Annotated in this window: 60 protein-coding genes (2 of these 60 only partly in view); 24 read left to right on the plus strand and 36 right to left on the minus strand. The window is 54.1% G+C overall.

Going from position 1 to position 56,266, the window contains the following annotated elements; all coding sequences use genetic code 11:
* The 5 genes in view from GEOB_RS04400 to GEOB_RS20645 are tightly spaced (at most 39 nt apart) and all read left to right on the plus strand, a layout consistent with a single transcriptional unit that may run on beyond the window.
* Positions 1–903, plus strand: partial view of a CHASE2 domain-containing protein gene (locus GEOB_RS04400; RefSeq protein WP_012645973.1) — the 3' end only. Its footprint begins 1,203 nt before the window's first position; 903 of the gene's 2,106 nt are visible here — the last part of the coding sequence; its start codon lies beyond the left edge, outside the window; its stop codon occupies positions 901–903.
* The gene (locus tag GEOB_RS04405) at positions 900–1,370 is read left to right on the plus strand and encodes a hypothetical protein (protein ID WP_012645974.1); all 471 of its coding nucleotides are present in this window, start codon (positions 900–902) and stop codon (positions 1,368–1,370) included. The genes GEOB_RS04400 and GEOB_RS04405 overlap by 4 nt, the downstream gene beginning before the upstream one ends.
* The gene (locus tag GEOB_RS04410; RefSeq protein ID WP_012645975.1) at positions 1,367–2,230 is read left to right on the plus strand and encodes a M48 family metalloprotease; all 864 of its coding nucleotides are present in this window, start codon (positions 1,367–1,369) and stop codon (positions 2,228–2,230) included. The genes GEOB_RS04405 and GEOB_RS04410 overlap by 4 nt, the downstream gene beginning before the upstream one ends.
* A gap of 39 nt (positions 2,231–2,269) precedes the next feature.
* A complete protein-coding gene (locus tag GEOB_RS04415; RefSeq protein ID WP_012645976.1) occupies positions 2,270–3,502 on the plus strand; it encodes a M48 family metallopeptidase in 1,233 nt (410 codons plus the stop codon).
* Positions 3,438–3,749, plus strand: a complete 312-nt coding sequence (locus GEOB_RS20645) for a hypothetical protein (protein WP_083767192.1) — start codon at positions 3,438–3,440, stop codon at positions 3,747–3,749. Before GEOB_RS04415 ends, GEOB_RS20645 begins: the two co-directional genes overlap by 65 nt.
* Before the next feature lie 75 nt (positions 3,750–3,824).
* On the opposite strand, the gene gspN is transcribed toward GEOB_RS20645, so the two are convergent.
* The 12 genes from gspN to gspC all read right to left on the minus strand — a co-directional run bounded on the left by gspN (position 3,825) and on the right by gspC (position 15,186).
* Positions 3,825–4,664: a type II secretion system protein GspN gene (gene gspN / locus GEOB_RS04420; RefSeq protein WP_012645977.1), complete on the minus strand. Its 840-nt coding sequence runs from the start codon at positions 4,662–4,664 to the stop codon at positions 3,825–3,827.
* Positions 4,661–5,209 (minus strand): hypothetical protein, encoded by a 549-nt coding sequence (locus GEOB_RS04425; RefSeq protein WP_012645978.1) that lies wholly within the window; start codon positions 5,207–5,209, stop codon positions 4,661–4,663. Before GEOB_RS04425 ends, gspN begins: the two co-directional genes overlap by 4 nt.
* Positions 5,206–6,528, minus strand: coding sequence for a type II secretion system protein GspL (gspL, locus tag GEOB_RS04430; RefSeq protein WP_012645979.1), 1,323 nt, complete (start codon positions 6,526–6,528; stop codon positions 5,206–5,208). The genes GEOB_RS04425 and gspL overlap by 4 nt, the downstream gene beginning before the upstream one ends.
* The gene (gene gspK, locus GEOB_RS04435; protein WP_012645980.1) at positions 6,528–7,451 is read right to left on the minus strand and encodes a type II secretion system minor pseudopilin GspK; all 924 of its coding nucleotides are present in this window, start codon (positions 7,449–7,451) and stop codon (positions 6,528–6,530) included. The genes gspL and gspK overlap by 1 nt, the downstream gene beginning before the upstream one ends.
* Entirely contained in the window at positions 7,448–8,068 is a 621-nt protein-coding gene (locus tag GEOB_RS04440) for a GspJ family type II secretion system protein (RefSeq protein WP_012645981.1), read from the minus strand. Before GEOB_RS04440 ends, gspK begins: the two co-directional genes overlap by 4 nt.
* Positions 8,055–8,390, minus strand: coding sequence for a prepilin-type N-terminal cleavage/methylation domain-containing protein (locus tag GEOB_RS04445; RefSeq protein WP_012645982.1), 336 nt, complete (start codon positions 8,388–8,390; stop codon positions 8,055–8,057). Before GEOB_RS04445 ends, GEOB_RS04440 begins: the two co-directional genes overlap by 14 nt.
* A complete protein-coding gene (locus tag GEOB_RS04450) occupies positions 8,387–8,926 on the minus strand; it encodes a pilus assembly FimT family protein (RefSeq protein ID WP_154650453.1) in 540 nt (179 codons plus the stop codon). Before GEOB_RS04450 ends, GEOB_RS04445 begins: the two co-directional genes overlap by 4 nt.
* 107 nt (positions 8,927–9,033) lie before the next feature.
* Positions 9,034–9,474: a type II secretion system major pseudopilin GspG gene (gspG, locus tag GEOB_RS04455; protein WP_012645984.1), complete on the minus strand. Its 441-nt coding sequence runs from the start codon at positions 9,472–9,474 to the stop codon at positions 9,034–9,036.
* 97 nt (positions 9,475–9,571) lie between these two features.
* Entirely contained in the window at positions 9,572–10,783 is a 1,212-nt protein-coding gene (gene gspF / locus GEOB_RS04460) for a type II secretion system inner membrane protein GspF (RefSeq protein ID WP_012645985.1), read from the minus strand.
* Positions 10,764–12,326, minus strand: a complete 1,563-nt coding sequence (gene gspE, locus GEOB_RS04465) for a type II secretion system ATPase GspE (RefSeq protein WP_012645986.1) — start codon at positions 12,324–12,326, stop codon at positions 10,764–10,766. The genes gspF and gspE overlap by 20 nt, the downstream gene beginning before the upstream one ends.
* Positions 12,323–14,284, minus strand: a complete 1,962-nt coding sequence (gene gspD, locus GEOB_RS04470) for a type II secretion system secretin GspD (RefSeq protein WP_083767116.1) — start codon at positions 14,282–14,284, stop codon at positions 12,323–12,325. The genes gspE and gspD overlap by 4 nt, the downstream gene beginning before the upstream one ends.
* A 23-nt stretch (positions 14,285–14,307) precedes the next feature.
* A complete protein-coding gene (gene gspC / locus GEOB_RS04475; protein WP_012645988.1) occupies positions 14,308–15,186 on the minus strand; it encodes a type II secretion system protein GspC in 879 nt (292 codons plus the stop codon).
* A gap of 227 nt (positions 15,187–15,413) precedes the next feature.
* Here gspC and mqnB point away from each other — a divergent pair, with 227 nt between their 5' ends.
* The 4 genes from mqnB to GEOB_RS04495 all read left to right on the plus strand — a co-directional run bounded on the left by mqnB (position 15,414) and on the right by GEOB_RS04495 (position 20,604).
* Positions 15,414–16,133 carry a futalosine hydrolase gene (gene mqnB / locus GEOB_RS04480; protein WP_012645989.1) on the plus strand — a complete coding sequence of 240 codons (720 nt, stop codon included), beginning with the start codon at positions 15,414–15,416 and terminating at the stop codon, positions 16,131–16,133.
* A gap of 33 nt (positions 16,134–16,166) precedes the next feature.
* Positions 16,167–17,000, plus strand: coding sequence for a 1,4-dihydroxy-6-naphthoate synthase (locus tag GEOB_RS04485; RefSeq protein ID WP_012645990.1), 834 nt, complete (start codon positions 16,167–16,169; stop codon positions 16,998–17,000).
* Positions 17,001–17,134: 134 nt separating this feature from the next.
* Positions 17,135–19,855 carry a PAS domain S-box protein gene (locus tag GEOB_RS04490; protein WP_012645991.1) on the plus strand — a complete coding sequence of 907 codons (2,721 nt, stop codon included), beginning with the start codon at positions 17,135–17,137 and terminating at the stop codon, positions 19,853–19,855.
* 275 nt (positions 19,856–20,130) lie between these two features.
* Positions 20,131–20,604: a septal ring lytic transglycosylase RlpA family protein gene (locus GEOB_RS04495; RefSeq protein ID WP_012645992.1), complete on the plus strand. Its 474-nt coding sequence runs from the start codon at positions 20,131–20,133 to the stop codon at positions 20,602–20,604.
* Between the two features lie 68 nt (positions 20,605–20,672).
* On the opposite strand, the gene GEOB_RS04500 is transcribed toward GEOB_RS04495, so the two are convergent.
* Positions 20,673–22,556, minus strand: a complete 1,884-nt coding sequence (locus GEOB_RS04500; RefSeq protein WP_012645993.1) for a tetratricopeptide repeat protein — start codon at positions 22,554–22,556, stop codon at positions 20,673–20,675.
* Positions 22,557–22,841: 285 nt separating this feature from the next.
* Between GEOB_RS04500 and GEOB_RS04505 the strand changes: the two genes are divergently transcribed.
* The 3 genes from GEOB_RS04505 to thiL are packed head-to-tail and all read left to right on the plus strand — an operon-like array spanning position 22,842 to position 26,786.
* Positions 22,842–23,363: an Hsp20/alpha crystallin family protein gene (locus tag GEOB_RS04505; RefSeq protein ID WP_012645994.1), complete on the plus strand. Its 522-nt coding sequence runs from the start codon at positions 22,842–22,844 to the stop codon at positions 23,361–23,363.
* Complete coding sequence (gene lon, locus GEOB_RS04510) at positions 23,353–25,806, plus strand: endopeptidase La (RefSeq protein ID WP_012645995.1); 2,454 nt, start codon at positions 23,353–23,355, stop codon at positions 25,804–25,806. Before GEOB_RS04505 ends, lon begins: the two co-directional genes overlap by 11 nt.
* Positions 25,803–26,786, plus strand: coding sequence for a thiamine-phosphate kinase (thiL, locus tag GEOB_RS04515; RefSeq protein WP_012645996.1), 984 nt, complete (start codon positions 25,803–25,805; stop codon positions 26,784–26,786). Before lon ends, thiL begins: the two co-directional genes overlap by 4 nt.
* Before the next feature lie 9 nt (positions 26,787–26,795).
* Here thiL and GEOB_RS04520 read toward each other — a convergent pair whose 3' ends face one another.
* The 3 genes from GEOB_RS04520 to GEOB_RS04530 are packed head-to-tail and all read right to left on the minus strand — an operon-like array spanning position 26,796 to position 28,133.
* Positions 26,796–27,197: a secondary thiamine-phosphate synthase enzyme YjbQ gene (locus GEOB_RS04520; RefSeq protein ID WP_012645997.1), complete on the minus strand. Its 402-nt coding sequence runs from the start codon at positions 27,195–27,197 to the stop codon at positions 26,796–26,798.
* 31 nt (positions 27,198–27,228) lie between these two features.
* Positions 27,229–27,621, minus strand: a complete 393-nt coding sequence (locus GEOB_RS04525; RefSeq protein WP_012645998.1) for a hypothetical protein — start codon at positions 27,619–27,621, stop codon at positions 27,229–27,231.
* A gap of 35 nt (positions 27,622–27,656) precedes the next feature.
* Entirely contained in the window at positions 27,657–28,133 is a 477-nt protein-coding gene (locus tag GEOB_RS04530; protein ID WP_012645999.1) for a tetratricopeptide repeat protein, read from the minus strand.
* A gap of 177 nt (positions 28,134–28,310) precedes the next feature.
* On the opposite strand from GEOB_RS04530, the gene folK reads away from it, so the two are divergent.
* Genes folK through fsa form a run of 3 tightly spaced genes read left to right on the plus strand, consistent with a single transcriptional unit; the run spans position 28,311 to position 29,757 of the window.
* Entirely contained in the window at positions 28,311–28,835 is a 525-nt protein-coding gene (gene folK / locus GEOB_RS04535; RefSeq protein ID WP_012646000.1) for a 2-amino-4-hydroxy-6-hydroxymethyldihydropteridine diphosphokinase, read from the plus strand.
* Between the two features lie 11 nt (positions 28,836–28,846).
* The gene (locus tag GEOB_RS04540; protein WP_012646001.1) at positions 28,847–29,116 is read left to right on the plus strand and encodes a YHS domain-containing protein; all 270 of its coding nucleotides are present in this window, start codon (positions 28,847–28,849) and stop codon (positions 29,114–29,116) included.
* Complete coding sequence (fsa, locus tag GEOB_RS04545; RefSeq protein WP_012646002.1) at positions 29,113–29,757, plus strand: fructose-6-phosphate aldolase; 645 nt, start codon at positions 29,113–29,115, stop codon at positions 29,755–29,757. Before GEOB_RS04540 ends, fsa begins: the two co-directional genes overlap by 4 nt.
* Positions 29,758–29,832: 75 nt before the next feature.
* Here the strand turns inward: fsa and GEOB_RS04550 are convergent, their stop codons facing one another.
* Complete coding sequence (locus tag GEOB_RS04550) at positions 29,833–30,444, minus strand: DedA family protein (RefSeq protein WP_012646003.1); 612 nt, start codon at positions 30,442–30,444, stop codon at positions 29,833–29,835.
* 79 nt (positions 30,445–30,523) lie between these two features.
* On the opposite strand from GEOB_RS04550, the gene GEOB_RS04555 reads away from it, so the two are divergent.
* From GEOB_RS04555 to GEOB_RS04575, 5 genes are all read left to right on the plus strand, one after another.
* Positions 30,524–32,347 (plus strand): bifunctional homocysteine S-methyltransferase/methylenetetrahydrofolate reductase, encoded by a 1,824-nt coding sequence (locus GEOB_RS04555; RefSeq protein ID WP_012646004.1) that lies wholly within the window; start codon positions 30,524–30,526, stop codon positions 32,345–32,347.
* A 2-nt stretch (positions 32,348–32,349) separates the two neighbouring features.
* On the plus strand, positions 32,350–32,760 hold the full coding sequence (locus tag GEOB_RS04560) for a hypothetical protein (RefSeq protein ID WP_012646005.1): 411 nt from the start codon (positions 32,350–32,352) through the stop codon (positions 32,758–32,760).
* 27 nt (positions 32,761–32,787) lie between these two features.
* Positions 32,788–33,459 carry a nitrite/sulfite reductase domain-containing protein gene (locus GEOB_RS04565; protein ID WP_012646006.1) on the plus strand — a complete coding sequence of 224 codons (672 nt, stop codon included), beginning with the start codon at positions 32,788–32,790 and terminating at the stop codon, positions 33,457–33,459.
* 75 nt (positions 33,460–33,534) lie between these two features.
* The gene (gene ttcA, locus GEOB_RS04570; RefSeq protein WP_012646007.1) at positions 33,535–34,293 is read left to right on the plus strand and encodes a tRNA 2-thiocytidine(32) synthetase TtcA; all 759 of its coding nucleotides are present in this window, start codon (positions 33,535–33,537) and stop codon (positions 34,291–34,293) included.
* A gap of 238 nt (positions 34,294–34,531) precedes the next feature.
* Complete coding sequence (locus GEOB_RS04575) at positions 34,532–35,509, plus strand: 4Fe-4S binding protein (RefSeq protein WP_012646009.1); 978 nt, start codon at positions 34,532–34,534, stop codon at positions 35,507–35,509.
* 283 nt (positions 35,510–35,792) lie between these two features.
* On the opposite strand, the gene GEOB_RS04580 is transcribed toward GEOB_RS04575, so the two are convergent.
* The 19 genes from GEOB_RS04580 to GEOB_RS04670 all read right to left on the minus strand — a co-directional run bounded on the left by GEOB_RS04580 (position 35,793) and on the right by GEOB_RS04670 (position 52,347).
* Positions 35,793–36,212, minus strand: coding sequence for a TraR/DksA family transcriptional regulator (locus GEOB_RS04580; protein ID WP_012646010.1), 420 nt, complete (start codon positions 36,210–36,212; stop codon positions 35,793–35,795).
* Between the two features lie 101 nt (positions 36,213–36,313).
* Entirely contained in the window at positions 36,314–37,669 is a 1,356-nt protein-coding gene (rimO, locus tag GEOB_RS04585; protein WP_012646011.1) for a 30S ribosomal protein S12 methylthiotransferase RimO, read from the minus strand.
* Between the two features lie 98 nt (positions 37,670–37,767).
* Positions 37,768–38,253: a YajQ family cyclic di-GMP-binding protein gene (locus GEOB_RS04590; protein WP_012646012.1), complete on the minus strand. Its 486-nt coding sequence runs from the start codon at positions 38,251–38,253 to the stop codon at positions 37,768–37,770.
* Positions 38,254–38,278: 25 nt separating this feature from the next.
* Positions 38,279–39,007, minus strand: coding sequence for a LolA family protein (locus tag GEOB_RS04595; protein WP_012646013.1), 729 nt, complete (start codon positions 39,005–39,007; stop codon positions 38,279–38,281).
* 102 nt (positions 39,008–39,109) lie between these two features.
* Positions 39,110–39,898 carry a LolA family protein gene (locus tag GEOB_RS04600; RefSeq protein WP_012646014.1) on the minus strand — a complete coding sequence of 263 codons (789 nt, stop codon included), beginning with the start codon at positions 39,896–39,898 and terminating at the stop codon, positions 39,110–39,112.
* A 141-nt stretch (positions 39,899–40,039) separates the two neighbouring features.
* The gene (locus GEOB_RS04605) at positions 40,040–41,641 is read right to left on the minus strand and encodes a chemotaxis protein CheA (RefSeq protein ID WP_012646015.1); all 1,602 of its coding nucleotides are present in this window, start codon (positions 41,639–41,641) and stop codon (positions 40,040–40,042) included.
* A 40-nt stretch (positions 41,642–41,681) separates the two neighbouring features.
* Positions 41,682–42,113 (minus strand): chemotaxis protein CheW, encoded by a 432-nt coding sequence (locus GEOB_RS04610; protein ID WP_012646016.1) that lies wholly within the window; start codon positions 42,111–42,113, stop codon positions 41,682–41,684.
* Positions 42,110–43,390, minus strand: coding sequence for a methyl-accepting chemotaxis protein (locus GEOB_RS04615; RefSeq protein WP_012646017.1), 1,281 nt, complete (start codon positions 43,388–43,390; stop codon positions 42,110–42,112). The genes GEOB_RS04610 and GEOB_RS04615 overlap by 4 nt, the downstream gene beginning before the upstream one ends.
* A gap of 44 nt (positions 43,391–43,434) precedes the next feature.
* Complete coding sequence (locus tag GEOB_RS04620; protein WP_012646018.1) at positions 43,435–44,340, minus strand: CheR family methyltransferase; 906 nt, start codon at positions 44,338–44,340, stop codon at positions 43,435–43,437.
* A complete protein-coding gene (locus GEOB_RS04625; protein WP_012646019.1) occupies positions 44,337–44,675 on the minus strand; it encodes a PilZ domain-containing protein in 339 nt (112 codons plus the stop codon). The genes GEOB_RS04620 and GEOB_RS04625 overlap by 4 nt, the downstream gene beginning before the upstream one ends.
* Positions 44,676–44,925: 250 nt before the next feature.
* Complete coding sequence (locus GEOB_RS04630) at positions 44,926–45,648, minus strand: BON domain-containing protein (RefSeq protein ID WP_012646020.1); 723 nt, start codon at positions 45,646–45,648, stop codon at positions 44,926–44,928.
* A gap of 175 nt (positions 45,649–45,823) precedes the next feature.
* On the minus strand, positions 45,824–46,261 hold the full coding sequence (locus GEOB_RS04635; RefSeq protein ID WP_012646021.1) for a GSU0071 family protein: 438 nt from the start codon (positions 46,259–46,261) through the stop codon (positions 45,824–45,826).
* 315 nt (positions 46,262–46,576) lie between these two features.
* Complete coding sequence (locus GEOB_RS04640) at positions 46,577–47,881, minus strand: pyridoxal phosphate-dependent aminotransferase (protein WP_012646022.1); 1,305 nt, start codon at positions 47,879–47,881, stop codon at positions 46,577–46,579.
* A 234-nt stretch (positions 47,882–48,115) separates the two neighbouring features.
* Entirely contained in the window at positions 48,116–48,736 is a 621-nt protein-coding gene (locus GEOB_RS04645) for an SH3 domain-containing protein (protein ID WP_012646023.1), read from the minus strand.
* Positions 48,737–48,738: 2 nt separating this feature from the next.
* A complete protein-coding gene (locus GEOB_RS04650; protein WP_012646024.1) occupies positions 48,739–49,206 on the minus strand; it encodes a WbuC family cupin fold metalloprotein in 468 nt (155 codons plus the stop codon).
* Between the two features lie 4 nt (positions 49,207–49,210).
* Complete coding sequence (locus GEOB_RS04655) at positions 49,211–49,564, minus strand: VOC family protein (protein WP_012646025.1); 354 nt, start codon at positions 49,562–49,564, stop codon at positions 49,211–49,213.
* 143 nt (positions 49,565–49,707) lie between these two features.
* Complete coding sequence (locus GEOB_RS04660) at positions 49,708–50,664, minus strand: D-2-hydroxyacid dehydrogenase (protein WP_012646027.1); 957 nt, start codon at positions 50,662–50,664, stop codon at positions 49,708–49,710.
* A 94-nt stretch (positions 50,665–50,758) separates the two neighbouring features.
* Positions 50,759–51,418: a cysteine hydrolase family protein gene (locus tag GEOB_RS04665; protein ID WP_012646028.1), complete on the minus strand. Its 660-nt coding sequence runs from the start codon at positions 51,416–51,418 to the stop codon at positions 50,759–50,761.
* Positions 51,419–51,429: 11 nt separating this feature from the next.
* Entirely contained in the window at positions 51,430–52,347 is a 918-nt protein-coding gene (locus tag GEOB_RS04670; RefSeq protein WP_012646029.1) for a prolyl oligopeptidase family serine peptidase, read from the minus strand.
* A gap of 280 nt (positions 52,348–52,627) precedes the next feature.
* Here GEOB_RS04670 and GEOB_RS04675 point away from each other — a divergent pair, with 280 nt between their 5' ends.
* From GEOB_RS04675 to GEOB_RS04690, 4 genes are all read left to right on the plus strand, one after another.
* Positions 52,628–54,292, plus strand: coding sequence for a thiolase family protein (locus tag GEOB_RS04675; protein ID WP_012646030.1), 1,665 nt, complete (start codon positions 52,628–52,630; stop codon positions 54,290–54,292).
* Positions 54,279–54,587, plus strand: a complete 309-nt coding sequence (locus tag GEOB_RS04680; RefSeq protein ID WP_012646031.1) for a transcriptional regulator — start codon at positions 54,279–54,281, stop codon at positions 54,585–54,587. Before GEOB_RS04675 ends, GEOB_RS04680 begins: the two co-directional genes overlap by 14 nt.
* A gap of 64 nt (positions 54,588–54,651) precedes the next feature.
* Positions 54,652–55,899: a GGDEF domain-containing protein gene (locus GEOB_RS04685; protein ID WP_230199014.1), complete on the plus strand. Its 1,248-nt coding sequence runs from the start codon at positions 54,652–54,654 to the stop codon at positions 55,897–55,899.
* Positions 55,900–56,086: 187 nt separating this feature from the next.
* Positions 56,087–56,266, plus strand: the 5' portion of a protein-coding gene (locus GEOB_RS04690; protein ID WP_012646033.1) for a PQQ-dependent sugar dehydrogenase. It continues 990 nt past the right edge of the window; the window shows 180 of its 1,170 coding nt (coding positions 1–180); its start codon is at positions 56,087–56,089; its stop codon lies off the right edge, out of view.

Consider the following 56,266-nt stretch of genomic DNA (forward strand, 5'->3'; position numbering starts at 1 on the left):
TATGCCACGGAAGGGAAAGAACGGCGCTTTGTCCGCCGTGCTTTTGCCCAGTATATGGATGAAACGCTGGTCGATTACCTGCTGCAGAATCCCGACCTGATCAAGCCGGGGGGCCAGCGGCGGCGGGTCTCGGTTTTTTTTGCCGATATCGCCGGCTTCACCACCATAGCCGAGAGATTGCCGGCAGAGGCCACAGCGAAGATACTCCACACTGCTCTCAACACCTTCAGTGAGGTCATCATCCGCAACCATGGCGTCATCGACAAATATATCGGCGACTGCATAATGGCCTTCTGGGGGGCACCCATCGCTAGTGAAGATGACGAGCTCAATGCTTGTCGGGCCGCAGTGGAGTGTCAGGAGGCCCTGGTGGAGATCAATCGTGGGCTGATAGCAGATGGATTGACGGAAATAGCCATCCGCATCGGCATAAATTCCGGGGATGCCATCGTCGGCAATCTGGGAAGCGACAGGCTCTTCGATTTCACCGCCATCGGCGACACGGTCAACCTTGCTTCCCGTCTGGAATCGGCCAACAAGTATTTCAAGACCAGGATCATGGTCAGCGAGGATACTTTCAGCCGCACGGGAGATGCCTTTATTTCAAGGGAACTGGGCCTGATCGAGGTAAAAGGCAAGTCTCAGCCGATCAGGATCTATGAGCTGCTGGTGGCGGTGGACCGCTCGGAACTGGAGGTCAAGGCTTTTGCAGAAGCCTATGGGGTGGCGTACCGGACGTTCACCGGCGGCAACTGGCAGGAGTCTGCCGATCTTTTTGCTTCCTTTCTCGAATCCTATCCCGATGACGGGCCTGCCGCCTATTATTTGAAATGGTGCGGCGATCTGCAGGCAAATCCACCATTGACTAATGACTGGAATGTGATAAAAATGACCGAGAAATGAGAACTATCAAAATCATCATAATGGGAATTATCTTCCTGCAGCTTGGCGGCATCTCCCTGGCTGCCGATTCGGCGCGGGTCATTGTCAAGGAAAACGCCATCCGGGAGCAGTGCCGCTTCTTTTCACCGGTGAAGGCCAAGATCCGGCTCAATGATCTTTTGACCATCACCGGCAAAAGCGGTGACTGGTACAAGGCCAGCTTCAAAGGGATCAACGGGTGCGTTCACAAAAGCGCCATCGAGCAGAAGTCTTTCAAGTTGGGAAGCCTTGCCGGCTCCAAGGGAAGGACTGCATCCAAAGACGAGGTCTCACTTGCCGGGAAGGGTTTCAATCCCCAGGTGGAGGCATCCTATAAGGGAAGTCATCCCGAAGCGGATTTTCGCGCCGTCGACACCATCGAGGGGTTCAAGGTGAGCAGCGAGAGTCTGGGCGAGTTCCTGAAAAACGGGGGATTGAACGAGCAATGACCAGGAAACTGCTTTATATGGCCCTGGCCGGCTCGCTGCTCCTGACCGGCTGCCGGCTTGAAAATCTTTCGGCAGAACAGATCAACCTTATCACCAGCTCTGTTTCCTCTACGTTCAAGGCTGCCCGGCCTATCAGCGAGGAAGAAGAATATTACGTGGGGCGTGCCGTGGCCGCCAAAATTCTCACCTCGTACCGGCTGGTCAATAACAGGAACCTGACCGACTATGTGAATCTGGTCGGTCAGGCAGTGGCCATTCACTCGGAGAAGCCATTCACCTTCGGCGGCTACCATTTTGCCGTTCTGGACAGCAGCGAAATGAATGCCTTCGCCTGCCCTGGGGGCATTATCTTCATCACCCGCGGCATGGTGGCTGCTGTTAAGAATGAGGATGAACTGGCGGCAGTGCTGGCCCATGAGGTCGGCCACATCAATCACCGTGACGGCATTGGCGCCATATCCCAGTCCCGCTGGACCGAGGCGCTGACCACCATCGGCAGCGAGGCGGCAAAGACTTACGGTTCCAAGGATGTGGCAAAGCTGGTGGGGTTATTTGAAGGTTCCATCGATGACGTTTTCAAGACCCTGGTCGTCAATGGTTACGGCCGCAGCCAGGAATATGCCGCCGATCAGGCATCGCTCAATTACCTTACCGCCACCGGCTACGATCCCCATGCCCTGAAGGCTTTTCTGGACAGGCTTGTCTCCCGGAGCAAGGGCTCGGAGGGGGGCATCATGAAAACCCACCCTGCAACCAGGGACCGGGTAGACAATGTTGCCGCCAACATGCCGCAACAGCAGGCCGACACCGCCCACTTCAAGGAGCGGAGCCGCCGGTTTGCCTCGATGATGGGTAAATAAGCACTTTCTGCACACATCTCCTGCCGACGATGGACTTTCATGACCCTCACCGCTCTTATCTGTTACTTGCTCGTTGCCGCTGCCGGCTACTTTCTTCGGTTTCTCAATCTGCAGCACCTGAAGAAACATGGCTCGGAAATCCCCCCCGGCTTTGAAGAGGCCATTGACGCCGGCACCCTGGCAAAAACCTCCGCATATACAGTGGAGCAGAGCAGGCTCGGTCTGGTCGAATCCATTTTCGACAATATTCTGTTGCTCCTTTTTCTCTTCGGCGGCCTGATTACCGTCTACGACCGATTCATTGCCTCCATCAGCAGTTCTTTCATCTGGAACGGGGTGCTCTTTTTTCTTATTCTCACCCTCATCCAAACGTTGCTCGATCTTCCCTTCAGCCTTTACGGCACTTTTCGCCTGGAAAAGCGCTTCGGCTTCAATACCACTACCCCTCAGGTGTGGGTTTCCGACCTGTTCAAATCCACGGCCCTATCGGCGGTGATTCTCGTCATGCTGACCTCCGGCGCCCTTGCTTTGGTGCAATGGAGCCCGCAACTGTGGTGGCTGTGGGTATGGGCTTTTTTTGCCGCCGTCTCCATCTTTTTCATGTATGTCTCCCCGTATATCATCGAGCCCCTCTTCCACAAGTTCGAACCGGTCAAGGATGCGGAGCTGGAAGGAGAGATTCGCGATCTTATGGAAAAGGCCGGACTCCACGTGAGCCGGGTCATGCAGATGGATGCCTCCCGGCGCAGCCGCCATTCCAATGCCTATTTTACCGGCATTGGCCGGGTCAAGCGGATCGTTCTCTACGATACTCTCCTGGAGCAGATGGACAGGCACGAGATCCTGGCCATCCTGGCCCACGAGGTTGGACACTGGAAGAAAGGGCATGTGTGGAAGCGCCTGGTGACCACAGAAATCTCCGCCCTGGCAGCACTTTACCTTTCGTACCTGCTTCTTGAATGGGGAGGGCTGCCGTCGGTGCTCGGTCTGACACAGCTTTCCTTTGCCGGGCAACTGGTGGTTCTCGGCTTCATCAGTTCCGTCATCATGTTTCCCTTCACCGCCGTCTCAAGCTGGTTCTCGCGTCGCCATGAGTGGGAGGCCGATCAATTTTCCAGGGAGCTGACCGGGAATCCTGCTGCTTTGGCAACGGCCCTTGTAAAACTGAACAGGGAAAACCTGGGCAATCTCCACCCCCATCCGGTTTATGCCAAATTCTACTATTCCCACCCGCCGGTTGTTGAAAGGGTTGCGCGGTTGCGGCAGCCATAGGTTTGGCAGTGGTACGATCAAATCGCCTGTCTACGCAATTTCCGGCGATGCGGCCGCTGCTGCGGTAAAAGGCGGGGTAGAAGCTGGGCAGCAGTACAGCGGCGAATGGGAAGCTGTTCAAGAAATGACTCTCACTGACTTAAACCATCAGGTCGCTCCCAAGTCGGAATCTTTGCAGTGCGATGCCTGCCACAGCGAGAACACAATTCGACTTCAAGGTCTGGAGATTAGGAGCCGGAGAAAATAACGGTATGGTTGCAATTGCAAAAGGCCCGGCGGGATTTCCTGCTGGGCCTTCTTGCTTTGTAGGCGAATTGGCTCTTTACATGATCGAGGGCTTGCCGAGGGTTCCACGCACCGGCAGCTGGTAATGTCCGGGTGAGGTCTGGTATTTGAGTAGCAGCAGGAAGACGAACTTCTGCTTTTCCAGGAACTCCGGCCTGGGCATCAGTTCCAGGGTCAGATTCAGTGGAGACGCGCTCAGGGGGGTGAGCAGGGGCAGGTCCCCCTTGAGACGTGTGTAAAGTCCTTCGCCATCAAAGGTCAGGCTTTCAAGATTTGCCCTGCCGCCGCTGATCTTCAGCATTCCTTGCACGGTTTTATAGGCGGCATCGGGAAGAGGCATAGGGCCGATTTTTACCCCTTGCAGCTGAGCATCCTTTACTGCAAGTTGCAGTTCCCCCGATGCCGCAGCCTGTTTTCCCTTGATCGTTCCTTTTCCCCTCAGTTCTCCCTTGGCCTGGGCGCCGGTTACCGTCTGGAAAAAGGGAATGTCTTCCAGTCGCACGCCGGCCATTTCGAATTTCAGACTTCCTTTTTTCAGGGGACTGAACTCGCCGTCAATGATCCCTTTGCCGATGCTGCCATGGTAGCCGAAGACGATTTTGCCGAGAAAGAGCGGCAGGACCCGCAGTTTGACTGAAGCCTTGTCCAGCCTGATCACTGCCCCCTTCTCCGTACCGATCTCCACGCCGCTGCTCCGTATGCCCAAGGGAAAGGCCAGGCCGAAGCTCCTGCTCTGGAGGGTATAGCCTTCCCTGGCCAGTGCCCGGGCAAAAACCTCCTGCAGTTCTCTCCCGGGAACGAACAGGATGGTGAGGGCGATGAAACAGATTATGGCAGCCGGGATGCCTGCACCGAACAGGATAAGAGGGCGTTTCATCGGGTTCCTTGCTGTGAAGCCTTGATCAGCGCGACGGTCAGGGTAAGGTCAAGCCTGGACGGGTCGTCGAAGCGGGTTTTTAGCAGGGCTTTCTTCACCACCACCGGTTTCGCCCCTTTTTCCAGTTTGTAGATGAGATTTACCGCATCATTGGCAGAGAGTCCCTCCATCTTGACCTCCGCCGCGTCTTCCACAAAACCTGGCCGGTCTTCGCCCTTGACCGGTTTGATCTGGGTGTTTTTGCCCTTGATGCCGATTTCTTCGACGATCTTTGCCGGCGAATCGTCGGGACGGGTGGCGGCGAGGCGGTTGGAAAGCTTCTGGGCGCCGATATTCGCTTCCATGAAGCGTGCCTTCAGGGTGAGCATCTCCGTTATATCCGCTTCCCGTGCGGCTCTTTTTTTCTCCAGGCGGGTAATCCTGCCATTGATCGTCGACAGGATCACGGCCAGGATGAGGATTGCGGCCAGTACCATTCCCCAGCGCAGGCGGGTTTTTTCATCCATGCTTTGCACGGTTTCCATGAGGAGGTGCAGGTATTTCATATGGTTCCCTCCTTGAACGTGCCACGGAGTACGAAGGTGACGCTGCCATCCGGTTTCGATTTGGTTTCGCTAACCTCGGCACCGGACAACAGCGATGCCGATTTGGCTTTAAAATCATTTACCGCCTGGAATGATTTTGCATCACCCTTCAGCCGCACCTGGTTTCCATCAATCTCCGCTTCGAAGACGCCGAAAATGTCGTCCCCCTTTGTTTCCGCCAGGGTTTTCAGGACAATGAGGGTATTGCTGGAGGCCTTGCCGCTGTTCAGCCGCTTGATCTCCGAGCGGAGTTCGGCAACCTCATCGACAGCCTTTTTGCGGGTGGGAAAAACGTCCCGGTATATCTTGTTGATAGAGCTGTTCAGTGAATCCAGGTCCTTTTTTACCAGATACCAGCGCAGACCGGCTTCGGCAAAGAGCAGTGCAACTACGCAGCTTGCAAGGATCATTGACAGGCGCAGCTTTTTCCGCGTTTTTGCCGTCCCGGCCGTATAGGCAAGGTCGCCGCTACGCAGGTTTATGGCATCTCCGGCAATGACAGCCCGGGCCACAGCGTATGCGCCGGCAAGATCCCTGGCTGCGTCGGCATCTCCGGCAAAGGTTTCGGCAAATTCTCCGTCGATGGCCAGGGGGGAAATGGGTGAAGCCGCCGGGGAAGTGCCCGGTGCATCCTGCCTCGAATGCCCGCCATGGGCAAAAGCTCGCTCAACGGCAGTCCCTTTGGCGATTTCCACAGCAGCCATGGTCCTTGCCGTTTCACTTTCGCCCCCTGCCAATACCCGGAAAAAGATCGGCTTTTTATCCTGGTAGACAACCAACGACTCGCCGTCGGTAAGGGCGACCGTGCCGGTGCCGGCTTCTGCCGGGATAAGGCTCTGCCAGTTGAAAAGTGAAGCGGTAACTATTTCCGGCTCCAGCCCCTTTTCGGCCAGAAGGGCAATTGTCTCCTGCAGCCAGTGGTGTTTGGCCCAGACCGCCAGGACCTTTCCCTCGGTCAGGGGCAGTGCATCGAACACCAGTTGGTCCGTATCCACAGCGGTCTCGCCCTTCAGCTCCAGCGGCAGCAGTTCTCTCACCTTGCGCCGGTCGGCAATGGGCAGCTCCATTTCCCGCATGAACAGGTGATTTGATGGAATAGCCAGGATCACCCTTCGTTCCTCGGCCTTTTTCGCGGCAAATTCCTGCAAAAGTACCGGCAGCGAGTCTTCCTGGCTTAAGGGATGCCGTGCAGCTTCAATAAAACTAAGCTCTCCCCGCTTGCTGCGGAAAGTGGCAAAGACCAGCTCATTTCTCTTCAGTTGGATGATGAGCAGATTCATCAGTATTCTCTCCAGTATAAAACAGTGGGTGTCATGCCGGATGGGCGAACCACCGCTTCCACCAGCCGGCTGGTCTCTTTGACGAAGGCCTCGGACTGGATACGATAAACGGCTCCCTTGGCGGTGATAAGCAGCATCAGCTCTTGGGCAATGGTTTCAAAACCTGCAACTTGTGCCAGCTCGGAGGCATTTTTAAAAGGGGTTGTCTTGCGCCGGTCGAGAATCCGAGTCGCCAAGTCGTCGGTTATGTTGTCCGATAGTGCAGTCAGAACCTCTTTGGGGGCGGTATTAATATTGATCATAGCCGCCACTGATGCAGGGTCAGCATAAACCGTAACAAACGGTCTCAGTTTGGCAACAATACTGCTGTCGAATCCCTTGATCAGTCTCAGTTCTTCCGTGGTGTCCAGATTGCCGTTTTTTGCCGGGTAGGGAGGCTTCAGCCTGTTGTAGTAGGCTGATTCAGCCCCTGCCGGACGTGGCTCTTCATTCACATCCAGCCAGTCCACAAGGGCGTCGAGCAGATCCTGGGAAAGGCCCAATTTCTTGAAGAGGCGCGCCGCCATGTCATACTGGCGCTGGTCAACTGTTCCGTTATTCCCAACAAGGTAGTTAAGATTCAGCTTGCCGCTTTCCTCGGCGATGGAGATCACCAGTTTTCCCTGCTCTTCTTCAAAAATCAGGGGCTGAGCCCATGGATCAAGGAGAGAGGAGTAGGCCTGCAACGACTGTGTGTACTGGAGCAGCCTGTTCCCGCCTTCCACCCCCGACGCAGCCAGAATGCTCGCCTGCTGGGCCGCAACATAGTTATGGCTGACCGAGGTGTCCACATAGACTTCATCGACGAACTGGACTGACAATGCCACCAGCAGTGCGGTAATGAGCAACGTTATGACGAGGGCAAAGCCGCGCTGGTTTTTCACGGGCCGGCAATCCTGGGGGTGGCGACGGCGGTATATTCCACCGGTTTGTTCCCTTCCTTGATCCGCAGGGTGATCCTCACCGATCTGGGCAGGACATTGTTCAAGGTCGTATCCCAGCTTCTTACCCATTTGCCGCCGTCGAAACATTCCACGAGAAAGCCTTCCAGCTCCTCCATCTGCGGATAAGGATCCGGCTTGAAATCAAAATGAAAATCCTTCGCCCGGCGGACAAGGGAAATCCGGTTGTCCTTTTCAACGGGTTCGTAGGCAATTTCCATCAGGTCGGAAACGGGCGCCGTACCGAAATTCGGCGCGGCGATGGAAGTGAATCTGATGGTTGAAGCCGGTTTACCGAAGAAATCACGGTCCTCAACAACGAACCTGAACTTGTTTTCCACATTGGGCTGACTTGGCTTTCGGAAATAGGTCGAGCTGATTTCCCGGCGCAGCATGTCCAGGGTGGTGCGGATTTCCCTTCTCGTTTCCATGCCCGATACCGCAGCCTCGCGGCCATTCATCAGCGAGAAGTAGGTGCCGTACAGGGCTCCACAGATGATTACCAGGAGCGCCATGGCGACTAACAATTCCAGCAGGGTGAAGCCCTTACTTCTTTGCATAATATTGCACCAGGGAGAGGGACTGTTTTTCACCCCAGCTTACGGTCAGGATCAGTTTCTGCAATAGCGGGATTTCCGTCGGCATCATTTCCGCCTGCCATGCTATTTCGGGATGGTCGGGGCTGAAAGTCCCCTTTTTTTCCTGAAGGTCCATGAATCCGGGTTCTTCCAGCTTTGCCCGCGCCAGGAGCATGGCAGCCGTCTCTTCTTTATCCCTGCCGACCACAGACAGGTGGTAGTTGAAGGAAGTGATGACGGTGAGGATCACTCCTGCCATGATGGCCAAGGCAATCATGATTTCCAGCAAGGTAAAACCCTTCACCGTGCTGCCTCCTGGTATCCTTTTTCCACCTTGACCTTGCCGCTGCTCGGGTAGGCTGTCACGGTAAAATGCCCATTCTTGCCGTCCTTCAGATGGATGATCATGAAATCCTGCAGACCGCCAGGGCCGAAACCGATGATAACCTCCCCTTCGCTGATCTTTCCCGACTGGGGAATGGTAACATCCTCGATGATGATTCCTTCGGCTATGGGCCTCCGGCTGAGAAAAGGATCGTCTGCAGCTGTTTCTTCCCCTGATGGAGACAACTGTCTTACCCGGGTGGTACTGTCGGTGATATTCAGGTGCAGGCGGTAACCGGTTTTTGTCGTCGCAGCCCGATCGCCGATGAATCTTATGGCCGAGGCTAGTGAGCGGGCAGAGTCTCTAAGTTTAGCCGATTCGGTGGATGGCAGTCTGGGCAGCACTATCCCCGCGATCAGGGAGAGAATGGCGATGACCACCATCAGTTCCATCAGGGTGAAACCGCCCTGAAAACCAGTTCGAGGTTCGAGGTTCGAGGTTCGAGGTTCAACCAAGGTTCGAGGTTCGATGTTCGAAGTTCTATGTTGAAAAACTCTAGAGATTTCCATGTTTGCTTGTTGCTTACAACGTCGAACGCCGAACACCGAACTTCGAACGATTTTCACCTTATATCCCAGCTGTTGATGTCGGCACTTTTGCCTTCGCCGCCCCGTGCGCCGTCGGCACCAAGGGATGAGAGATCATAATCGCTGTGCTCGCCCGGTGACAGATAGACATAATCATTTTCCCACGGGTCCTTCGGTAGATTCTTGCTATCCAGATAACCTTCCGCCTTGTAATTTTTCGGAATCTGGCCGGTGACCGGCTTGGTGATCAGCGCTGCCAGACCCTGTTCGGTGGAGGGATAGACGCCGTTGTCCAACTTGTAGAGCTTGAGGGCGCTTTCAATGTTCCTGATCTGCACCTTGGCATCGGCGATCTTGGCGTCATCGGAACGCCCCATGATTTTGGGGGCGACCAGTGCAGCAAGCGCTGCCAGGATCATGACCACCACCATGATTTCGATCAAGGTAAAGCCGCGATTGTTTCGAATACCATTCATGTATGACTCCTTTTCATTCTTTAATTTCTCTTGGAACGCTCAAAAGAGGCCAGGTGCAAGGCGCCCGAACGCAGCAGATGGGTGCTTGCAGCGTCCATCATTTGATCAGCTGGTTGAGCTGGAATATGGGCAACAGCACTGCCAGCACCACCGTGCCGACGCAAAGCCCCATGCCCAGTATCAGCAGTGGCTCCAGCAGGGCCATGGACCGGGTGATGGAGGCCTCGAATTCCTTTTCGAAGGCGTTACCGGCCTTGATCAGCATCGCTTCCAGTTCTCCCCCTTTTTCGCCGACGGCAATCATGTGTACCATGAGCGGCGGAAAGAGTGGGCTTTTCCGTAGCGCCACCGACAGGCTTCCCCCCTGGATCAGTTCCTCGCTTGCTTCGGCAAGGAAGAGGCGGTATTCGCGGTTGACGATGGCCTCGCCGGTGATTTCGATGGCTTTGATCACCGGGACGCCGCTGGCCAGCAGAAGGCCTAGCACCTTGGCGAAGCGGGAAAGGATCAGCCGCTGCCAGAGGGGGCCGGCCAGGGGAAGCTTGAGCATCAGCCGGTCTCTTTTCCGCCGGAACGCCTCGTTGCCTTTGGCCCGTTTCAGTATGAACGCGGCGGCAACGGCGATGATGATCAGCAACCACCATCCCTGGCGCAACAGACTGCTTACCTTGATGAGGATGACGGTTATCAGGGGGAGAGCGGCCTTGCTCTGCTCGAAAACGGTGACGATCTTCGGCACGACAAAGGCGAGGAGGAAGAGCATGACACCGGTGCCGACCACAACCATGAGGATCGGGTAAGCCAGCGAGGTGACTATTTTGCTGCGTACGGCATTCTGGTCTTCCAGAAACTCGGCCAATCTCTCCAGCACCACTTCAAGGGCGCCGCTGGCTTCCCCGGCTGAAACCATGCCGATATAGCTGTCGCTGAATATCTGCGGTTCGGCGGCGAGGGCTTTGGCCAGGCTGGTCCCCTCCGCAAGGCGGTCGCGCACCCGGCCAAGCATTGTGCGCAGTTCCCCGGGCCGCTCCTGGTCGTGAAGTGTTGCGATGGCTTCATAGACCGGTACCGATGAACCGAGCAGGGTTGCCAGTCGCCGCGTCATCAGCGACAGTTCGGGCAATCCCACTTTTTTCCTGAAGGACATGGGTCCGCGTCCGCCGACCACCTCATCTGCCGGGGCTATCTGTCTGGCATAGAGGCCGTCTTTCTTCAGACGCTGCCTGACCTCGTTGACGTTAGCCGCTTCGATGGTGCCGGCGACTTCGTTGCCACCGGCCTTGAAGGCACTATAGCGGAAGGTCGGCATAATCCTCCTGGGTTACCCGCAGTACCTCTTCGATGGTGGTGATCCCCGCAGCAGCCTTGGCCAGACCGTCTTCCCGCAGGGTCTTCATACCCCTGGAGATGGCATATTCCTTGATGGCGCCGGCCGGGGCCTGCTTGATGATCATGGAGCAGAGCTCCGAATCGATAGGCAGGAATTCATAGATGCCGATCCGCCCCATGGAGCCCAGGTTGAAGCACTTTTCGCAGCCCCGGCCCCGATAGAGGATGGGGGGCAGGGTGATGCCTGCATATTCGCGTTCCGGCTCGTATTCTTCGCGGCAGTGGGGGCAAATGACCCGCACCAGCCGCTGGGCCATGACCGCCGACAGGGATGAGGCAACCATGAACGGCTCGATGCCCATATCGATGAGCCGGGTGACAGCGGTGGCGGCATCGTTGGTGTGGAGGGTGGAGAGTACCAGGTGGCCGGTGAGGCTGGCCTGCATGGCTATTTCCGCCGTTTCCACGTCGCGGATCTCGCCGACCATGATGATATCCGGGTCCTGACGCAGTATGGAGCGCAGCCCATGGGCAAAGGTGAGGTCGATTTTGGGATTTACCTGAATCTGTCCCACCCCTTTCAGCTGATATTCCACCGGATCTTCGATGGTAATGATATTCTTTTCGGGGGAGTTGACCCGGTTAAGTGCAGCATAGAGGGTGGTTGTCTTGCCGCTGCCGGTAGGTCCCGTTACCAGGATGATGCCGTTGCTTCTGGAGAGGAGCCGCTCCATGGTTTTGACATTATTTTCCGAGAGACCGATGTTTGTCAGGGAGATGACCCCCCGCTGTTTGTCCAACAACCGCAGCACGATCCGCTCGCCGAAGAAGGTGGGGATGATGGAGACGCGGATATCCACGTCTCGCCCGGCAACGATGACCCGGAGTCGGCCGTCCTGGGGTAGCCTCTTTTCAGCAATATTGAGGCCGGACATGATCTTGACCCGGGAAATGAGAGCTTCCTGGACCACCTTGGGGGGCTCCAGCATCTTATAGAGGATGCCGTCGATCCTGAAGCGCACCTCCAGTTCCCGCTCGAAGGGCTCGATATGGATGTCGCTGGCCCGCTCCTTAACCGCCTGAAAAAGAATCGAGTTGAGGAGGCGGATCACCGGCGCCTCGTCGGTGAGATCCAGCAGGTCCTTCGGTTCGTTGAATTCGGTGGCTATGGCGGAAAGCTCCACCCCTTCCAGTTCTTCCACCACTTCCTGGGCAGAACCGGACATCCTGCCGTAGAGGCGGTTGATGGCGTCCATGACCGTCTGGGGCGGCACGGCAACAGCCTGCACCGGCATGGAGAAAACCCCCTGCAGCTCGTCCAGGGCCAAAAGGTTTGCCGGGTTCCCCGCAGCGGAGATAAGCGTGCCATCTTCCTCTCGCAGGGGCAGGAGCAGGTTACTGCGGGCGAAAGCCAAGGGCAGACGCATGAGCAGAGAAGTTTCAACGGTGCTGTCGTCGATTTCCGCCTGGAAGGATAGCCCCAGCCTTCTGGCAATATCTTCGGTCTCGCTGGCCGGGGTCATTGGTTTGCCTTCACCTTCAGTTCATTGTCGAAATCGATGGGCTTGTCCGATTTCAATTGCTCGCTGAAACGGTTTTTCTGCATTTCCGACACTTTTCCCATATCCACCGAGTCCTTGATGATGTAAGGGGTGAGGATGATCATCAGATTGGTTTTGGTCCGCTTCATGCTCTTGGTTTTGAACAGGTATCCCAGGAGAGGGATATCCCCCAGAAAGGGAATCTTGTTGATGGTTTCCTGGTCCTGGTCCTGGATCAGCCCGCCGATAACGACCGTGTCCGTATCCTTGACCACCACCGAGGTCTTGGCGGAACGCTTGGTGGTGGTGATGTCGACTGCCGCCCCTTTGTTCAATGCATCTTTAACGGCCGATATTTCCTGATAGATGTCAAGCTTGACGTACTCTCCCTCGCTGACCATCGGCTTGATTTTCAGTGTTATACCGGTGTCTTTACGTTCGATTCCTTGCTGGGCAAGACCAGTTGATGAAAGATTGGATTGGGTAAGAAATGGAACATTTTCACCAACAAATATCTCTGCTTCCTTGTTGTCAGAGGTCATGATGTTCGGTGTTGAAAGGACATTCAATGCGCCGTTTGACTGGAGTGCCTTGAGGATGGCGGGGAAAGTGGCTGCACCGGCCAGATTGAGTGAAGAAGTTCCTATCCCGGCTTCGCCTAGAGATTTAATAATAGGTGCCAGTGCGCCGAATGTGCCGAAGGGATCATATATGCCGGCAGTTGCTACAGTGCCGTTGGATGCTCCGCCGATTACTCCCCACTGCACCCCAAGTTCTCTTGCCCGGTCTATGGAGACTTCGGCGATCATCGCCTGGACGAAGACCTGGCGGTTGCGCCGGTCAAGCTTCTGGATCACCTGGAGCAGGTTCTGGTAATCGGTGGGGGAGGCCATGATCACCAGGGAGTTGGTGGCCTTGTCGGGGGTGATGGAGATTTTCCCCCCCTCGAACAGGGACTGCTGCGGTGCAGCTGCAGCTCCAGGTTGCCCCGCTGCCGGTGTTGCAGCATTGGAACCTTTGACGACGCCGTCCAGGACCTTGGCAACCTCTGTGGCATCGGCATTCTCCAAATAGTAGACATTGACCTTGCTGCTGGTGGTGGGTGGCACCACGTCCAGCTGGGCGATCAGTTTCTTGATGTCTTCCTTGTCCTTAGCGTTGCCGAAAAGGATGAGGGCGTTGAGTCGGGTATCGGGAAGGATCAGGCCGGTGGCTGTTGCCGTTGCCGGCTGCCCGGCAGGGCGCGCGCCTTTATCCTTGCCACCGAGCCATTCTTTGATGACTGAGCTGATGCTTTCAGCCGATGCATTCTTCAGGAAGACCAGTTCCGCTCCTTCTCTCTTCTGGTCAGTATCCACCAACTGCAGGATGTTGAGGATTTTTTGTACATTGAGGGATGAGTCCACCAGGAGCAGCATATTGCCTGGGCCGAAGGCGGAGATGTAGCCGTCCTTGGAGATCATCGGCTGGAGAAAGGTCATCGCCTCCTGGCTGGAGATGTGCTCCAGGTTGATGATGCGTGCCACGTAGGCTTCGTTGACCGGGCCACGATCCTTGTCGCTGAGAATCTTCATTCCCGATTGCTTGGCTGCGCCGGTGGGAACGATTTTCAGCACCTTCCCTGCCGGGACAACGGTAAAGCCTTTCAGTTCCAGCACTGAGGTGAAGACGTTGAACGCCTCTTCCGTGGAGAGCTTGGCCGGGGAAAAGACAGAGATTTTCCCTTTCACCCGGTCGTCCATGACGAAGTTCTTGCCGGTCAGGTCGCTGATGAACTTGACCATGGTGGAGATATCCACGTCGCTGAAATTGAGGACTACCCCCTTGGCCAGCGCCGGAAGCGGCAGTGCCAGCAGGGAGAGCAGTGAAAGGATGGTTATGATTTTACGCAATGGGCGCCTCCGGAGACATGTTGCAGGGAACGGTGTTTGGGCAATCATGGGAAAGCAGTACTGTTCGCTGCCTATCTAATGTCATAGTTGAATGTGGTCGGCTGGCCGTCCCTTACCAGGTCCAGTTTTATGCGGCTCTGTCCTTTGAGTGAAGCAAAGGACTGTATGGCCTTTTCCGGCGAGTCGATGGGGAAATCGTTGATGGCGCGCAGGATGTCGCCATTTTTGATGCCGATGGTACCGAAAATGCCCTGGGGCTTCACTTCCGAGGCCCTGAATCCTTCGACTTTTCCGTCTTTGATGCTGGGCAGGAGGCGGGCATCGGTCATGGCCTGGCCGATATTATCCAGGGATGCATTCAGTGCCCGCTGGTCAACGACATAATTTCCGGCTCCAACCTGAGCGGCGAGCCCAGTATTTCCCGCAGGGGCAGTGGACTGGGGTTGTTTGGCTGCCGATTCTGTGCCGGCTGCAGTGGGCGAAAATATCTTTAACCGTTTGCCATTGACGAGAATTTCAGCCGACTCTTTGCCCACCGAAACCAGCGGCCCCGTCTCGAAGACCGTATCCCCAAGACGGAAAACACGCTCTTCCTTGCCTGCTTTCTGCACAAGAGCAAAGGTTTCACGATAGGAACCGACCGCAGTTCCAAGCAGGATGAGATCTCCCAGCGAGGGTGCAGGGGCCGCCCCTGTGGCGGTGGCCTGTTGTACGACAGGGGACAGCTTTCCCTGTGCAGCCTTGCCGAATAATCCCTTTTCCAGGATGGGAGCGAAAGACATCAGGTCTTCTGCCACCATGGTGGATGGGACGGACGCAGCGCTTTTCGGGGTTGCTTTGGGATAAAGTCTGGTAAGTCTGAAGGAAATCACGTCAGAGGCTATCAGCGCCAGTGACGCTATGATCAAAAAGGTGAGAAAAAAATTAAGTGGGGCTATCCATTTCAGCATGTCAGGCCTTTTTACGCATCGATAAAACCAGTTGAATATAGTAAAACTGGTTGCCTTATGCAAGGGGAAAAGAGGGGGCCAGGCAGAGCGAAACAGGGCTGCTCAGCCACCAGCGGGTTTCTTAAATTTGAAATTTCTATAATTGTTGAACTGGCCTTTGTGGCTGTGGTAATATCTGCCCTGCTGGCCGGCTTTTCCCATGCAGCGATAATAAGTACGGAGGGACCATGAAGTCGATTTTTGTGACAGCTTCGGTCATGCAGGAACTTTCCCTGCTGATCCGTTCCATTGGCGCTGTCCAAGCCGAGCCAGACATTTTTCCGGATATCTACCGGGGGCGCATTGGCGATAAGGACATAACCCTGGCTGTTACCGGCATCGGTAAGATAAATGCGGCCTCTGCCACCACTGTTCTGCTGCAGGGGAGAACTCCGGACCTGCTTGTCAATACCGGTTGCGCTGGTGCCTATCAGGGGAGCGGACTGACCGTGGGCGGGCTGGCTGTCGCCACTTCCGAGATCCTTGCCGATGATGGGGTTCTGACACCCGAGGGCTGGCAGCCCCTTGATCTGATCGGGATTCCGCTGGTGAAGAGAAGCGGCAAGGCTTATTTCAACGAGTTTCCCCTGTCCATGCAGGCAGCCGGCAAGGCGGCAAGCCTGGCTGCTGCATTGGGCCTTTCCACAATTCGAGGCAAATTCCTCACCGTTTCCACATGCAGCGGGACTTCTGCACGTGGCGATGAACTTTTTTCCCGCTTTGGCGGCATATGTGAGAATATGGAAGGCGCTGCAGTTGCCCAGGTGGCACTTCGCTACGGTGTTGACTGCCTTGAAATCCGGGGGGTCAGCAACATGGTTGAGAACCGGGATATGTCTTCCTGGAATATTCCCGGAGCAGTTGAGTCTGTGCAGCGTTTTCTCCTGAAATACATAGAAGAATTTTAATACAAGCTTAATGTCTTTACCATGAGGTTTCAGATGCAATCTCTTTCCCTCGGTTATTCCCCCTGCCCCAATGACACTTTCATTTTTCATGCCCTTGTCCACGGCCTGGTATCGAAGCCGGGGCTCATCTTCAATGAGCGGCTGGAGGATGTGGAGACCCTGAATCGCCTGGTCCTGGAAAAAACTTTGGACGTAAGCAAGATATCCTATCATCTTCTTGGATATGTCCGGGAGGATTACTGCCTGCTCTCGGCCGGGGGAGCCTTGGGCCGGGGCTGCGGTCCCCTTGTCGTCTCGAAAAAGTATGAAAGCATGGACCAGTTGAAGGGCAAGCGGATCGCACTGCCGGGAAGATATACCACGGCAGCTCTGCTGCTCAGGCTTTTTGACCCTGCCCTTACAGATATTATCTATCTGCCCTTTGACCGGATTATGGGTGCAATTGCTGATGGCAGTGTCGATGCCGGGGTTATTATCCATGAATCGCGGTTCACCTACGCCGGTCTTGGACTCGTAAAGCTTCTTGATCTGGGAGATTGGTGGGAGAGGGAGACGGGGCATCCCATTCCGCTGGGGGGAATAGTGGCAAAACGTTCACTGGGCTCTGAAGTCATTGCCGGTATTAACAGCCTTCTCCGCCAGAGTGTTGAGCTTGCCTTTGCCTACCCCGGTAAAGCCAATGCATATATCCGGGCCAATTCCCAGGAAATGAGCGACGAAGTATGTGCTGCCCATATCGACCTTTATGTCAACGACTTTTCAAAGGACCTTGGACACGAGGGAAAAGCAGCCGTAAATACGCTTATGGGCCGTGCCGAGGCCAAGGGACTTATCCCTCCTTCAGCCAAAGATATCTTTCTCCCGTGATTGCCATCCCGGTATCCGGGTTCTTAATCATCCTTCCCTTGCCCGCCGCTGTTTTTGCTGTTCAAGAAAACTTCTTCTCTGCCCGATAAGGTTCAAACCACCTGTTCAATAGCTTTGCGAGGAACGTGATCAGCATGACCCGGTTCTGGAAGTTCTCAAATATCCCCCAATGGGAAAAATATGTCCTGATGGTAGCTCTGGTGTGGACATTTTCCATAGGTGGCTCTTATTCTTGGAATGTGTACTGGGAAAAACATGCAGAGGTGTTTGCCGCACAGTTTCAGGCCCGGAGTCTTTTCAGCAAGGACCTCGTTTACCGCCGCTGGAATGCACGATCCGGGGGAATCTACGTCCCTGTGACCCCCTTGACCCAGCCAAACCCTTATCTAAAGGGAATTCCGGAGCGGGAGGTAACGTCTCCGTCCGGACGGGTACTGACGCTGATGAATCCTGCTTACATGGTGCGCCAGGTCCACGAGATCGAAAAACAGGGGCAGGGCATTCGCTCCCATCTTACTGCTATCAATCCCCTGCGGCCACAGAATGCTCCGGACAACTGGGAAAAAGCGGCTCTTGAAGCCTTTAAACAGGGTGCAAAAGAGATCAGCTCGGAAAGTTACATCGAAGGCAAAAAGTTCCTGCGCCTGATGAGGCCGCTAGTTATGGAGGAAGCCTGCCTCAATTGCCACACAAGGCAGGGGCTCCATAAGGGAGATACGTACGGCGGCATCAGCATCTCCGTGCCATTTGCCCCGTTTGCAGAAATAACCTCAACCTATCTTCGGCGGGTCGCTGCCGGCCATTTTCTCCTTTGGGGTACGGGCATGGCCGGAATCCTTTTCGGGGCCTGCCGGTTCAGGCGAAGCGAAAGCCGGCGCATTAAAGCTGAGGAAGACTTGAAACACTCTCTGGAACTGTCAGGAATTGTTCTGGAGGCAACCCATGATGCCATTTGCATCATCAATGTTTCTGATTATACGGTTCAACGTGCCAATCGTGCCTTTCTCCGCAAGATCGATTGCACCGATGAACAGGTTTTCGGGCAAACCTGCCATGCGATGACACACAGCCTTTGCCAACCTTGCGGAACGCCTGAAGCGAAGTGCCCGATTCAGATGACGCTGACGACCGGTGAAAGTCATACGGTGGAACACCTCCATTCGGGCAAACAAGGAGAGCTGCTGTATGAGGAGGTCACGGCTTACCCAATTCTGGATGAACTTGGCAAAATAACAAGAATTCTCCATGTGGCCAGGGATATTACCGAACGTAAGACGGCGGAAGAGTCCCTGAGACAGTCACAGGAGAAGTATCGTGCCATCTTCGAAAACACCGGTGCTGCGACCATTATTGTCGAGGAAGATGGGACCATCTCCATGGCCAATAAGGAATTTGAACAGTTGAGCGGCTATTACAGGGAAGAGCTTGAAGGCAAACGGTCCTGGAAAGAGTTCGTTGCTGAAGAAAATCGTGAAAAGGAATCGGCAAAACAGGGCCTGCCGGTTGAGGTAAATGCCTGTCCGGATAGTTACGAATTCAGATTCACCGGGGCAGACGACTCGGTCAGGGACGTTGTGGTAAGGTGGGGGGGGATACCCGGTACGGGAAAAAGGGTCGCTTCTTTTCTCGATATTACCGAGCAAAAACGCATCGAGGAAGCGCTACGCTCCAGTGAATCACTTCTTGCTCTGGCACAGAAAATCTCCCATCTGGGGAGTTGGGATTGGGACATCGAATCCAATGCCTTCCGATGGTCAGATGAGATGTACAGGATCTGGGGGGTTAACCGGGAGTTATTTCCCGTATCATACGAGGCGGTGTTCGCCATGGTGCACCCCGAAGACCGGGAAGGGCTGAACCGGGCCATCAACGAGGCACTCTATGCCCACAAGCTGTTCAACATGGATTTTCGTCTTATATTGGCCGATGGAAGGGTGCGAACAGTGGCCGGTCAGGGGGAGGTCGTCTTCAATGAAGGGGGAAAACCCATAAGAATGGTTGGCACTACCCAGGATATTACCTGGCGGAAGGAGACGGAAGACGCCCTGCGGAAATCGGAGGAAAAATTTGCCAAGGCGTTTCATGCCAGTCCTGACTGGATCGTCATCACCCGAGCCGGGGATGGCAAGTATATAGAGGTTAACGAAGCCTTCCTGGAGATTACCGGCTATTCCCGTGATGAAGTTATCGGAAAGACCTCCACAGAGCTCGGCATCTGGTTCGATTACCGCGACCGGATGCTGATGCTGAAACTTTTGAACACAAATGACCTGGTTCGCAATCTTGAAGTTTCTTTCCGCATCAAGTCAGGAGAGCTGAGAACCATGCTCTGGTCTGCCGAGGTTATCGAGTATGGCGAAGAGGCTTGCCTGATTGCTGTTGCCAGGGACGTTACCGAACAGAGGTACCTGGAGAAAGAACTGCGCAAGAGCCAGTCCCAGCTGTTCATGAAGCATGAGGAATTGAAAAATCTGTTTCTCCAGATGGAAAACATCCGGCAGGAATGGGAGCAGACCCTTGATTTCATCACCGACATGTTCATTCTCGTTGACAACATGGGCCGGATCAAGAGATTCAATCGGGCGGTCGAGAACTACACGTCCGTCTCCCATCGCGAGATTGTCGGCAGGGACTGGAAAGAATTCCTGGCTTCCCATGGATTGCAGCAGAATGTGTTGCAGCCGGGGGTGGAGATATTTGACGAGGCTGCAGGGAAATGGCTGGTACTGACTTTTCGTCGCTACGATGACGGGGCTGTTTCCGGTGATGTGGGTGGGGTTGTGACCATTAATGACGTGACCGCGATAAAAACGGCTGCCATTCAACGGGGATCTATCATGGACCAATCCCACTGACTTTATCCCTCTCTAACAGGTTGCTGAAAAACTGTTGCGTGGCCGGTCTGCTGCGTTATCGCTCGCTCAAAACCTCAATGTACAGTGGGTACGCTTCGGCTTTTCGCTCGCTTAAGCCTTGCATTTCGGCCTACTCTCGACGTTTTTCAACAACCTGCTATAACGTGCGGCATTACTGGCCTCATTAGAAAAATAGATTAGGAATTTCTCTTTTTCCTTGACTCCATTTGCATTGCCGTGCTATATGAACCCCTCGCCCAACAAAGGAGGTGCGCATGGCATCACTTGAGCGTAGGGGCAGGTCGGCTTTGATTGCCGCAATCTGTCTGATGCTCCTTCCGATCCACACGCTTCCCCTGCTGGCTGAAGAACTGCGATCGGAAAGCAGGCCAAAAGAAACACCAGTTACGACAGAAGTAACACCGAAGGAAGCAAAAGATGCTGAAGCAGTCGGCATTGCTTCCTATTATGCCAAGCGGTACGACGGCAGAAAAACAACCTCCGGTGCTCGCTATAATCCGGAGAAAATGACAGCTGCTCATCAGGCGTTGCCGTTCGGGACCAAGGTAAAAGTAACTAATCTGTCCAATGGCAAAGAGGTAGTGGTAACGGTCAATGACCGTTGCCGTAAAAGGAAGAAGCCTTTTATCGACCTGTCACGGGCGGCGGCAAGAGAGTTGGGATTTCTTGGCAATGGAATAGCCAAGGTGAAGATAGTCCCGCTTGCAGAAGAGGCATCGTTAAAATAACTTTTGGGCGAAAAAAAAAGGCCGCGGCATATATGCCGCGGCCTTTTTTTTATTGCAAGATATTGCTACTACCTCTTTGATTTTTTTGACTTCGATTTTCCTGACTTGTTTTTCCCGCTTTTCCTGCCCGCTTTGCTTTTCTTCGACTTGTGACTCTTCTTTTTGTATTTCTTTGGTTCCGGAGACATTTCGTCCTTTATATTGCTGAGAAGCACCGTTGTTTCTTCCAGTTCCGGGTTGGCTTTCTTCGCTGCTTCCAGGGCTTCCTTGGCCTCGGTTATGTGGCCGCTTTTCATGTAGGCTCTTCCCAGTGCATTGAGCGCTTTTGCATGATCGGCCTTCAGTGCCGTCGCTTCCTTGTAGTGATCTGTTGCCGCAGTGTAGTCTTTCTTGAACTCGTACATAAGACCGAGTTTATAGTGGCTGTTGGGGTCCTTGGGATTTTGTTCCACACCTTCCTTGAGCAGGCCGATCAGTTCGTCGTATTTCTTGTTCTTCACATAAATGGAGGTAAGGGCAGTGCGGGCGTCATTGTCATCTTTTTTCACTTTCAGTACTGCCTGATACTCCTTTGCCGCTTCCTCGTTCTGGTTTTTCTTCCTGTAAAGCTGTGCAAGTTCCCGATGTGCCTCAATGTTGTCCGGTTCAAGCTTTGTCGTTGCCAGGTATTCCGATATGGCGGTTGTGTAATCCTTGCTGCTGACATATACCCGAGCCAGTTTCAGATGGGTCGCGGCATCATCGTTTTTAAGCTTTAGCAATGCATGGTACTGCTCAATGGCCTGGGGATAACTGCCGCGTTGGGTATAGATGTCAGCCAGCCTGCGTCTTGCGTCCAGATTGTCGGCAGCAGTGGAAAGATATTGTCGGTACTCGACCACCGCTTCGTCGAGAAGTGCCTGGCGCTCATAGAGAACGCCCAGTTTGTAGTGAATAATGTCATCCCCTGCCTTAAGCCTCACCGCTTCTTTGTAGTATGTTATGGCGTCATCGTCATTGTTGACTGCCATGCAGGCGTCCCCCAGTTTTTGCAGGGCTTCGGGCCAATCGGGTTTTTCCTTGAGAGCCGCCTTATATTCGGCAATGGCCTTTTCGAATTCCTTGGTTGCCATGAATGAATCGCCCTGGCGCAGATAATCCGGGAGCGACGCGGTTTCCGACTTTACCTGCACTCCTGCCAGAAGGGACTCGTATTCAGCGCTCTTCCTGTCTCCTTTTTTTTCATAGGCTTCGGCCAAAAGCCTATGAATTTCCTTGTTACCGGGATCGGCCGACTGGGCTTTTTTCAATTCGTCAATGGCCTTGTCAAACTCGTTTCTGCCGAAGGAAATGGCAGCCACACCGATTCTCGCCCGCACATTTCCCGGATCTGAGGCAAAAACCTTATTGAACTCCTCTTCAGCGCTGTTTGGCAACCCCGATTTGAGATAGACATCCGCTATATCTGCATGCAGATTTGTGTCGGTGGGCATTTGGGAAAGAGCTTCATTGTAATGGTAAAGAGCGAGGGAGTTGAGCTTTTTATCGGAAAATATTTTGCCGAGGGCTTTATGGTAAACGCCACTGGAATCGGTTCTTGTCGCCTTGGTCAACTCGACGACCGCATCATCCTCCTGTTTCTTCTGCAGATATACAAGACCAAGATTGCCGTTGGCAGCGCCGAAATCCGGGTCCTCCTTGATAGACTCCTGATACTCGGCGATTGCCTTGTCCAGAGCGCCGCTCCGTTCAAAATTCAGCGCCTTGGCGAAATGGACAGCTGCACCTTCCGGGCAGAGCTCGATGATTTTAGCTTCTACTTCACTGCGTGCAGCTTCATCTTTGATCTCACTCAGGTCTGTGGCCAACTTTTTCGCTTCGGAGCATTTGTCCTTGAAGCTGAATCCCCAGTCGAAACCGCAGAGAATAAGGGGAGTGAACCCCAGCATAATTAAAGTTGTACGTTTTTTCATAGGCCCTCTCAAAGTCATTATCATTACCATTACCGGCTGGAACCGATTCTCAGTAACCCGCAAGCCTGCTTAATGCGTGAAAAAGTCTTTAGTCAAAAGGACTCCTGCCCGCCAACCGGGGTGATTATACACGCCGGTATTCCATAATTCAATTCCTAAGAGTGGAGAAAGGCTTAATGACGCCTTTTTACGTCCATAGTGTTTCCGCCAACAGCGCCACAAGGGCGGATTGGCTTGACTTTCGCGGTAAAGATGGTTAAATCAACAAAATCAAGCATTGTATCTATGGCATTTGAAAAGGGGCAGGACAAGCTCCTGGTTTTGCAATCCGGCACATCTGGGGTAGTTATGGCGGTGATCCCACGATATCCATTGGAATGGCTGAATTTTTTCCGACAGCAGATGGATGAGATATTTTCCTACCTTTCGACTTTGGAGGGAAAGGATGGCAGGGAATGTGAATTCTCGCCCAGTGTGGATGTTTTCGAGACGCCGGACAGTTATGTGGTCGAATTTGAGCTGCCGGGATTTGCCAGAGAGGATTTGTCACTGACCACATGTTGCAATACAATGGTTTTGGAAGGTGTGAAAAGGGAAGATGACGGTGCTGTCGGGGCGAGTTATATGTGCATGGAGCGGCAGTTCGGTCATTTCTGCCGGACAGTGGAAATTCCCCCTGCTGTTGATATGGGCAGGGCAAAAGCCAATTATGACAAAGGGGTTCTTTCTGTCGTTTTTCCCAGATTGCAGGACAAAAATACGCTGATCCGCGACATCCGGATTGAGGAGATTCAACATGGAAAATAAGCAGGAAAACGAAGAGCTGAACATACCGGACGTCCTGCCGCTTCTGCCTGTAAGGGATGTTGTAGTCTACCCTTACATGATCCTCCCCCTGTTTGTCGGGCGGGAGATATCCATAAATGCTGTCGATTCGGCACTGTCCAAAGACAGGCTGATCTTTCTCGCGACCCAGAAAGACGTGAGTGAGGAAGATCCTGCTCCAGACATGATTTACGGCGTCGGAACAGTAGCCATGATCATGCGCATGCTGAAATTGCCGGACGGCAGGGTGAAAATCCTTGTTCAGGGATTGACCAAAGGGCGCATAACCGAATATATGGAACAGAAGCCATTTTATTCCGTGCGTATCGAGCGGATCGTTGAACCACTGTTGCCTGAAAACACACTTGAGACGGAAGCCTTCATGCGCACCGTCAAGGAGCAGCTGGCGAAAATAGTTTCACTGGGTAAGGTGGTATCTCCCGAAGTCATGGTGATCGTGGAGAACATGCAGGAGGCCGGAAGCCTTGCTGATCTCATTGCCAGCAACATCGGTCTCAAGGTTGAGGAAGCCCAGGGTCTCCTGGAGATAATCGACCCCATCGAGCGGCTCAAGCGGGTCAACGATTTCCTCAATAAGGAGTTCGAACTTCTCAGCATGCAGGCCCGCATCCAGTCAGCGGCCAAGGAGGAAATGGGTAAAAGCCAACGGGAATACTACCTTCGGGAGCAGTTGCGGGCTATTCAGCAGGAACTGGGGGAGACCGATGCCCGCAGTGAAGAGATTGCCGAACTGCGTAAAGCCATTGCCAACGCGAGAATGCCTCAAAATATCGAAAAAGAGGCCTTGAAGCAGCTGGGACGCCTGGAACAAATGCATCCTGACGCAGCGGAATCGGGGATGCTGCGTACCTTCCTCGATTGGATGGTCGAACTGCCCTGGAGCAAGTCCACCAAGGACTCACTGGAAATCAAAAAGGCGAAGGAAATCCTCGATGAGGACCATTACTTCCTGGAGAAGATCAAGGAGCGGATACTGGAGTTTCTTGCCGTGCGCAAGCTGAAGAAGAAGATGAAAGGCCCGATCCTTTGCTTTGTCGGCCCTCCGGGCGTAGGCAAGACTTCCCTCGGCAAATCCATTGCCCGGGCCATGGGACGAAAATTTGTCCGTATCTCCCTTGGCGGCGTGCGGGATGAGGCCGAGATCAGAGGACATCGCCGGACCTATGTGGGGGCGCTTCCAGGTCGTATTATCCAGGGATTGAAGCAGGCCGGCTCGAACAACCCTGTCTTCATGCTCGACGAACTTGACAAACTGGGGGCAGATTTCCGTGGTGACCCGTCTTCTGCTCTTCTGGAGGTGCTCGATCCGGAGCAGAATCACTCTTTCTCCGACCATTACATAAATCTGCCCTTTAATCTTTCAGATGTCATGTTTATTGCCACGGCCAATCAGATGGATACCATTCCCGGACCGCTACGCGACCGGATGGAGGTAATCAGCCTTTCCGGCTACACGGAAGAGGAAAAACTCCAGATCGCCAAGCGTTATCTGGTCCCCAGGCAGACCAAGGAGAACGGTATCACCGAGAAAATCATCACCTTCTCCGATGAGGCACTGAAAACCATCATCTCCAAATATACCCGCGAGGCAGGGCTCAGGAACCTGGAGCGGGAAATCGGATCCGTCTGCCGGAAGGTGGCCCGCCGGGTCGCGGAAGGGGAGAAGCGGCAGTTCCCGATCAATGCTGCCACCGTCACCAAGTATCTAGGCCCGCCGCGATTCATACGGGAAGAAGAAATGAAGCAGAACGAGATCGGGGTTGTCACCGGCCTTGCATGGACTCCTGTCGGCGGCGAAGTCCTTTTCATAGAAGCGACTATTATGAAAGGCAAAGGGGGGCTATCCCTGACCGGGCAGCTGGGGGATGTGATGAAGGAGTCGGTTCACGCGGCTCTGTCCTACATCCGCACCCGTGCTGTTGAGCTGCACCTGACGGAGGATTTTTACAGCAACATGGATATTCACGTCCATGTCCCGGCCGGAGCCATACCCAAGGATGGCCCGTCGGCCGGCGTCACCATGGCGACTGCACTTGTCTCGGCACTGACCAAAACGCCGGTTAAAAAGGATGTTGCCATGACCGGTGAGATTACACTGCGGGGAAAGGTTCTCCCAATCGGCGGTCTCAAGGAGAAGATTCTCGCCGCTATCCGGCTTGGGATAGTTACCATTATCATTCCCGAACAGAACCGCAAGGATATTGAAGATGTTCCCCGGCATATCCTGAAGAAGGTGAAGATTGTTTATGCCAGCACCATCGACGACGTACTGAAGGTGGCCCTGGAAAAATACCCACCGACTCCGCCGGGGACGGTGAAAAACATGCCCCCCAAGACCAAGGCGCATACGACGCGGGTTCTGGTTTCATCCCGTAAAGGCATAGTGGCGGGGGCAAAGGTGTGAAACTGCACGACCTGGGCGAATTCGGCTTCATTGACCGAATTGCCGCCGCCATTGCCGAAAAAACGACCGTAAAAATCGGTATCGGTGACGATGCCGCAGCTGTTGAACCGGCACCAGGCCACTTGACGCTGATGACTTCAGACATGCTTATTGAAGGGGTCCATTTCGATCTGAACCTGAGCGACCCCCTCACTCTTGGCAGGAAATCGCTGGCAGTCAATCTTTCCGACCTGGCAGCCATGGGAGCCAAACCACGTTATTACCTGCTTTCGTTGGCCATTCCCCAGAGGCTGGATCTGGAATTCCTCGACAAATTTATTTCCGGCATGATGCAGCGTGCCGACCAATTCGGTGTTACGCTGATTGGCGGTGACACCTGCTCGTCGAAAGGGGGCCTGGCCATTTCTGTGACCGCCATCGGCGAGCAGTTGCCCCAGTTGGTGGTGCGGCGTAGCGGCGCCCGGCCGGGGGATTTGATTTTCGTGACGGGAACAATAGGTGACTCGGCTCTTGGGTTGGAACTTTTACGGCAAGGGGAGAAAATCGGACCTTTGATATCCAGGCATCTTGATCCTGAACCACGGCTGTCGGCCGGCATTGCCCTGGCAGAGGCGGGTCTGGCAACTGCCATGATCGATATAAGCGACGGGCTTCTCGCCGATCTGGGGCATATTCTGGAAAAATCAGCTGTAGGTGCCAAGATGGACTTGAAGGGCCTGCCACTCTCCGATCAATACAGGAAAGAAATTACGAAATTTTCGGAAGATTGTTTCTCGCTTGCCCTTGGCGGTGGGGAGGATTATGAACTGGTCTTTACGGCACCGGTTCTGCTCAAGGACCGGGTCTTTTCATGCATGGAGGCCTGTGGTGTCAATGTTTCCATGATCGGTGAAATTACTGCAGAAAATCGACTCGCCATTACAGCAGCCGATGGTTCGGTATACCACCCCCGGCGACAGGGATATAACCATTTCGCCTGAGATGCCTGTTCAGGCATCGCCTGTTATCTTGACTGCAACTCTTCGCTCCCGCGGTCCGTCAAATTCGCAAAAATAGATCGCCTGCCAGGTGCCGAGAACCAGCTTCGAATTGTCGATGAAGAGGGTTTTTGCCACGCCGATGATGGATGCTTTGACGTGGGCATCCGAGTTCCCTTCGGCATGGGTAAAATAGGGGTCATTGGGCACCAGTTTGTTGAAGAAGTTTACCATGTCCCGTTGCACGGCAGGGTCTGCTCCCTCGTTGATGGTGATCCCGGCCGTGGTGTGAAGGACGCAAAGGTGGCAGAGGCCGTAATTCACCTTCGAAACCCTTACCGTGTCCTGTACCTGGTCGGTAATATTGATCAGCTCGGTTCTGCTGTGGCTTTTAATGGTAATATATCTGATCATGGCGCCTCCGCCAGGCCGTCGTGGGGAGTCCTCAGTTTCCTATGCCTACGTCATCCGGGTGAACGGTCGGGATTAGCTCACTCTGATGGGTACAGACGCTGATAAAGAGGCGGGCGATGAGGTCGTGCATGATGATGGTTTTTTTGTTGCCGCTTTTTGCGAAGGCGGCCTTGACTGCCTTTTTTAACGCAGTGTCGCCGCTGACTTCGATGAGGATGTCGATGTCATCCCCTTTACCCACAAGGGCCATTGGGTCGGATGTGGTGTAGATGCCTTTCTCTGCAGCTATCTTGATTCCTTCTGCAGTCGGATTCAAATCGGCAACCCCGATAATGCTGATGTATGGGTACTTGAGCAACTCTTTCAGCATTGGTGTGCCGGTACGCCCTCCGCCGATAAGAGCAACGCCTATCTTGTCTGCCATGGCAACTCCTTTGGAAATGGAAATGATCAAAAGGCTCAGCGCAAGCCGGTTTTTTTCAGAACAATGCCCAGAAATTTATTGATGGGGTTATTGCGCCCGAGGAAGGGGAGCAGCGGATCTTTCCTGCTGCCCAGACGTTCCAGTTCTTTGGATATGTCAGGGTTCCTGCCATTTCTCAGCCCCATGCGGAATATTCTTATTGCTTCCTTTTTCTGCCCGGCCAGGAGATGTATCCTCCCAAGGTACAGGAAATGTTCCGGATTGCGAGGCTCATGCTTAATGGCTTCCTTGCACAGTGAGATCGCCTTGGCAAAATTCCTCTTTTCCTTTGCCAGGCAGAGTCCAAGACGTGAAAGAGAAGCCGGATTCCGCTCCAGTGCAACCGCCTTTTCAAAATATTTCAGGGCGGACAGAAATCTTCCGGAGTTGAAAGCTTCCACTCCGCTTTCGTAATGGTCTTTGGCTTCCTGCTCATTGCTTTTTGCTGTGCCGTTTGCCGAGTTGGTTTTCATCGTGCCTTCCTGTGGGACGGGCTGAATAAAGTGCTGTTGGCAAATGTTTAAAATATACTCAAAAATGCCTGTCATTACAATGTCAAAAAATAATAAGGCTCAACCGTTGCCCGATGAGAAGCAACTTCCATATCGGATGCCGGGTGGGCCAAGCTTTTCCAACAACTGCTCGCAGGGTTGAAAAAACAAAAGATTTATGTTCTAATCGCCAAGGTGAAAGCGACGGCTTACATAGCTCTCGGATCAAACCTGGGAGACCGGGAGCTTAACCTGCTGCGTGGGGTGGCCGAGCTGGGGAAACTTTCCCGGACCCAGGTCACGGCCCTTTCCGGCTTTTACCAAACCGAGCCTGTCGGAGGAGTACCCCAGGCTGATTTTTACAATGCGGTCGCCAGGATAAACACCGAGCATTCCCCCCTTGAACTTCTTGACGAGCTTCAGCGCATCGAATCAGGCATTTTCAGGAGAAAGAAAGAAGCGCACTGGGGCCCCCGGCCGATTGATCTGGATATTCTTTTCTACAATGATGAAGTAATCACAGGTGAAAGACTGACCATTCCCCATCCACGACTTCATGAGCGACGGTTCGTTCTTCAGCCTCTTGCCGAGATAGCTCCCGACCTGGTGCATCCACTACTGCATAAAACAATCGCTGACCTGCTGGCTGTCCTGAAGGCGCCGGAGCGGGTCGAAAAACTCTAGGAGGATAAGCTTTGGCAAAGTTGCTGGTGCTGATCCTTGTCGGTTACATACTCTACAAAATGTTTAAAGGCCGTTCTGCGGCCAAGGAAGTCCGCAGGGATGCGGATCAGGAGGAAGAAACATTCAGGGATCCTGTCTGCGGCACCTATGTGGCAAGGGGGGATGCTGTCATCGGCAACCTGGAGGGGCGGAAATTGTACTTCTGCTCCATGTCCTGCCTGGAAAAGTTCCGCGATCAATTGGAAAACTCAGAAAAAAACAGTATCGGAGGAGAAAAATGAAGTTTTTTATCGACACTGCAGATGTGAAGGAGATACGTGAGGCTCATGAGCTGGGAGTGGTGGATGGCGTTACCACCAATCCGTCGCTCATTGCCAAATCCGGCCGCAAATTTGCGGATGTCATCAAGGAAATATCCGGCATCGTCGACGGTCCCATTTCGGCAGAAGTGGTTTCCCTCGAACACGATGGCATGATCAGTGAGGCGGAGGAACTGGTAAAGATTCACCCCAACATTGTCATCAAGCTTCCCATGACTCCGGAAGGGCTCAAGGCGACCAAGACACTTTCTGCAAAGGGAATCAAGACCAACGTCACTCTCATATTCACACCCATGCAGGCGCTTTTGGCGGCAAAGGCCGGCGCTACCTATGTCTCTCCATTTGTCGGCCGTCTGGATGATATCTCCCAGGACGGCATGGGCATCATCGAGGAAATCCGCACTATCTTCGATAACTACGGCTATACGGCGGAAATCATCGTTGCCAGCATCAGGAATCCGATTCATGTGCTCAATTCGGCCCTGATCGGCGCCGATGTGGCGACCATCCCTTTCTCGGTGATCATGCAGCTGGCAAAACATCCACTGACCGATGCCGGGATCAAGAAATTCCTCGAAGACTGGGAAAAAGTTCCCAAGTAGCAGGTTGAAGTTACAAATGCAAAGCCCCGGCAGATATCCGTCTGCCGGGGCTTTGTTTATTGTGCCTTGTGAGCTTCAGGGATTGGTTGCGCTTTTCCGTTTATGGCGCCAGACATACACGGCAATGAGCCCGGCACTGAAGACTATGACGCCAATTACCGCCTGGTGGGAGTATTCCATGATCAGCTCCTGGTTTTCCCCGATTATATAGCCTATATAGGCCAGGACAGTGCACCAGATGCCGGCACCGAGCAGGGTATAGGTGGCGAACTTGCCGTGGTTCATGCCGGCCAGGCCGGCAGGGAGAGAGATCAGATGGCGCACCACCGGCAGCAAACGGCCGATGAAGGTTGATATTTCACCATGTTTGTGGAAGAATGTCTCGACCTTGGCGAACTTCTCTTCGGTAATGCCCACATATTTCCCGTACTTGAGAATGAGAGGCCTGCCCAGATAATGAGCGGCATAATAATTTGCATAGGCGCCCACCAAGCTGCCGGCAGTGCCGCAGAGAATTGCCAGCCACAGATTCATTTTGCCTTCGACGGCCCAGTAGCCGGCCGGTGGCATTACCAGCTCGCTGGGTATGGGGATGACAGAGCTTTCCATGGCCATAAGCAGGAATATGCCGGGATAGCCCAACTTGAGTATGGTGGCCAGAAGCCAGTTGATTGCCGCGTGCAGCATGCTGAGACCTCGCAGAAATAAATTTGATCGGTATTTTAACTACCGGGCCGTAAAAATGCCAGCAAAACATGGGTAATAGATGAATTTTCTCCAAGCACTCCAGCATGAAGTATTGATAGGCGACGGTGCCATCGGCACCATGCTCTATGCCAAAGGTGTGAGCCCGGACGCCAACTTTGAGCATCTGAACCTGGTCAGACCTTCGTTGGTACTGGACCTCCACCGGGAGTACGTTACAGCCGGGGCAAGGGTCATAGAAACCAACACCTTCGGTGCCAATTTTGCCAAGCTGGATGCTATCGGCATCGGTGCCAAGCTCCATGACATCAACGTCAAGGGGGCTCAGCTTGCCCGCCAGGCGGCTTCCGGACGCGATGTTTATGTTGCCGGCTCGATCGGCCCCTTGGTTGGCGCCAAGGGGGAGGAAAAGGACCTGGTAGAGGACCAGATCCGCCGGATGTTCGACGCCCAGGTAGATGCACTGGTCGAGGGGGGAGTGGATCTTTTTCTTCTGGAAACCTTTTCCGATCTCAGGCAGCTGGAAATTGGGGTGGCCGTGGCGAAAAAGACGGGGCTACCTGTCGTTGCCAGCATGGCTTTTGGCGAAAACAGCCGCATAGCCGGAGGCATACCGGTGGAGTCAGTTGCCGAGAGGCTGGCTGCTGCCGGAGCCGATGTGATTGGCGCCAACTGTGGCGCGGGGCCACTTGAAATACTCCGCACAGTGAAACGCCTGGGCAAGGTCACTGCTCTGCCCATTGCCGTTTATCCCAACAGCGGCTTTCCCGAGTATGTCAATGGCCGCTACCTGTACCGTGCCACTCCCGAATACTTTGCCGGCATGGCTGAAGAGATGGCTGCCGCCGGCGCTGTCCTCATCGGCGGCTGCTGCGGTACTACCCCTGACCATATCCGTGAGATTGCCGCCAAAGTCAAGGGGCGAAAGCCTGCCCAGCGTCAGATATCCACATCCGTGCCCTTGGCCGAAAGTGGCGAGACGCGGGCTGTGGCGGCTCCAGGTTTCCTTTCGTCCTGGGGGAAAGGGCCGGTGGTAACCGTCGAACTGGACCCGCCACGGGGGCTGGACTGCAGCAATGTGCTGACCGGCAGCCGCATCCTTAAAGAAGCCGGAGCCGACGCCATTAATCTTGCCGAAAACCCCCTGGCAAGGGTGAGAATGGGCAATATCGCCCTGGCCAACCTGATCCAGCGGGAGATCGGCATCGAAGTCATCGTCCACATCACCTGCCGGGACAGGAACCTGCTCGGCTTGCAATCGGATCTGATGGGAGCGAGCCTGCTGGGTATCCGCTCCATTCTGGCTGTGACCGGCGACCCGGCAAGCCTGGGGGAGCAGGCAGGCGCATCCTCGGTGTTCGACCTCAATTCATTCACCCTGATCAAACTCCTGGATGACTTGAACAGGGGTGTCAACGCCCTTGGCAACCCTCTTGGCGGCGGCACCGGTTTCACCATCGGCGCCGCCTTCAATCCCAACACGGCGCGTATGGATGTCCAGACCGGCCGCCTGCTGAAAAAAGTGACCAACGGAGCCTCCTTTGCCCAGACACAACCCATCTATGACCTGAAACGTCTGGATGATATGCTGGAACAGACGGCACATCTGAACATACCGATCCTGCCCGGTGTGCTGCCCTTGGTGAGTGAGAGAAATGCCGAATTTCTCCACAATGAGGTCCCCGGCATCGTCATTCCCGAGGAAATAAGAGGGCGGATGAAGGGGAAGGAAAAAGAGGAAGGTGCCCGCGAGGGGCTGGCCATTGCCCGCGAGTTCATTGATGCCGCTCGTGACCGGGTAGGGGGCTTTTATCTGATCCCCCCCTTCGGCAGGCACGGGATAGCTGCCGAGCTGGTGAGATACATAAAGGGGATAGGAGAATAATCATGAAATTCGGCTTTCGGATGGTCCTGCTTGCTGCATCGTTGCTCATGTTTTCCGGTTGCAACTTCGGCTACATCGTGAAAGAGAATTTTGACAAGACTTCCAGATCCTATGCCACAATGCTGCGCTGGCAGGAATTCGATGCAGGTGTTGCCTATGTGGATGCGCCGCTGCGTGACAACTATCGGAAACGTGTCGAGGCTGCCAGGGGTATCAGGGTGCTTGATTCGCGTATCCTCAGCAAGGATTGCGACACTGGGGCCAAGAAGGCGGAGGTGGTAATGGAGCTGGATTACAACATTAGTCCATCGACTACGGTGAGGACCGTTACCGATCTGCAAAAGTGGCGCTATTTCGATGAGGGTGAAAAGAAAGGGTGGCGGTTGGAGTCGCTGCTACCTGAATTTAAATAAAAACTTATCCGAAGTCAGGAGGAAAAAATGAAGAAGGATATTCCGGAAAAAGGGGCAATACTGCAGCGCGACCGGGAAACCTACGCCATTGCCCCCCATATCCCGGGAGGGATAACCGATACCGCCACCCTGCGCAAGATCTGCGATGTGGCGGACAAGTACCAGGTGCAGGCAGTAAAAATCACCTCTGCCCAGCGCATTGCCCTGGTTGGGATAAAAGAAGAGGACCTGGATGCGGTTTGGGCTGAGCTGGCCACAACCCCGGGTGCCGCCATCGGCCTCTGTGTGCGTAGCATCAAAATCTGTCCCGGGACAAGCTACTGCAAGCGGGGGGTGCAGGATTCCATCTCTCTTGGGCTCAAGCTTGACAGTATCTACCATGCCATGGAGCTTCCCAACAAGCTGAAGATGGGGGTTTCCGGCTGCCTGGTTTCATGTGCCGAATCGGCCCTGAAAGATATTGGCATCATGGGCACCAACAAGGGGTGGCGGATCATGGTAGGGGGCAATGCCGGTGCCCGTCCGCGTATTGCGGATCTATTGGTGGATAATGTGCCGACTGAAGAGGAAGTCCTTGAAATCGTGGCGAAGATAATAGCCTGGTACAAGGGCTCGACAAACCAGAACCGCATTGGTCGCATAATAGATGAGATGGGTATTGACCGTGTTCGCCAAGAGGTGCTCGGGAAGGACGCTTGATTTCGATGGTCAAGATTTACAAGTAAAGGAGAGGGGCGATCCATTGGGGGCGCCCCTTAATAATGTGGGGTTCCTGTGGCACTCATTGAAGATGCTTTGTACAAAAGGATTAAAAACAGGGTAGGTCGCGCCATCGCCGAATACGGACTGATCGAGGACGGAGACCGTATTGCAGTTGGCGTTTCCGGTGGCAAGGATTCATACACGTTGTTGCATATGCTGGATACCTTGAGGAGAAGGGCACCGGTGCGCTACGAGGTCGTCGCCATCAACATCGACTCGGGATATCCCGGTTTCAGGGCGGACATCATCGAAGAACATCTCCATGAGAACGGCTTTACCGTGCATATGGAGAAAACGGATCATTATGGCATCATCAAGGAAAAGCGACGTCTCGATTCCTCCTACTGTTCCATCTGTGCCCGCCTAAAAAGAGGAGCTCTCTATGCCCTGGCCCAGCAGCACAATTGCAACAAGCTGGCGCTGGGTCACCACATGGACGATTTCATCGAAACCCTGCTGCTCAACCAGTTCTTTGTCGGCGCACTCAAGGCGATGGCGCCGGGGATGCTGGCCGACAACGGGCTGACGACGGTAATCAGGCCACTCGTTTATGTATCAGAAGAAGACATCATTCAATTTTCCCGCAACAACCGTTTCCCTGTGGTCTGTTGCTGCTGCCCGGTTTGTGGTTCCGCCGATCAGCAACGCAGAAGGATGAAAGAACTTCTGAAGGAGCTGGAAAAGGAAAATCCATACATCAAAAAGAGTCTCTTAAGGGCTCTCGCCAATGTGCAGCCGCGCCACCTTCTGGACAAGAGACTGAAATCCTGATTCGGCTGACTTCCTTTCTGTGGCGGCGCCTGCGCCCGATTTTCACAGCTTTCAGTCGCTTCCAGTCCCTGATCTCGTCCATGGCAGCCAGATAGCCGCAGTAGATAACAGTTACCGCTCCCGTTACAACGATAAGTTCCATTTTTCCCCTCCCCACTCTTTATGGTCAAACCATAGCATAGGGTTGGGACACAATAAGTCGCAAAAGTATGTGTGGCGCTCTGTAGGGATCCAATATATGAGTCAACGATATATTCAGCCCCTGAGGATCATGATCCAGTGGGGTTTTCTCCTCTTCTCCCTTTACCTGGGGATCCTCTTTTTCCGTTTTGTCTACCATCTCCGCCTGGGCGCATCGGGCCCGCTCCCTGGCAGGCCGGAAGGGATCGAGGCCTTCCTGCCCATCTCCGCCCTTTTGAGCCTGAAGGATTGGCTGACCAGCGGTTCCATCAATCCGGTACATCCTGCTGCTCTGGTCATTTTTCTCAGTGTCGTTGCCGGTTCCTTCCTGCTGAAGCGGTCATTCTGTTCCTGGATCTGTCCGGTAGGAACCATTTCAGAGGTGCTGTGGAAGGGAGGATTCAGCATCTTCAAGCGCAACATCCAGCCTCCCCGCTGGCTGGACCTGATTTTGCGCAGCATCAAGTTTCTGCTGCTCGCTTTTTTCCTCTATTCAATTTTCTTTGCCATGCTGCCGGAGCAGGTCACCGCTTTCATCTATTCCGAATACAACAAGATCGCCGATGTGAGACTCCTGGACTTTTTCCTCAACCTGTCAGGGCGGCCTCTGGTGATAATCGGCCTGCTTGTGCTGCTATCACTGGGGCTACGCAATCCTTTCTGCCGCTTTCTCTGCCCCTATGGCGCTCTTCTGGGGCTGATATCGCTTTTTTCACCAGTGAAGGCAACCCGGAACAAAAGCACCTGCGTATCCTGCGGCGTCTGCAACCAGGTTTGCCCTTCGTACATCCCCATCATGTCCAGGGAGCGGGTTCATTCGGAAGAGTGCATCGGCTGCCTGCGCTGTGTCAGCCACTGCCGAGCAGAAGGGGCTTTGGCCATGAAGCTTACCGGATGCAAGGTTACGGTGAATGGGGTGGTCTTTGCCATGCTGGTGGTTTTGTTTTTCTGGGGCGGGACAATGATCGGCAAGATGGGCGGGCACTGGCATACTGCCATCACAGCAGCGGAATACGGTCGGCTGCTCGGCAGATAGGAAGAAGAAATAGGACTATCTGAGAATTTGTGGAGAAGCCTGTCGCGACTTCGTCCGCTCGCTCGGTCGCCGCAGCTACGGACCTTGCACGGTCTGTCGATCCCGTTGCCCGGTTGGCAGATCGCTACCGATGGTGCCTTGTTCTACTTCGGGGCGGGTGTCCGCTCGCCGCTGCGGCTCGGTCACTCACTCCCGAAGCCGCGACAGGCCCGGCGCCATCGGATGAACCTAAAAAGAAAAAGAGCGCTGCTTCCGCGGCGCCCTTTTTTTGCTTGTTGGCTTTTCAGGCCTCTTCTTCCTCGCCCAGAGCGATTTCTCGATAGGCACGATCTTCTTCAAATCGCTTGGTCTGGGCCTGCAGCTTTTCAATATCCGCCTTGCACTTGACGCAATAGCGGGCAAAAGGGACTATCTTCAGCCGGCCAATGGGAATCTCTTCTTCACATTCTTCGCAAATGCCATACTCTTCCTCTTCGATCTTCAGCAGAGCCTCATCAATATTGCGCAGTTTCTCCCGCTCGCGGTCGTCGAGCAAAAGCCCCAGTTCCCGATCCCGTTCGCTGGATGCCTGATCATAAATATCGCCGCTCGGTTCGTTGGTGGGAATATCCGAACCTGATTTGAGAGACTTGCTGATTTCCTTGATGGTCTCTTCTTTCATCTTAAGGAGGATGGCTTTCATCTCATCCAGTTTATCAACCATAAATGCGCTCCGTTCCTTGAGTTTACCGCCGTAAAAGGCGTCGCAATAATACAGCAATAGTTTTCTTTGTCAAGGGAAAAGCCCTCTTTAAAATGGCGTCTTTAGGGGCTTTGGGAAACTATTTCACCGATGAGATCATAATCGGAGGAATCGGTGATCCTCAATCTTACAATCTCGCCAACCTGTGCATTTCCCGCTGTAATGTATACCTGTCCGTCAATGTCCGGGGCCTGTCTTGACGAACGTCCCTTAAGCAGGAGTTCGGTTTCCTCGCTGTATCCTTCGATGAGCACCATTTCTTCCTTATCGACCAGGCTGCGGTTATGCTTGAATGAAACCCTCGCCTGGGTCCGCATCAACTTCTTGTAACGTTCCCTCTTGATCCGTTCGGAAACCTGTTCGGCCATCTCGAATGCAGGTGTGCCCTCTTCCCTGGAGTAGCAGAACACCCCCATGCGATCGAAGCGGGTTTCTTCAACAAATTGAACAAGCTTCTTGAAGTCGTCATCTGTTTCACCGGGAAAACCGACAATGAATGAGGTCCTGATGGCAATACCCGGTACTTCCGTCCTCAGCTTTGCAATAAGTTCCCTGATCTCAGCTTCACTGCTCCTGCGGTTCATCTGTTTCAGAATCGGGTCGCTGATGTGCTGGAGAGGTATGTCCAGGTATTTGCATACCTTGTCCTCCTCCTTGATCAGCTTGATCAGGCTGTCGCTGATGCCGTCGGGGTAGGCATAGAGAAGACGGATCCATTGCAATCCCTCCAGTTTTACCAGCGACCTGATCAGCGCCTCAAGAGTTGCTCCTTCGTTCAGATCCTTGCCATAGCCGGTAATATCCTGGGCAATGAGGTTGATCTCCCTGACCCCCTTGGCCACCAACCCCTTTGCTTCCCTGAGAAGCTTGTCCATGGGACGGGACCTGAAAGAACCCCGCAGGGAAGGGATGACACAGTATGAACAGCAGTTGGAACAGCCTTCGGCGATCTTGAGATATGCGGTGTAGTAGGGGGACGACTGCAACCTGGGCAGTTCGTCATCATAAAGAAAGTTGGGATCGCCGGTATAGCAGAGCTGTTCCGAAAGTCCCCGTTTTTCGGCAATGATTTCAGCAATACGGGGGTAATCGCCGGTGCCGACAAAAATGTCGACCTCGGGTAGTTCTTTGACCAGTTCCTCCTGATACCGCTGGGGGAGGCATCCGGTGACGATCAGCATTTTACAACGGGCATCATGTTTGCGGTCGGCCAGGTCCAGAATGGTGTCGATGCTCTCCTGCTTTGCTTCCTTGATAAAAGAACAGGTGTTGACAATGATGATATCGGCTTCATGTTCGTCGGTGGTTACCTCGTAGCTGTCCTTTGACAGGTAGCCAAGCATTACCTCGGCGTCCACCAGGTTTTTCGGACAACCCAGGCTGACCAGACTTACTTTTTCTTTACTGTTCGTACTCAAAATTACTCCTTTTTTAAGCGGTCGGCGGTATTCAGTCGGCAGTCGGCAGTGGCGGTCAGCAGCAAGTTGCTGACGGTGCCCCGGCCTGGTTTACTCGGCTACTGCCTGAAATTGACAAACTGCAGATCGAGGCCCAGGTCTTTGCCCTTGAGCAGTTGGATGACCTGCTGCAGGTCGTCGATGTTCTTTCCCGTTACACGTACCTGATCATCCTGGATCTGGCTTTGCACCTTCAGCTTGGTCTCCTTGATGACATTGTTGATCTCCTTGCCCTTTTCCTTGGATACTCCCTGCTGAACGTCGATCACCTGGCGCACCATGCTGCCGGAGGCATTTTCCACCTTGCCGTACTGCAAAGCCTTGGCTGAAATGCCCCTCTTGATGAACTTGGACTGCAGGATGTCGATGATTGCCTTGAGCCGGAAGTCATCTTCGGTCAGAACCTTGATGGCATCCTTTTCAAGGGTAACCTCGCTCTTCGAACCCTTGAAATCGTAACGTTGGGCTATCTCCTTTACTGCCTGATTTACGGCGTTGTCAACTTCCTGCATATCAACTTTTGATACGATATCGAATGACGGCATCTCTCCTCCTGAATAACATCTGATTTCATTTAGTCTGACCGGGATTGATAACCTCTACCCCGCTCGGTACCTTGAAATTGAACCTGTCGCTGCGCATGCCCCGGTTAACCTTGATGTTGCTGAATTCAATGACCGTGCGGTTGCCGAAAGAGTCGAAAACGACCGAATAGGCAATGGGGAATGGATCGGCAGCCTGTCCTTCCCTGGTAAAGCTTGCCACTGCCTGTGCCTTGATGCCAAGATGCAGCTTTGCCATTGCCTGGCTTGGTTTCTTGGGTATCAGCTCCAGGAGGTAATTTCCTTTTTTGTCGCGGCCATCGCCGGCAAACCTGATGTTGAAATCCCGAGAGACGTGTCCCATGCCGCTCAGATAGTTGAGGGCGACCGAATTGCCCCCCTCGAACAGGGAAGCCACATCCGAAACCATTACCTGTCTGTTTTCAGGCAGATAATACCAGACTTTTTTGCCATTGGAGATAATCTGCTGCCTGGGCTTCGAGTAGTTGAAGCTGAACATGGCCTGCCCGTTTGCTCCTTTTTTCAGGAACAGTTCTCCGGCGCCACGCTCCTTGCGTTTCATCGATGCGATTTCTGTCTGCTGGGAAAAATCGGCCTGCAGGTCGTTCAATGTCCTGTAGCCCTGTTCGAGAGTTTTGACCACATCGTTCATTTCTGCAGCTAATCCATGCTGCGGCAGAGCCGATTGCAGCAGAACCACGCATGACAAAAGAAGGATGGAAAAACATGAACGCATTTGAAGCACCTCTTTGGGGATAGCGATTCCCTATAAATTTACAAAGGCGACATTTGATCATGTCGCCTTTTGTCCTGGCAAAGGTCGAAGAAACCCTGATTCCTACGGTGGCGAAGGCCTTACAACATCGACTCCGGCCGGAATGACAAACTCGAAAAGCTGGTCGGACATGATGGTGTTGGCTCTGATGTTGCTGAATTCCATTATAGTGGTATTTTGCTGATGATCAACCACCGTTGTTGACAGAACGGGGAAAGCCAGGTCCTGCCGGAGCGGGTCGTTGAAGAGCCTGCTAATATCGCGGTTGTTTTGAACATAGAGCAGAACCGCATCCCGACGAACGGCGATGAACAGTTTCTCTATGGTTGCCGTAGCACGACGCGGCGTCAGCTCAAGGATGTAATTGCCTTCGATATCCTGTGCCTGGGAGGGAGCAGTGATAAGGAAATCTTTCGAGATCCGCCCCAGCCCCTGAAGGAAGTTGGAGGCACGGTCCCGGTCCGGGTTGAACCTGGAGGGCTCGAAGACGAAGCTCACATCGCTCAAGAGCACCTTGCGGCTTTCCGGCAGATACATCCACAAGGTTCTTCCGTTGCTGACAATTTCCTGGGTGGTGGGACGGAAGTAATCAAAACGGAACTTGATGGGATCACCGTCCGTTGCAGCCTTGAGGAACATCTGTCCATCGGCGCGCATTTCCCGGTTCTCCCTGGCTATGGTCGAGCGCTGAAAGAAATCGGCGGTCAGGGTACTGAGTGCCCGGTAGGACTGTTCCACCGTGTTGACTACGTCCTTCAGGCCTACAGTAATCTTTTCTGCCGCACTGGCTTCGGCTGAAATTGCCGTCAGGACAAGGAACAGGGCAATGATCGCTCTTACCGTGATTTTCATGATTGCTCTCCCATAAAAACAGCAAAATGCTATATCACATGACTGTCAATATTGCCACAAGTCTTTGACCTCCGCAACTGACTTTCAGTTGCTTCAAATGAAATTTAAGTCATAAGATTTGACGCTGACGGGCGGCATGCGTTAAAGCAGGTTCGGTATATCCAGGATGTAAACGATTTCTCCGTCCCCCAGAATGGCGCTGCCAAGCAGCCCTTTCAGCTTCAGCAGCGGCCTGCCCAGCGGTTTTATGAACAGCTCATGTTGTGTCAGAAATGAGTCCACAACGAGGCCGAGCTTTCTGCCCCTGATTTCGCAGGTGATGAGAGAGATGTCTCCCCCTGCCGTGGGCATGGGGGGGAGGCGTAAAATGCGGTTAAGGCTGAGAAGGGGAATGGTTTCCCCCTCCAGAATGAAGACGCTCTGTTTTCCCTTTTTCAGGATCAGGTCTCTTTCCAGCTGACGGGTCTGCGTAATGGCAGTTACCGGCACTGCCACCTTCATCTGTCCGCAGTAGACAACCAGGGTCTGCATAATGGATATGCCGGCCGGGACACTCAGGTGAAAGCTGCTTCCCTTACCCTGCTCCGTGTCGATCAGCAGTGTGCCCCCAAGTGCATGAACTGCCGATTTCACAGCATCCATGCCGACTCCGCGTCCGGAGACCTCCGTGACTTCCCCGGCTGTGGAAAAGCCGGGCAGGCAAGTGAGCATAAGGGCATTGTGCTTCGACAAACCCGCTGCCTCTTCCCTGGTGATCAGCCCCTTTTCCAGAGCGGATGAAATTAGCTGGGCAGGCTCCATTCCCTTGCCGTCATCCTCTATGATGATCGAGACCCGGTCTTTCTCCCTGCGAACCGACAGGCGAATTTTCCCCTTTGCCGGCTTGCCGGCGGCCAAGCGTTCTCCTGGAAGTTCAATGCCGTGATCGACCCCATTGCGCAGGATATGGATCAGGGGGTCAGATAATGATTCGAGGATTCCTCGATCCAGCTCCACTTCACTGCCGCTGACCTCAAGAGCGATTTCCTTGCCCGCTTTTTTTGCCAGATCACGGACAATTCTGGGGAAACGGTCGCCGATCTGGAAAAAAGGAATAAGCCGGGCCTTCATGACTTGATCATGCAGGCTGCGTAGCAGTTTCCCCAGCTCAATGCAGGCATTATCCAGGTCGGGTTGTTTGAGGCGGCTGCTGACGGTGAAAATCCTGGACTTACTGGTTATCAGCTCCCCGGTAAGGTTGATCAGAGAATCGAGAAGTTCTGTTCTTACCCGGATGGTCGGTGAACCGTCTGTCTCCGGGGGAGAAGCGTTTGCTTTTGCCGGAGGTGCCGGGAGACCGGTCTTTGTGGTTGGCGAAGGAGCATCGTTGCGGGGAAAGTTGACAATCCGGCGGATCAGATCGTCGGTACTGCGGTTGGCGGTAACGTTCCGGTCAACATCGCCGATCATTGTTTCCAGCAGGTCTGCCCCTTCGAGAAACAGATCTGCGGCCAGGCTATCGAATACCAGAGCCCCCTTGCGCAACCGGTCCATGAGGTCTTCCAACTTGTGGGCCAGTTCAGAGATGTCACCGTATCCCATGGATGCCGCCATTCCCTTTATGGAGTGGGCGGCGCGAAAAAGGGCGTCCAGGGTGCTGCGATCGCCGGGGTCACCTTCCAGAGAGAGTATGTGATTGCCGATGGCTCTGAGATGTTCTCGCGATTCGGTAACGAAGAGCTCCCTGTAGTGGGACATGTCCATGAATCAGGCTCCCCCGCTTCGGTTGCCGATATTTACCCCATCAGCCATTGATGGTTGCCTCCAGTCTCTGCAACAGCTTGTCCAGGGCCAGAAGCCTGATTACCTGCGTGCCGTCGGAAATAATCCAATCGCTCAGTTCATCGTCTTCCTCTGTCGGCTTACGTTCCATTGTCTCTGTGGCCGCAATAGCCAGAACTCCATCTACCCAGATTGCAAGGCTGGCAAAGCGGTCTTCCAATACCAGTATCTTTCCGTCAAATTTGCGGTGGCCCTGGTTCAGCATGAGGGACAGGTCGACAACCGCCTTGATATTGCCATGTGAGTTCATCGCGCCGATCAAGTGAGCCGGTGCCCGGGGAATCGGGGATAAGGGGGGGGGCTCGACAACTTCCGCCACCTGTTGAAGATCGATTGCGTAGGTGGAATCCATGAGGGTGAAAAGAAGATAAGGGCTGGTGTTTGACTCGCTCATGACTCCGGAGTTTCTCCTCCGGGGGTGCGGAATTGTTCGACGACCTTGAGCAGCGCTTCGGCCAGCTTGGTCAACTCAATGGTCGCCCGGACCATCTCCTGCATGGCGGACGATTGCTCTAATGTCGCTGCCGAGACTTCTTCCGTAGCTGCAGCGTTGTCTTCGGCAACTTTAGCAATCTCATCGATCATTCCCACCATCTTGCCGGCGCCTTCGGTCTGCAGTTGTGAAAGTTCCGTGATGCTGCTGGTCTTGCGTTCGGTTTCCATGACGGTGTTGAGAATATCCCGGAAAGATTCTGCCGTGGTATCGATATTTCTTTTACCAGCTTCAATATTTCTAGAGCTATCGGTGATGGTCTCGTAGACTCTGCGGCTTTCTTCCTTGACCATGCTGATCAGTTCGATGATGTCGGCTGCCGATTTTCCGGTGCCGTCTGCAAGCTTGCGTACCTCATCGGCGACGACGGCAAAACCTCTTCCGTATTCACCTGCTTTTGCTGCTTCTATGGAGGCATTCAGGGCGAGGAGATTGGTCTGACGGGCGATTTCACCTATAAAATCGGCAATTCTCCCCACCTGCAGCAGTTTGGCATTCAAGTCCATGAACTGGACGCCGACCCGTTCCACATCGTCGAAGAATAGCTTGACGCGCATCAGGGAGTCCTTGGCCAGGTCTCCCCCCCGATGGGCGGTTAAACTGGTTTCCCTGGCGGCTCTTGAAGCCTCGTTGGCCCTTCTGGAAATCATCTCCATGGAGGCAGCCATTTCATGGATGACCTTGGAACTCCTGGTGACCATCTCTGCCTGGGTTTCTGCCCCCCTGGAGATCTGCTCCACAGCCTGTGCCACTTCCTCCGTGGAAGCGTTTATTTCCAGGGCGTTTGTAGAGATTGTCCGGGACGAGAGAGAGACCCGTTCAGAGGTTTCCCTGATGTGCTTGACCAACTGGCGCAGGTTCTGCACCATCAGGTTGATGGAATCGGAAATATCGTGGGTCTCGTCTTTGACATAGGCATCTTTGAGTTTGATCTCCCTGGTCAGGTCGCCTCTGCTTATGTCTTCCGTCGCAGCAGTAAGAAGGGAGATATTCTTGGTAAAGCTCTTGGAAAAGAACCAGCCGAGAATCAGGCCGATGGTAACGGCAACGGCATAGGTGAGGATATTGGTGCCTTCCGGCGAATACCCCACATGTTTGACAAGACCGGGGGTGAAGGCGACAGTGGCGACAACCAGTATGAAACCGAGGATGAATTTGTAACCTATGGCAATACGCATGGAACTCTCCCTGAAGGATCTGGAACTGCTTCAGAAACTGATACTCAAACGGCCCGATAAATGCGTTCTATGGGGCAAACCGTATTGAAAAGCTCCCGTGAAGGACCGAAAAGGGTCTCCGACTTGCCGAGCACGAGAAATCCCCCCTGTTCCAGCACGGTTGCAAAGCCTGCCATAATCTTCTGCTGCTGTGAACGTTCGAAATAGATGAGCACATTCCGGCAGAGGATCAGATCGCTCACGGCGTAACTGCTTGGGTCGAAGAGATCGCTCTGCCGGAATGTGACCATTTCCTTTATATCAGGCAGCAGATGGTACTTTGAACCCACTTGCTTGAAGTAGCGTGTCTTTACCGGGTCAGGAACCTCCGCCATTCTGTCCTCTCCATAAACTCCTGCCCGAGCTGCTTGGAGGGTGTCGGCATCCACATCAGTAGCCAGGATGGATACGTTCAGGTCCTGCAGATCTTCCTGGAAATGTTCCTTGAGGATGATGGCCAAACTATACGGCTCTTCACCACTGGCGCAGCCGACGCTCCACAGCCTGAGTTCCCGGTGGTCCCGGTTTTTGCACTGCTGAATCAATTGGGGGATGATCTCTTCTTTTATTTTGCGGAAGGTGAGGGGATTTCTGAAAAACTGGCTGACATGGATGGTAAGAACCTTGTACAGGAGCTCCAGTTCCACCTCGCTGCCCAAGAGGAGATCGCAGTAGTCTTCGGCAGTTTTGCAGTGAGTCGCCCTGACCCTGATGCCGATGCGCCGCTTTATGCACTTGTCTTTATAACAATCGAGGTTGAATCCTTTCAGACTCTTGAGGACTTTGCCTATGGTGCCGAATGATTCAGGTGAGATATCAAGGGGGGTATCTTCCGCCAGATCTATATCCTCTTTTGGGTTAGCATCAGGTTTGACGAGGTCCGCCCCGTTAAATGCTGAAGGCAGTGTCAATACCTGTCCAATTCCCGGCACAGTGCATTGAATGCATCTTCTCCGTCTAATATCCTGATTATCCTGACGCCCATGCCGCTCTTCTTCACCAGTCGCAGCATGTTTGCCGGTACCTTCTTTGCCCACATGACGCGGGCTTCCATCCTGACAAGGGTCGTCTCATCGATGGCCAGATCCACTTTTACATCGCTTCCCGGCGAAGCGACGTTTGCTGTTTTGATGAAAAGGCCGTGATGGGAGATATCTTCAGTAAAGGCAATGCGGTCGGTCTGCAGCAGCCCGAATTTCACAGACAGCCTTTTCCGCAGCCTTTTTATTCTTCGCTTGTCAGCCATCGGTCGTCATCCCAAGTTGCAATAAGTGTCGACAGATTAACACAATTTTTCCATATCTCACAGCTAAAACTGGTTCGGTAACGTTTCACCCGAACCGACTCAGGCCGGGATCGAGCCTGAGTAACCGGTGGCGGCAAAAGGGGATGATTGGTGGCCAGACAGGCAACTGGGGGTATGCATTTAGAGGATGGAAAGGGCAACGTCGTTTTGAGTGGAAATTTTTCCTTAACACGGCAGCGGCAGGAAGCCATCACTCCTGATGTTGCAGCAGGTTCTTTACGCTGTCTACCCGGAATACATACCAGGCATCGGCTTCTGCCATCCGTCGTTCCGTTTCGTTGGTCACCAGCCCTTCCAGGGTTACCGCATAATCGCGGCAACGGACACGTATCTGGGTCGCATTGACGAAAGGATCCTTTTCCAGCGCCAGGCGGATCCCATCGATGACCTCGTCGTCGTTGTCTTCTTCCGGCGGGCTTATCTCAAGCCCGTTGATGACATCTCTGCTGCCGGGAACCCACCACGCCAGAACGCCGGCCATCCGTTTTTGGGAGAGGCTTGCCACCTGTCCGTTAAGGGTTACTACCCCCTTGTCAACCGCCACTTCAATTGCACCCGACGCGGTTAGCGGCTCTCTTACCGACTCCATCTGCCCTTTTACCAAGGCGCGAAGTGCATATGGTTCCAGAAGATTTTCAGCGACAATGGCATTGCAGACGTGGGTCCTTATCTCGCCGTCTTCCATACGTTCGGCAGGCATGACATGGAGCCGGTCGATGATCGCCGAAACTCCGGGGATCTTGCCCGCTGCTTCGAGGGCGATCTTCTTTGCTGCCAAGGTTTCTGTTTCCCCCGTCAGCGTTACCTCTCCGTTGCTGTAATCGACTCTGATCGGGCTTGCATGGAGATTTATCAGCGGTTCCCGTTCAAATGCCGCCATTACCTCTCTGGTAACGTCATCTCTGTTTTTCATGGTTCCCCCCGGTTAAAATAGTCGATGTAAGTAAATTTTAACTCAAAAATTGCCGCGGTCATCTGTCCGGGTAAAAAAGGGGGGGAGCGAAGGGGCGTTTTGGTGAATTGGAAAGGGCGAAACAGGAAAGACGGCCTCTGCAAGCCGCCTATCTCCGATTAGCTTTAAAATGGGGTCAGTTCATTTGCTCAAGTTCGTGTTCAGCAAGTTGGGCTATCTCCAGGTAAATGGCGATCATCACGCCTATGTCGCACCATTTCCTGGCGATGGTGCGGATCAACGACCAGCCATTCACTAAAGTACCGGCAAAAAGGAAGATGCCCACGGTCCGGTCTTCTTCAAAGCCCATCAGAATGACGGCATAGACGGCGATGGTAATCATTGACGCCAGCCAGGCAAGTTCCGGTCCTTTGAACGGATTTGACATGACCCGAAGAAAGTCGATGTAGTAATTGCTCAGTCCGCGGACCTTTTGCAAGAATTCGCTGACACCGTCTTTTCCCTGTTTCAGGTAGGCATAGGAAAGAAACCTTTCGGTGGCACGCTTTCTTCCGGCGGTCATCCGCTCATGGACGTACTTTTCGATTGCCTCGTCGATTATTTCCGTGTTCATGACTGTCACCTCACTTCTGTTGCAGTGCTCTCAGCGATGGAAAATCATTTACATTATTCGTGCCGATCTCGCGCCGGGGAAATCTGCTGTCCATATCCGCCAATTATATCAGGTCATAACCCGTATTTCAGCAGCCGGTGACAATGCTTTTTTCAGGGGGAAAGTGTGGCATTTTTGCAACTATGCAAAAATATGGTTCAAAAATTCGCAAATCTACGGGAGGATGGGGGGGCAAAACAGGAAAGAGGGAGTTTTCAGTACGGAGATAGGTTGGCGGGAACAGGCTATGGCTTTGCAGCCTGTTCCCGCTGCTGGTCAGGACTTGAGATATTGGCCGATTTTTTCCGCCAGCGTCTGGTAAATGCGCTCGCATTCCTTATCGTCCTTTTCCAGGAGCGTGACCCTGAACCCCTGCAGGTCGGTATTGAAGGATGAAAGCGGAACGATACAGATGCCGGTATGGGCCAGGATGTAGTAGACAAAGCGCTTGTCCGGCGAGACGCCGGGGGCGTTAACCAAGCCTTCCACCAGTTCCCTTACCTCGACGTTGTCGATGGGCAGGCTCTGCCGGTTGGTAAGCAGCCCTTTTTCAAAGGCAACCGCCATGTAAAAGGCGCCGTTGGTGCGGTTCACCACCAGCCCCGGCACATCCTTGAGGAAATTGTAGGTGATGTTGCTCATGCGCTCATAGCGGGTGATGCGCTCCGCAAGGTAATTGCCGTACTCCGGGTGGGACATGATGGCCGGAATGGTTTTTTGGGGCAGCGTAGTTGAACAGACCTCATTCATCTTGGTGTTGAGGATGGAGTTGATGTATTTTTTGAAGCGCTCGTCCTTCTGGCCATTGTAAACCTCAATCCAGCCGCAGCGTGAGCCCGGCCAGGGCAGTTCCTTGGAGATCCCTTTCATGGCAATGGCCGGCACATCGCCGATGACATCGGAGATGGGAACCGTTTTCTCGTTGTTGTAGACGATGTTGTTATAGACTTCATCGGCAATAATAAAGAGGTCGTATTCCTTGGCTATGGCGACAATCTGGCGCAGGGTCTCCACCGGGTAGACCATGCCGGTCGGATTGTCCGGGTTGATGAGCATGATGCCGGAGATCTGCGGGTTATATTTTACATGGTTGCGCAGGTCGTCAAGGTCGGGGAACCAGTTGTTTTCAGGCCGCAACTGGTAGCAGACAGGAGCAGCCAGTGCGTGGGCCGCCTCCCCAAGGGTATGGGTGGTGTAGGTGGGGGAAGGCATCAGCACTCTCGTCTCATGACGGAGATTGCCATAAACCTTGGCGATGGCGTCTCCCAGGCCATTGAAGAAGATGATGTCGTCCGGAGTTATCTGGGCTCCACCCCGCTTATTGGTAAGGCCACAGATGAATTCGCGGGTCTCCAGAACCCCCCTGGTGTGGCAATAGCCATAGGTATCATCGTTCATGGCTTCTTTGGCGACAATCTCCTTCATCCAGGTGGGGATAACCTCCCCTTTGACAATCGGGTCGCCGATATTTTCCCAGTTGATCTTGACGCCATGTTTCTGCAGCTTTTCCGCCACATTGACGATGTTCCTGATCTCATAGGTCAGTTCTCCAGCTCCGGGGGTGACAATATCGTTTCTCATCCGCTTACCTCGCTCCTAAGAATTTTAAAATTCCAGCCAATCCCAAATGATAAAAGGCCGTGGGGGGAAACCCACGGCCTTTAAAATAAGTAAATGTTCAACGCACACTTACAGGGCAGCGGGCAGACCTGCGGCGTTAAACGCCGCTGCGCTCATAGCTCGTGCATCCCTGCAAGTATTGAAAAACGGCTCTTTGTTCATAAGTGAACCAAATAACACAGACCAGGTATCCAGTCAATGTTTTTGTGGGTCGAATTTTTCATCGATGGATATGGTAAAACGCCCGTCGCTGTCGCGCCATCGCAGCCATCCGTATGCGGTAAGGTCGACCAGAACCAGTGCCCAGTCTTCCCTGACATCGATGATGCGCAGATTCTTCTGCCTGGAGAGAACTTCCAGTTGCGGCGCAGTTGCAGAGGGATCGTGGCGAAGCAGGTAGAATTCTTTTTTCAGCCCGGGCAAAAGTTTTGCCGCCCGTCCCTTGAGAAAATGGTTCCAGGTGACGTACTCCCATGCCCTGGAGTTTTTCAGCCACCCTTCGCGTCCTGCTTCGTCATAGACGATGTGCAGCCAGTTTCCTTTCTTGCCAGTTACGGCAGCGGCGTATTCACCGGTCCGGCCCTGAATAACAGGGGTAAGGGAAGGGAGATCACTGCTTTCCAGGTCTGTTATTCTCTCAACGCCAGGCTCTCCGTATATGGGGAGGGTACAGCATGGTTCGCTGCTCCGGGAAGGGAATGGGCGGATCACCAGAAGCCCTTCGCCGCTGAACGGCCGGGGAGGTGCGATGGCGGCGAGAGCGGTCTGGACAGAGAGACCGAGGCAGATGGTTATGAGAATGATGCGCAGTATCATCGTTAGGAGAGGAGCGCCTTCAGCTCGGCAAGATATTTCCCCGCAAGGGAAGTCCCGTCTTCCGGAGCCCAGGGGGCTTTTTCCCCTTCGGCCAAAGGGCGGTACGGGCCGGCTTTCGCCTCAAAGAAGATTGTTCCCGGCTCCAGGCTCACTGCCGTATGAAATACGCCGTGGGGAATGTCGGCAATGACGGTCCCGCTTTCCGTGCTGAGAACAGAGCTCTGCAGAACCTTACCGTCGTTGGCGAAGATGATGATGCCGAGCTTGCCCCTGAGGATGACGAAGGACTCATCCTTGACCGGGTCAAGATGGCGATGGGGACGGATGTAAGAATCGGGCTCGATGGCGTTGAGCAGCCGATGACAGCAGAAATCGTCCGTCGGATGCAGGTTGTAGTTCTTTCTGAGCCTCGGGTTTGCCTGGGCTTCATGGGTCAGGCCGTCCAGCAAGTTTTTATCGATGATTTTCACAGTGTTAACCTTCGACCAAGGCGAACTGGTTGCCGTCCGGATCCAGCACCACCGCCATCTTCCCCCATGGCGTCCGCTCCAGCGGCTCGGCAAACTTGACGCCCGCGGCAGCAAGCTCCTTGCACAGTTCCTCAATGTCGGAAACAATCAGGGTAATACCGGTATGCCGCCCTGCCAGCGGCTTCGCCGCATCGTGCATGGCCAGCGCCACACCCAGGGTAGGCCCACCGCCGGGGAAAAACTCCATCATGGTCGGCGACTCCTGCACCAGGGGCAGCTTGAGCTGATCCTTATAAAACTGCTTGGCCTTTTCCAGGTCGAGAACAAAGACCACCACATTTTTCATCTTGATCGGCATTGTTACCTGTCCTTTTCGCGTGAATTGAAGGGCATAAAATAGCAGAGCTGCTTATGGCTGGCAAGGGCCATTTGCCGGGCAAAGCCAAGAAAGGTGCCTGCCACGTTCATGATGATGCTCTCCCGGTTGCGACTGCACAGATGTTACAAATGATTTTTCTCCAGGCAGAAGCCGGCCTGGTGCAGGGCTTCAAGCAGCTCTTCAATAAAGAGATCGATATATTCCTGGCTGATGGCGCTGGAATGGGGGGTGATCAGTATGTCCGGTTCATGCCACAGGAGGGAATCGGGCGCCAGCGGCTCGACTGCAAAGACATCCAGACCCGCACCCGCCAACGGGCCGTCATGGAGGGCGTGCAGCAGATCCTCTTCCCTGTAGCAATTGCCGCGCCCCAGGTTGTACAGGCAAGCCCCCGGCTTCATGGCATCGAAATGCCGGGTGGTGAAGATACCGTCGGTTTCTGCGCCCCCCGGCAGGAGCAGCACCACGTGATCGGCATGGGGCAATGCCTCCTCCAGCCGGCCAAAGGGGATGACCCGGTCAACGGCGAGGGGAGCCGCAAAGCCTTCCACACGCCGCTTGACCCCCGTAACCCCGGCCCCGAACGCCTTCAGCAGTTCTGCCATGGACTCTCCCAGCGCACCTAAACCGACGATGAGCACCTGCTGCCGGAAAAGGGCCGTGCAGTCATTGTATCCCAGGCGTCCCCAGACCCTGTTCTTCTGGTCGTCCAGGGATTTGCCCATGCGCCGGTTGAAGTAGAGCATCATGGAGAGGAGGCTTTCCCGCATGATACGGCCGTGGAAGCTGCCATAGTGCGTCTTCACCCGGCCCGATGGATCTTCGTCAACCCAGTCGTGGCCGGCAGCCGGGGTAAAAACCATCTTCAGCTTCGGCGCCTTGTCGTACCACGGTGCCTTGAAATGCCAGACCAGCACGCACTCCGCCTCGGGAAGTCGCTCCATGAAGTCCTTGGTGTCACTTGCCACGGTGATGGGGATATGGGGAAGCGCCTGACGTAGTTGGTCAAGATGACGCGGCTTGAAGGAAAAGGCATCGACGGTGTTCTGGAGATGGATGAGGATGTTATGTATGTTCATGGTGGTTTCCGTGTTTTTAAAGTTCGCTCGCACTTAAGCAGTCCGGGTTCCTGCAAATCACCAGATGCAAAGTCTGACATCATCTCCCTATTTATCAAGGGCTGATCTCAGACCCTGCCTTGACTTGAGCTCCAGCCTCACTCCACTTTTGTGCCAGCTTTTCAATGCTTTTGCTGCTTTCCGTCGCAATACCATCTTGGAAGAGCGTCACTTTATAGCCGCGATTCAGGGCGCCACGGGCCGTGGCGTTCACACAGTAAGCCCCGTCCAAGCCCGTGATTAATAATTGGCTTATCTGCTTTTCTGCAAGGTAAGCCTCAAGCTCGGGGTTGGAAAAAGCGTCCGGCCGATTCTTGGAGAGGGTTATGGCCATGGGGACTTTGATAAGGCGGTGGTCCATTTCCGTTCCAGGGGAACTAGGCGCGTTGATCCCGTCTGTAAAAAACGACATGATTGGATTATCGATTACATTTTTTATATAAACAACAGTAATTCCCTTTTTTTGAGCCTGTGCAAGTAAGGCGTTAGAGACCCTCACAATTCGATCTCCGTCATGGTAACGCTTCTTAGCTTGGGGTCCCGTGTAATCTTCTTGGATATCAATGATGAGAAGTGCAGCACGTGGAACTGCATATTTCTTGATGGGTATTCCCCTTGTGGGTCGCATGCTCCAGTAGATCAGAGCAAAGAGCATAAGTGCCAAAAGAAGAACCGAAGTAGCCGACCAGTACAGAATTTTTTTCAATCGCTTCATTATTGACCCCTTTACTTTACGCTTGATAGCAGGATGTCACTGAGCTCTGCAAAAAACTCCCCGCGATAAGAAGTGCCGGCAGCGTTTAAACGGTGGTCTGCAGCTGGATAGACCCTGAGAGTGAGGTTATTCTTCCCTGCCTCCTTGAACTTCGATTCCAGGAAACGTGCAGAATCGACCGGAACACTTTCGTCCTGTTCGCCGATACCCACCAGGATGGGAATGTATAGCTTGAGAAAGTCGGGTAGAGGTTCGATGTCCATGACGTCGGACCACCAGCGATAGGGGTTGCCATACCAACTCTTTTCAATGCTGCGTGAATCGGTTGCAATCTTCTTCCAGCCTGACTCCACATCGAACCATATGAGGCCTTTTTCCCGGAGGGTGGAGAGTGATTTGCGCATCGAGTAGCCGCCGCTGCCGATAATCGCAAGGTGGGTAACTGCTGGGTTTGACCCGGCTACCTTGGTTGCGGTCAATGCTCCCTCCGAGACGCCAACTAAGACGATATTTCTTGGGGTGGGCGCAGTGGAGCCGATCTGGGCGACGATGAATTCGGAATAGTCGGCTGACCATTGTTCTGGATTGTTAGCGAGATGAAATTCCTGGCCGCAGCCGAACAGTCCGGTAGAACGGTCCGGTACAAATCTTTTATTCAGGACGAATATACGGGCATTGACTGTGAGACCGCCGACATAGCTGGGCATTACGGCCTTCCAACTGGGGCAGCCTGTCGCTCCGTAAAAGAAGAGTAGGGTATCCACCTTGGATGCGTCACCGACGGTGAATGTGTAGTAGATGCTCGAACCGCAGTCTTTGTAGTGAAAAGAAAGAGGGGAAGGCGCTTCGCTGCCGTACATGTGGACGGAGCGCTGAATCAACGTGCAGCCGGACAATAGGAAAAAAAATAACAGCAAAAGAACGCGCATGTGCTAGTCCTGGTTGATTTGTCCAACGGCAGTGGAGCGCAGTAATGTGGTGAAGCGCCGGGGGCGACGCCGCGCTTCAATAGCCGTATCACAGCCTCACGGCAAAAGGATCAATGCCTGCCAAATTTGCGCGCACTATAAACCCGATTTTAGTGGTTGTCAAAGGTGATGACGCCGCTATGAAAGGAGCAGAAAGAATCCTGCCGGAAATTGCATATCTCTTCCCATCGGCTACAATGTGATTCACACTTCGCAAAGCCAACGAGGGAAGGAATCGACCATGAAAACAGCTTTTCATCCGCGCAGGGTCTATATTGCGGCGTCATATATGGCGCCGGTGGGGCGGTACAATGGCAAGGAACGGGAGGCGTGCACCTTTCTGGAACTGGCGGAAAAGGCGGCGGCTGTGTTTGCATCCAGCCCGGTTCGCCCCAGGGATATTGAGGCTGTTGTCGTGGGGAGCCAGAATCCGGGGGCATTTTCCGGGGTGGACAACACCGCCGCCAAGGTGGCCGGGGTGCTGGGCATTTCCGGCGCCAAGTCGGTGTTGATCGATACCGCTTCCTCGTCGGGGGCATCTGCCTTTGAAAACGCCTACATGGAGATTGCCTCGGGGCGCTCCGACCATGTCCTGGCCATGGGCATTCAGAAGATGAGCGACGTCTCCACCCTGGATGCCACCAAGATTGTCGCCGGGGTCATCGACCGGGACGAGGCGGAGTTCGGCCTGTCCATGCCGGCCTGCGGCGCACTGGTGGCCCGGTCTCTCATGCAGCGCCTGAATCTCTCGGAGGAGGAATGGACTGCCTTTTCGGCCATGCTCACCGAACGGGCCCATCGCTTTGCCGCTCGCAATCCCGATGCCCATCTCAATTTCCAGATTCCGGTGGATGAATATTACCGGCAGATTGTCAACGGCAAGAACTACATGTACTGGTGGCCGTTGCGCTACCACGATTTCTGCCCCATGTCCGACGGGGTGGCGGCGGTCATTCTCACGGCCCGCCCCCAAGAGGTCATGGTGACCGGGGTGGGTAGCGCCACGGATATTCCAACCATCGCCGACCGTCGCTATTTCCAGTCATTCCCGGCGACGGTGCGGGCGGCGGCCGCTGCCTACGGCATGGCCGGCATCAAGGATATCACCACCTTCGCCGGCAAGCTGCATGTGAACATGCATGACCCATTCAACGGCTTCGGTCCCATCAATATGGTCGATCTGGGTATTCTTCCCCGTGCGCGGCTTCTGGACGGTCTTTTCGACGAGAGCCTCACCGGCGAGCGAGGCCGATTCCCCACAAACCTTACCGGCGGCCTCAAGGGGCGCGGCCATCCTCTGGGGGCCACCGGAATGATCCAGGTGGTGGAAAATCACCGGCTGATTCTGGAGAGGGGCTTCCAGGCAGGCCTTTCCCATTCCATCGGCGGCCCCATCAACAACAATGTGGTGATCCTGCTGGAGCGGGTTTCACATTTTCGCCACCGTCCCTGTCAGCCATACAAGCCGTGGGGGTTGCCGTCCCTGGGTACGCTGAAACCCAAGCAGGTCACCATAGATGCCCTCCTGTCCGGCACCGAGACGGTCGAAGGTAGCTACGTCACTTCCACCACCCGCTTCGACTACAAAACCAGCCAGCCGCTCAATACGCTGATGCTGGTGTCATGCCGCATGAACGGTGGCCGCTATACCTTCCTCTTCGGCATCGGCGGCGAGCATTACCAGAGCATCGCCAGCCTGGTGCCGGGGGACAGGTTGAGCCTGGAGCGCAAAGATGGTCTGATCCTCGTCAACCAGATGCCGGTCAAGCGTTTTTACCAGCGCACCCTGGATGGCCTGATGGAATTTGCCGAATCGGGATGGAGGATATTCCAGGGAAAGAAGGTGATGCAAGATAGGAAGAAAGCCGAAGGCGAGCCAACCCTTTATTCCGGTGGAGCAGCATGAAACCGTCCGCCATGCCATTATCGCCCTCCTGGAGAAAAATGAGCTGACAGCCCGGGAGATTTCCGAGCAGACCGGCATCGGCGAAAAGGATGTCTACGACCATCTGGAGCATATACAGCTGCACAGGCAGAATCTGCATCTGGCCGTGACACCTGCTGTCTGCCGCAAGTGCGGATTTGTCTTCAGAAAAAGAGAGCGCCTGAAGAAGCCGGGGCGTTGCCCGGTCTGTCGCGGAGAATTCATCGACCCACCATCCTTTTTCATCCAGAGTGGCTCTGGTGCCGGTTCCTGTTAATCGTGTTGACATGCTGCCGCACAACAGTGTATTGAATCTGTGCATATGTTAATCATGGCAGGAGATGACACTGGTGACGGTTGCCGCACTGAAAAAGCTTACTATTTTAGCCCCTTCCGTCATTCTTCTTGTCATGGCCTACCTGGCGATTCCCCATATTGCGGCCCTGCCTCCTCCGCAGCATGAGCTTGCCCTGCTTTCCCCTTATCTGTTCATTGCCACCGGCCTGATACTCAGTTTCGCCTTCAGCAGGGGGCGGGCCTTTTTCGTGCTGCTGCTCCTGGCCGGCTTTTACTGGTTCTTTCGCACCTATCTCCAGCATGGGCTCTCAGACTTTCTTCCCCGTGTCGTCTTCCAGTTTCTCTGCCTGCTTATTCCTCTCAATATCACCATCTTCTGCCATGTGAGGGAACGGGGGGTCTTCACCCTTTCGGGAAGGATGCGCTTTGCGTTTCTTGCCATGCAGCTGGCAGCGGTCGCCTGGATCATCAGATACCGTGAAGACTACGGCCAGGTGCCGCTATTTTTCTCTCGCCCATTTCTGGACATCCCCTTTATTTCTGACTCCCCGGTTCCACAGGTTGCATGGCTGGTTGCCATCATCGGCTTTGTCCTGGTCCTGTACCGGGTCGTGATCCACAAATCCCCCATCGACAGCGGTTTGCTTGGCGCACTGGTTGCGGTCTTCATTGCCTTCAACACTCTGACCGTTGGCGATTTCCCCCTGGTTTTCATTGCCGCTGCAGCGTTTATCCTTGCGGTGAGCGTTCTTCAGGATTCCCACAACATGGCTTTCCGTGACGATCTTACCGGGCTTCCCTCCCGTCGCGCCCTGAACGAGCAAATGCTGTCCATGGGGCGGCAGTACACGATTGCCATGCTTGATGTGGATCACTTCAAGATCTTCAATGACACCCATGGCCATGATGTGGGGGATCAGGTGCTGAAGATGGTGGCGAAAAAAATTGGTGCGGTGAAGGGGGGAGGACGGCCTTTCCGCTATGGTGGCGAAGAATTCACCATTGTCTTTCCCCGCCGGAAAATGGGCGATGCCATCCCTTTTCTCGAAGATGTGCGCAGTGCCATCAGCGCCTACGAGCTGTCGATCCGCAGCAAGGACCGCCCCAAGAAGGCAGAGGAAGGAAAAAAGAAACGCAATGCCGGCCATGGCGACAAAACGGTCTCGGTTACCATCAGCATCGGCGTAGCAGAGAGCAGCGACAGCCTGCGCCTGCCGGACGATGTGATAAAGGCCGCAGACAAAGCCCTCTACCGGGCAAAGAGCAAGGGGCGCAACCAGGTGAGCAGGTAATATTTACCGGCAATATACCCCACGACAAACCCTCCGTGATGACCGTACCGCCGGGCCGACGGCCATATCTTGTTGTCCTCCATTCTTCCATGACAGAATACCCCACCAGCAGCCATTGCATCCTTAACCGGGAAGGTTAGAATTATCTTGGGACCGGCCAGAACCGACATGACAATCAGGGGGGGCGATGGGATTCTCGGCAAGGTTAATGATGGTTAGCTTCATGCTTTTCCTGGTGCTTTTCCTGTGGGGAGCACCTGAGGGTGCAGATGCCGCCGGCCCTGCCCATGCAGCCGCCCCTTTCCCCTCCATCACCCTGAAAAAGTACGCTTCCGGTTTTGACGAGCCCACCGATATCGCCAATGGG

It is taken from the genome of Geotalea daltonii FRC-32 (assembly GCF_000022265.1).
Lineage (GTDB): Bacteria > Desulfobacterota > Desulfuromonadia > Geobacterales > Geobacteraceae > Geotalea > Geotalea daltonii.

Excerpts from the sequence above, each read along its gene's own strand:
- fsa (WP_012646002.1), top strand. The coding sequence starts at position 29,113 with ATGAAGTTTTTTATCGACACTGCAGATGTGAAGGAGATACGTGAGGCT.
- GEOB_RS04635 (WP_012646021.1), bottom strand. The coding sequence starts at position 46,261 with ATGAACACGGAAATAATCGACGAGGCAATCGAAAAGTACGTCCATGAG.
- GEOB_RS04520 (WP_012645997.1), bottom strand. The coding sequence starts at position 27,197 with ATGATCAGATATATTACCATTAAAAGCCACAGCAGAACCGAGCTGATC.
- GEOB_RS20645 (WP_083767192.1), top strand. The coding sequence starts at position 3,438 with ATGCCAAATTCTACTATTCCCACCCGCCGGTTGTTGAAAGGGTTGCGC.
- gspL (WP_012645979.1), bottom strand. The coding sequence starts at position 6,528 with ATGAATCTGCTCATCATCCAACTGAAGAGAAATGAGCTGGTCTTTGCC.
- GEOB_RS04630 (WP_012646020.1), bottom strand. The coding sequence starts at position 45,648 with ATGAAAAACAGAGATGACGTTACCAGAGAGGTAATGGCGGCATTTGAA.
- GEOB_RS04555 (WP_012646004.1), top strand. The coding sequence starts at position 30,524 with ATGAATTTTCTCCAAGCACTCCAGCATGAAGTATTGATAGGCGACGGT.
- gspG (WP_012645984.1), bottom strand. The coding sequence starts at position 9,474 with ATGAATGGTATTCGAAACAATCGCGGCTTTACCTTGATCGAAATCATG.
- GEOB_RS04505 (WP_012645994.1), top strand. The coding sequence starts at position 22,842 with ATGGCATTTGAAAAGGGGCAGGACAAGCTCCTGGTTTTGCAATCCGGC.
- gspD (WP_083767116.1), bottom strand. The coding sequence starts at position 14,284 with ATGATTGCCCAAACACCGTTCCCTGCAACATGTCTCCGGAGGCGCCCA.
- GEOB_RS04550 (WP_012646003.1), bottom strand. The coding sequence starts at position 30,444 with ATGCTGCACGCGGCAATCAACTGGCTTCTGGCCACCATACTCAAGTTG.
- GEOB_RS04625 (WP_012646019.1), bottom strand. The coding sequence starts at position 44,675 with ATGGCTGACAAGCGAAGAATAAAAAGGCTGCGGAAAAGGCTGTCTGTG.
- GEOB_RS04565 (WP_012646006.1), top strand. The coding sequence starts at position 32,788 with ATGAAGAAGGATATTCCGGAAAAAGGGGCAATACTGCAGCGCGACCGG.
- GEOB_RS04670 (WP_012646029.1), bottom strand. The coding sequence starts at position 52,347 with ATGCGCGTTCTTTTGCTGTTATTTTTTTTCCTATTGTCCGGCTGCACG.
- GEOB_RS04580 (WP_012646010.1), bottom strand. The coding sequence starts at position 36,212 with ATGGTTGATAAACTGGATGAGATGAAAGCCATCCTCCTTAAGATGAAA.
- GEOB_RS04590 (WP_012646012.1), bottom strand. The coding sequence starts at position 38,253 with ATGCCGTCATTCGATATCGTATCAAAAGTTGATATGCAGGAAGTTGAC.
- GEOB_RS04410 (WP_012645975.1), top strand. The coding sequence starts at position 1,367 with ATGACCAGGAAACTGCTTTATATGGCCCTGGCCGGCTCGCTGCTCCTG.
- GEOB_RS04660 (WP_012646027.1), bottom strand. The coding sequence starts at position 50,664 with ATGAACATACATAACATCCTCATCCATCTCCAGAACACCGTCGATGCC.
- GEOB_RS04645 (WP_012646023.1), bottom strand. The coding sequence starts at position 48,736 with ATGATACTGCGCATCATTCTCATAACCATCTGCCTCGGTCTCTCTGTC.
- GEOB_RS04640 (WP_012646022.1), bottom strand. The coding sequence starts at position 47,881 with ATGAGAAACGATATTGTCACCCCCGGAGCTGGAGAACTGACCTATGAG.
- GEOB_RS04530 (WP_012645999.1), bottom strand. The coding sequence starts at position 28,133 with ATGAAAACCAACTCGGCAAACGGCACAGCAAAAAGCAATGAGCAGGAA.
- GEOB_RS04440 (WP_012645981.1), bottom strand. The coding sequence starts at position 8,068 with ATGCAAAGAAGTAAGGGCTTCACCCTGCTGGAATTGTTAGTCGCCATG.
- GEOB_RS04485 (WP_012645990.1), top strand. The coding sequence starts at position 16,167 with ATGCAATCTCTTTCCCTCGGTTATTCCCCCTGCCCCAATGACACTTTC.
- GEOB_RS04425 (WP_012645978.1), bottom strand. The coding sequence starts at position 5,209 with ATGAAATACCTGCACCTCCTCATGGAAACCGTGCAAAGCATGGATGAA.
- GEOB_RS04655 (WP_012646025.1), bottom strand. The coding sequence starts at position 49,564 with ATGCCGATCAAGATGAAAAATGTGGTGGTCTTTGTTCTCGACCTGGAA.
- gspC (WP_012645988.1), bottom strand. The coding sequence starts at position 15,186 with ATGCTGAAATGGATAGCCCCACTTAATTTTTTTCTCACCTTTTTGATC.
- GEOB_RS04610 (WP_012646016.1), bottom strand. The coding sequence starts at position 42,113 with ATGAGCGAGTCAAACACCAGCCCTTATCTTCTTTTCACCCTCATGGAT.
- GEOB_RS04665 (WP_012646028.1), bottom strand. The coding sequence starts at position 51,418 with ATGAAGCGATTGAAAAAAATTCTGTACTGGTCGGCTACTTCGGTTCTT.
- GEOB_RS04605 (WP_012646015.1), bottom strand. The coding sequence starts at position 41,641 with ATGGACATGTCCCACTACAGGGAGCTCTTCGTTACCGAATCGCGAGAA.
- lon (WP_012645995.1), top strand. The coding sequence starts at position 23,353 with ATGGAAAATAAGCAGGAAAACGAAGAGCTGAACATACCGGACGTCCTG.
- GEOB_RS04500 (WP_012645993.1), bottom strand. The coding sequence starts at position 22,556 with ATGAAAAAACGTACAACTTTAATTATGCTGGGGTTCACTCCCCTTATT.
- GEOB_RS04595 (WP_012646013.1), bottom strand. The coding sequence starts at position 39,007 with ATGCGTTCATGTTTTTCCATCCTTCTTTTGTCATGCGTGGTTCTGCTG.
- GEOB_RS04415 (WP_012645976.1), top strand. The coding sequence starts at position 2,270 with ATGACCCTCACCGCTCTTATCTGTTACTTGCTCGTTGCCGCTGCCGGC.
- GEOB_RS04615 (WP_012646017.1), bottom strand. The coding sequence starts at position 43,390 with ATGCGTATTGCCATAGGTTACAAATTCATCCTCGGTTTCATACTGGTT.
- GEOB_RS04495 (WP_012645992.1), top strand. The coding sequence starts at position 20,131 with ATGGCATCACTTGAGCGTAGGGGCAGGTCGGCTTTGATTGCCGCAATC.
- GEOB_RS04560 (WP_012646005.1), top strand. The coding sequence starts at position 32,350 with ATGAAATTCGGCTTTCGGATGGTCCTGCTTGCTGCATCGTTGCTCATG.
- GEOB_RS04600 (WP_012646014.1), bottom strand. The coding sequence starts at position 39,898 with ATGAAAATCACGGTAAGAGCGATCATTGCCCTGTTCCTTGTCCTGACG.
- GEOB_RS04675 (WP_012646030.1), top strand. The coding sequence starts at position 52,628 with ATGAAAACAGCTTTTCATCCGCGCAGGGTCTATATTGCGGCGTCATAT.
- gspE (WP_012645986.1), bottom strand. The coding sequence starts at position 12,326 with ATGACCCCGGCCAGCGAGACCGAAGATATTGCCAGAAGGCTGGGGCTA.
- gspN (WP_012645977.1), bottom strand. The coding sequence starts at position 4,664 with ATGAAACGCCCTCTTATCCTGTTCGGTGCAGGCATCCCGGCTGCCATA.
- GEOB_RS04575 (WP_012646009.1), top strand. The coding sequence starts at position 34,532 with ATGAGTCAACGATATATTCAGCCCCTGAGGATCATGATCCAGTGGGGT.
- GEOB_RS04405 (WP_012645974.1), top strand. The coding sequence starts at position 900 with ATGAGAACTATCAAAATCATCATAATGGGAATTATCTTCCTGCAGCTT.
- gspF (WP_012645985.1), bottom strand. The coding sequence starts at position 10,783 with ATGCCGACCTTCCGCTATAGTGCCTTCAAGGCCGGTGGCAACGAAGTC.
- GEOB_RS04490 (WP_012645991.1), top strand. The coding sequence starts at position 17,135 with ATGACCCGGTTCTGGAAGTTCTCAAATATCCCCCAATGGGAAAAATAT.
- GEOB_RS04525 (WP_012645998.1), bottom strand. The coding sequence starts at position 27,621 with ATGGCAGACAAGATAGGCGTTGCTCTTATCGGCGGAGGGCGTACCGGC.
- GEOB_RS04685 (WP_230199014.1), top strand. The coding sequence starts at position 54,652 with ATGACACTGGTGACGGTTGCCGCACTGAAAAAGCTTACTATTTTAGCC.
- mqnB (WP_012645989.1), top strand. The coding sequence starts at position 15,414 with ATGAAGTCGATTTTTGTGACAGCTTCGGTCATGCAGGAACTTTCCCTG.